The 51,509-nt window shown below is 62.6% G+C and carries 51 protein-coding genes, 2 tRNA genes and 4 pseudogenes; 26 read left to right on the top strand and 31 right to left on the bottom strand.

Annotated elements, in window-relative coordinates:
- Both SJH88_RS07035 and SJH88_RS07030 read right to left on the bottom strand, forming a co-directional pair.
- Nucleotides 1-541 (bottom strand): chromate transporter (locus tag SJH88_RS07035; RefSeq protein ID WP_274754020.1); only part of this gene is annotated, 541 nt, incomplete at its 3' end.
- A gap of 121 nt (nucleotides 542-662) precedes the next feature.
- On the bottom strand, nucleotides 663-1,355 hold the full coding sequence (locus SJH88_RS07030) for a TerC family protein (RefSeq protein WP_274754019.1): 693 nt from the start codon (nucleotides 1,353-1,355) through the stop codon (nucleotides 663-665).
- A 404-nt stretch (nucleotides 1,356-1,759) separates the two neighbouring features.
- Here SJH88_RS07030 and SJH88_RS07025 point away from each other — a divergent pair.
- Both SJH88_RS07025 and SJH88_RS07020 read left to right on the top strand, forming a co-directional pair.
- Nucleotides 1,760-1,836 (top strand) — tRNA-Gln (locus SJH88_RS07025).
- 38 nt (nucleotides 1,837-1,874) lie between these two features.
- Nucleotides 1,875-1,951 (top strand) — tRNA-Gln (locus tag SJH88_RS07020).
- 232 nt (nucleotides 1,952-2,183) lie between these two features.
- On the opposite strand, the gene SJH88_RS07015 is transcribed toward SJH88_RS07020, so the two are convergent.
- The 6 genes from SJH88_RS07015 to SJH88_RS06990 form a co-directional block, all read right to left on the bottom strand.
- The gene (locus SJH88_RS07015) at nucleotides 2,184-2,498 is read right to left on the bottom strand and encodes a DUF2322 family protein (protein WP_042419197.1); all 315 of its coding nucleotides are present in this window, start codon (nucleotides 2,496-2,498) and stop codon (nucleotides 2,184-2,186) included.
- Nucleotides 2,499-2,557: 59 nt separating this feature from the next.
- A complete protein-coding gene (locus SJH88_RS07010; protein WP_274754018.1) occupies nucleotides 2,558-4,477 on the bottom strand; it encodes a UvrD-helicase domain-containing protein in 1,920 nt (639 codons plus the stop codon).
- Between the two features lie 88 nt (nucleotides 4,478-4,565).
- The gene (locus SJH88_RS07005; protein WP_042419193.1) at nucleotides 4,566-5,045 is read right to left on the bottom strand and encodes an EVE domain-containing protein; all 480 of its coding nucleotides are present in this window, start codon (nucleotides 5,043-5,045) and stop codon (nucleotides 4,566-4,568) included.
- Between the two features lie 39 nt (nucleotides 5,046-5,084).
- A complete protein-coding gene (locus tag SJH88_RS07000) occupies nucleotides 5,085-5,621 on the bottom strand; it encodes a hypothetical protein (RefSeq protein WP_274754017.1) in 537 nt (178 codons plus the stop codon).
- An 8-nt stretch (nucleotides 5,622-5,629) separates the two neighbouring features.
- Entirely contained in the window at nucleotides 5,630-5,887 is a 258-nt protein-coding gene (locus tag SJH88_RS06995; RefSeq protein WP_274754016.1) for a GlsB/YeaQ/YmgE family stress response membrane protein, read from the bottom strand.
- Between the two features lie 117 nt (nucleotides 5,888-6,004).
- Nucleotides 6,005-6,772, bottom strand: a complete 768-nt coding sequence (locus tag SJH88_RS06990) for a glutamine amidotransferase (protein WP_274754015.1) — start codon at nucleotides 6,770-6,772, stop codon at nucleotides 6,005-6,007.
- A gap of 189 nt (nucleotides 6,773-6,961) precedes the next feature.
- Between SJH88_RS06990 and SJH88_RS06985 the strand changes: the two genes are divergently transcribed.
- On the top strand, nucleotides 6,962-8,323 hold the full coding sequence (locus tag SJH88_RS06985) for an alanine/glycine:cation symporter family protein (RefSeq protein ID WP_042419186.1): 1,362 nt from the start codon (nucleotides 6,962-6,964) through the stop codon (nucleotides 8,321-8,323).
- 143 nt (nucleotides 8,324-8,466) lie between these two features.
- Here the strand turns inward: SJH88_RS06985 and SJH88_RS06980 are convergent, their stop codons facing one another.
- From SJH88_RS06980 to SJH88_RS06970, 3 genes are all read right to left on the bottom strand, one after another.
- On the bottom strand, nucleotides 8,467-9,459 hold the full coding sequence (locus SJH88_RS06980) for a site-specific integrase (protein ID WP_274754014.1): 993 nt from the start codon (nucleotides 9,457-9,459) through the stop codon (nucleotides 8,467-8,469).
- 56 nt (nucleotides 9,460-9,515) lie between these two features.
- Nucleotides 9,516-11,576, bottom strand: a complete 2,061-nt coding sequence (locus SJH88_RS06975; RefSeq protein WP_274754013.1) for an MHYT domain-containing protein — start codon at nucleotides 11,574-11,576, stop codon at nucleotides 9,516-9,518.
- Between the two features lie 159 nt (nucleotides 11,577-11,735).
- Nucleotides 11,736-12,398 carry a GntR family transcriptional regulator gene (locus SJH88_RS06970; RefSeq protein WP_274754012.1) on the bottom strand — a complete coding sequence of 221 codons (663 nt, stop codon included), beginning with the start codon at nucleotides 12,396-12,398 and terminating at the stop codon, nucleotides 11,736-11,738.
- Between the two features lie 122 nt (nucleotides 12,399-12,520).
- Between SJH88_RS06970 and scpA the strand changes: the two genes are divergently transcribed.
- From scpA to SJH88_RS06935, 7 genes are all read left to right on the top strand, one after another.
- Nucleotides 12,521-14,713: a methylmalonyl-CoA mutase gene (scpA, locus tag SJH88_RS06965; protein ID WP_274754011.1), complete on the top strand. Its 2,193-nt coding sequence runs from the start codon at nucleotides 12,521-12,523 to the stop codon at nucleotides 14,711-14,713.
- 39 nt (nucleotides 14,714-14,752) lie between these two features.
- Nucleotides 14,753-15,763 (top strand): methylmalonyl Co-A mutase-associated GTPase MeaB, encoded by a 1,011-nt coding sequence (gene meaB, locus SJH88_RS06960; protein WP_274754010.1) that lies wholly within the window; start codon nucleotides 14,753-14,755, stop codon nucleotides 15,761-15,763.
- 85 nt (nucleotides 15,764-15,848) lie between these two features.
- Entirely contained in the window at nucleotides 15,849-17,390 is a 1,542-nt protein-coding gene (locus SJH88_RS06955) for an acyl-CoA carboxylase subunit beta (protein ID WP_274754009.1), read from the top strand.
- Between the two features lie 32 nt (nucleotides 17,391-17,422).
- Nucleotides 17,423-19,471 carry an acetyl-CoA carboxylase biotin carboxylase subunit gene (locus tag SJH88_RS06950; RefSeq protein ID WP_042419166.1) on the top strand — a complete coding sequence of 683 codons (2,049 nt, stop codon included), beginning with the start codon at nucleotides 17,423-17,425 and terminating at the stop codon, nucleotides 19,469-19,471.
- 164 nt (nucleotides 19,472-19,635) lie between these two features.
- Entirely contained in the window at nucleotides 19,636-20,448 is an 813-nt protein-coding gene (locus tag SJH88_RS06945) for a YdcF family protein (protein WP_274754008.1), read from the top strand.
- Nucleotides 20,449-20,522: 74 nt separating this feature from the next.
- Nucleotides 20,523-20,987: a VOC family protein gene (locus tag SJH88_RS06940; RefSeq protein WP_274754007.1), complete on the top strand. Its 465-nt coding sequence runs from the start codon at nucleotides 20,523-20,525 to the stop codon at nucleotides 20,985-20,987.
- A gap of 164 nt (nucleotides 20,988-21,151) precedes the next feature.
- Nucleotides 21,152-21,445, top strand: coding sequence for a YciI family protein (locus SJH88_RS06935; protein WP_274754006.1), 294 nt, complete (start codon nucleotides 21,152-21,154; stop codon nucleotides 21,443-21,445).
- 200 nt (nucleotides 21,446-21,645) lie between these two features.
- Here SJH88_RS06935 and SJH88_RS06930 read toward each other — a convergent pair.
- Together SJH88_RS06930 and SJH88_RS06925 are read right to left on the bottom strand one after the other, a co-directional pair.
- Nucleotides 21,646-22,262, bottom strand: a pseudogene (locus SJH88_RS06930) (flavin reductase family protein).
- A gap of 527 nt (nucleotides 22,263-22,789) precedes the next feature.
- Nucleotides 22,790-23,833, bottom strand: a complete 1,044-nt coding sequence (locus tag SJH88_RS06925) for a TerC family protein (protein WP_274754005.1) — start codon at nucleotides 23,831-23,833, stop codon at nucleotides 22,790-22,792.
- A gap of 144 nt (nucleotides 23,834-23,977) precedes the next feature.
- Here SJH88_RS06925 and SJH88_RS06920 point away from each other — a divergent pair, with 144 nt between their 5' ends.
- A complete protein-coding gene (locus SJH88_RS06920; RefSeq protein ID WP_274754004.1) occupies nucleotides 23,978-24,850 on the top strand; it encodes a LysR family transcriptional regulator in 873 nt (290 codons plus the stop codon).
- Between the two features lie 263 nt (nucleotides 24,851-25,113).
- Here the strand turns inward: SJH88_RS06920 and SJH88_RS06915 are convergent, their stop codons facing one another.
- Nucleotides 25,114-25,659 carry a MarR family winged helix-turn-helix transcriptional regulator gene (locus SJH88_RS06915; protein WP_274754003.1) on the bottom strand — a complete coding sequence of 182 codons (546 nt, stop codon included), beginning with the start codon at nucleotides 25,657-25,659 and terminating at the stop codon, nucleotides 25,114-25,116.
- 60 nt (nucleotides 25,660-25,719) lie between these two features.
- Between SJH88_RS06915 and SJH88_RS06910 the strand changes: the two genes are divergently transcribed.
- Nucleotides 25,720-26,586, top strand: coding sequence for an EamA family transporter (locus tag SJH88_RS06910; protein WP_274754002.1), 867 nt, complete (start codon nucleotides 25,720-25,722; stop codon nucleotides 26,584-26,586).
- Nucleotides 26,587-26,696: 110 nt separating this feature from the next.
- On the opposite strand, the gene SJH88_RS06905 is transcribed toward SJH88_RS06910, so the two are convergent.
- Entirely contained in the window at nucleotides 26,697-27,380 is a 684-nt protein-coding gene (locus tag SJH88_RS06905; RefSeq protein ID WP_274754001.1) for a hydrocarbon degradation protein, read from the bottom strand.
- Entirely contained in the window at nucleotides 27,350-27,817 is a 468-nt protein-coding gene (locus SJH88_RS06900; RefSeq protein ID WP_274754000.1) for a hypothetical protein, read from the bottom strand. Before SJH88_RS06900 ends, SJH88_RS06905 begins: the two co-directional genes overlap by 31 nt.
- Before the next feature lie 227 nt (nucleotides 27,818-28,044).
- Between SJH88_RS06900 and SJH88_RS06895 the strand changes: the two genes are divergently transcribed.
- The 9 genes and pseudogenes from SJH88_RS06895 (at nucleotide 28,045) to SJH88_RS06855 (ending at nucleotide 35,224) form a co-directional block, all read left to right on the top strand.
- Nucleotides 28,045-28,941, top strand: a complete 897-nt coding sequence (locus SJH88_RS06895) for an alpha/beta hydrolase (RefSeq protein ID WP_274753999.1) — start codon at nucleotides 28,045-28,047, stop codon at nucleotides 28,939-28,941.
- A gap of 179 nt (nucleotides 28,942-29,120) precedes the next feature.
- A complete protein-coding gene (locus SJH88_RS06890; RefSeq protein ID WP_274754021.1) occupies nucleotides 29,121-30,272 on the top strand; it encodes an ABC transporter substrate-binding protein in 1,152 nt (383 codons plus the stop codon).
- Between the two features lie 13 nt (nucleotides 30,273-30,285).
- Nucleotides 30,286-30,600 carry a cupin domain-containing protein gene (locus SJH88_RS06885; RefSeq protein ID WP_274753998.1) on the top strand — a complete coding sequence of 105 codons (315 nt, stop codon included), beginning with the start codon at nucleotides 30,286-30,288 and terminating at the stop codon, nucleotides 30,598-30,600.
- A gap of 17 nt (nucleotides 30,601-30,617) precedes the next feature.
- A complete protein-coding gene (locus SJH88_RS06880) occupies nucleotides 30,618-30,956 on the top strand; it encodes a tRNA-binding protein (RefSeq protein WP_042419651.1) in 339 nt (112 codons plus the stop codon).
- 26 nt (nucleotides 30,957-30,982) lie between these two features.
- Entirely contained in the window at nucleotides 30,983-31,888 is a 906-nt protein-coding gene (locus SJH88_RS06875; protein WP_274753997.1) for a branched-chain amino acid ABC transporter permease, read from the top strand.
- Nucleotides 31,885-32,838: pseudogene (locus SJH88_RS06870) on the top strand (branched-chain amino acid ABC transporter permease); the annotation flags it as partial. The gene SJH88_RS06875 and the pseudogene SJH88_RS06870, both read left to right, overlap by 4 nt.
- Before the next feature lie 85 nt (nucleotides 32,839-32,923).
- A complete protein-coding gene (locus SJH88_RS06865) occupies nucleotides 32,924-33,718 on the top strand; it encodes an ABC transporter ATP-binding protein (RefSeq protein WP_045266802.1) in 795 nt (264 codons plus the stop codon).
- A 17-nt stretch (nucleotides 33,719-33,735) separates the two neighbouring features.
- Nucleotides 33,736-34,460 (top strand): annotated as a pseudogene (locus SJH88_RS06860) (ABC transporter ATP-binding protein).
- 59 nt (nucleotides 34,461-34,519) lie between these two features.
- Nucleotides 34,520-35,224 carry an SDR family oxidoreductase gene (locus SJH88_RS06855; protein WP_274753996.1) on the top strand — a complete coding sequence of 235 codons (705 nt, stop codon included), beginning with the start codon at nucleotides 34,520-34,522 and terminating at the stop codon, nucleotides 35,222-35,224.
- Nucleotides 35,225-35,573: 349 nt separating this feature from the next.
- On the opposite strand, the gene SJH88_RS06850 is transcribed toward SJH88_RS06855, so the two are convergent.
- From SJH88_RS06850 to SJH88_RS06835, 4 genes are all read right to left on the bottom strand, one after another.
- Nucleotides 35,574-36,152, bottom strand: coding sequence for a TenA family protein (locus SJH88_RS06850; protein ID WP_274753995.1), 579 nt, complete (start codon nucleotides 36,150-36,152; stop codon nucleotides 35,574-35,576).
- Between the two features lie 340 nt (nucleotides 36,153-36,492).
- A complete protein-coding gene (locus tag SJH88_RS06845; RefSeq protein ID WP_274753994.1) occupies nucleotides 36,493-37,032 on the bottom strand; it encodes a DUF1569 domain-containing protein in 540 nt (179 codons plus the stop codon).
- 250 nt (nucleotides 37,033-37,282) lie between these two features.
- Nucleotides 37,283-37,855 carry a DUF1003 domain-containing protein gene (locus tag SJH88_RS06840; RefSeq protein ID WP_274753993.1) on the bottom strand — a complete coding sequence of 191 codons (573 nt, stop codon included), beginning with the start codon at nucleotides 37,853-37,855 and terminating at the stop codon, nucleotides 37,283-37,285.
- Between the two features lie 204 nt (nucleotides 37,856-38,059).
- Nucleotides 38,060-39,133, bottom strand: a complete 1,074-nt coding sequence (locus tag SJH88_RS06835) for a site-specific integrase (RefSeq protein ID WP_274753992.1) — start codon at nucleotides 39,131-39,133, stop codon at nucleotides 38,060-38,062.
- A gap of 113 nt (nucleotides 39,134-39,246) precedes the next feature.
- Here SJH88_RS06835 and SJH88_RS06830 point away from each other — a divergent pair, with 113 nt between their 5' ends.
- Complete coding sequence (locus SJH88_RS06830) at nucleotides 39,247-40,236, top strand: DNA-binding protein (RefSeq protein ID WP_274753991.1); 990 nt, start codon at nucleotides 39,247-39,249, stop codon at nucleotides 40,234-40,236.
- 75 nt (nucleotides 40,237-40,311) lie between these two features.
- Here the strand turns inward: SJH88_RS06830 and SJH88_RS06825 are convergent, their stop codons facing one another.
- A complete protein-coding gene (locus SJH88_RS06825; RefSeq protein WP_274753990.1) occupies nucleotides 40,312-40,545 on the bottom strand; it encodes a helix-turn-helix domain-containing protein in 234 nt (77 codons plus the stop codon).
- A gap of 163 nt (nucleotides 40,546-40,708) precedes the next feature.
- Here SJH88_RS06825 and SJH88_RS06820 point away from each other — a divergent pair, with 163 nt between their 5' ends.
- Entirely contained in the window at nucleotides 40,709-41,062 is a 354-nt protein-coding gene (locus SJH88_RS06820; protein ID WP_274753989.1) for a hypothetical protein, read from the top strand.
- Here the strand turns inward: SJH88_RS06820 and SJH88_RS06815 are convergent.
- From SJH88_RS06815 to SJH88_RS06775, 9 genes are all read right to left on the bottom strand, one after another.
- Nucleotides 41,059-41,685 (bottom strand): hypothetical protein, encoded by a 627-nt coding sequence (locus SJH88_RS06815; RefSeq protein ID WP_274753988.1) that lies wholly within the window; start codon nucleotides 41,683-41,685, stop codon nucleotides 41,059-41,061. The genes SJH88_RS06820 and SJH88_RS06815 overlap by 4 nt on opposite strands.
- Nucleotides 41,686-41,917: 232 nt before the next feature.
- Nucleotides 41,918-43,387, bottom strand: a complete 1,470-nt coding sequence (locus tag SJH88_RS06810; RefSeq protein ID WP_274753987.1) for a zonular occludens toxin domain-containing protein — start codon at nucleotides 43,385-43,387, stop codon at nucleotides 41,918-41,920.
- On the bottom strand, nucleotides 43,384-45,321 hold the full coding sequence (locus tag SJH88_RS06805; protein WP_274753986.1) for a DUF2523 domain-containing protein: 1,938 nt from the start codon (nucleotides 45,319-45,321) through the stop codon (nucleotides 43,384-43,386). Before SJH88_RS06805 ends, SJH88_RS06810 begins: the two co-directional genes overlap by 4 nt.
- A gap of 101 nt (nucleotides 45,322-45,422) precedes the next feature.
- Nucleotides 45,423-45,665 carry a hypothetical protein gene (locus tag SJH88_RS06800; protein ID WP_274753985.1) on the bottom strand — a complete coding sequence of 81 codons (243 nt, stop codon included), beginning with the start codon at nucleotides 45,663-45,665 and terminating at the stop codon, nucleotides 45,423-45,425.
- Nucleotides 45,666-45,957: 292 nt separating this feature from the next.
- Entirely contained in the window at nucleotides 45,958-46,086 is a 129-nt protein-coding gene (locus SJH88_RS06795; protein ID WP_274753984.1) for a hypothetical protein, read from the bottom strand.
- A gap of 112 nt (nucleotides 46,087-46,198) precedes the next feature.
- A complete protein-coding gene (locus tag SJH88_RS06790) occupies nucleotides 46,199-46,399 on the bottom strand; it encodes a hypothetical protein (RefSeq protein WP_274753983.1) in 201 nt (66 codons plus the stop codon).
- Nucleotide 46,400: 1 nt separating this feature from the next.
- On the bottom strand, nucleotides 46,401-46,721 hold the full coding sequence (locus tag SJH88_RS06785; RefSeq protein WP_274753982.1) for a hypothetical protein: 321 nt from the start codon (nucleotides 46,719-46,721) through the stop codon (nucleotides 46,401-46,403).
- 21 nt (nucleotides 46,722-46,742) lie between these two features.
- Nucleotides 46,743-48,005, bottom strand: coding sequence for a replication initiation factor domain-containing protein (locus tag SJH88_RS06780; RefSeq protein WP_274753981.1), 1,263 nt, complete (start codon nucleotides 48,003-48,005; stop codon nucleotides 46,743-46,745).
- Nucleotides 48,006-48,372: 367 nt separating this feature from the next.
- Entirely contained in the window at nucleotides 48,373-48,582 is a 210-nt protein-coding gene (locus tag SJH88_RS06775; RefSeq protein WP_274753980.1) for a hypothetical protein, read from the bottom strand.
- 369 nt (nucleotides 48,583-48,951) lie between these two features.
- Between SJH88_RS06775 and SJH88_RS06770 the strand changes: the two genes are divergently transcribed.
- Together SJH88_RS06770 and SJH88_RS06765 are read left to right on the top strand one after the other, a co-directional pair.
- The gene (locus SJH88_RS06770; protein ID WP_274753979.1) at nucleotides 48,952-49,332 is read left to right on the top strand and encodes a hypothetical protein; all 381 of its coding nucleotides are present in this window, start codon (nucleotides 48,952-48,954) and stop codon (nucleotides 49,330-49,332) included.
- Nucleotides 49,333-49,440: 108 nt separating this feature from the next.
- Nucleotides 49,441-49,749 (top strand): hypothetical protein, encoded by a 309-nt coding sequence (locus SJH88_RS06765; protein WP_274753978.1) that lies wholly within the window; start codon nucleotides 49,441-49,443, stop codon nucleotides 49,747-49,749.
- Here the strand turns inward: SJH88_RS06765 and SJH88_RS06760 are convergent.
- Nucleotides 49,746-50,279, bottom strand: a complete 534-nt coding sequence (locus tag SJH88_RS06760; RefSeq protein ID WP_274753977.1) for a hypothetical protein — start codon at nucleotides 50,277-50,279, stop codon at nucleotides 49,746-49,748. The two genes, SJH88_RS06765 and SJH88_RS06760, sit on opposite strands and share 4 nt — an antisense overlap.
- Before the next feature lie 764 nt (nucleotides 50,280-51,043).
- On the opposite strand from SJH88_RS06760, the pseudogene SJH88_RS06755 reads away from it, so the two are divergent.
- Nucleotides 51,044-51,509 (top strand): annotated as a pseudogene (locus tag SJH88_RS06755) (transposase family protein); the annotation flags it as partial.

Genomic DNA, 51,509 nt, shown 5'->3' with positions numbered 1-51,509 from the left:
CGCCCAGGGCGATCACGCCCAGCTGCACGCTGGCCTGGGGCCAGGCTAGCAGTGCGGCGCAGGCCACGACAGCCAGGGCGCGGCGCCACAGGTCGGGGCACAGGCTGCGGGCCATGCCCCAGACGGCATGGGCGACTACGGCCACGGCCACCAGCTTGAGTCCGTGCAGCAGCCCGGACTGGGCCAGTTGCGGGGTATTGGCCAGCCCCACGGCCAAGGCCACCAGGGCCAGCGCCGAAGGCAGGGTGAAACCCAGCCAGGCCGCTGCCATACCGGCCCAGCCGGCGCGCCATTGCCCCAAGGCCATGCCGACCTGGCTGCTGGCCGGGCCGGGCAGAAACTGGCACAGCGCCACCAGTTCGGCATAGTGCGCATCGCTGAGCCAGCGCCGGCGCTGCACGAACTCGGTCTGGAAATAGCCCAGGTGGGCGGTGGGTCCACCAAAGGACGTCAGACCCAGTCGCAAAAAAATGGCAAACACTTCCAGCGTCCTGCGCCATGCAGGGGTAGGTGGGGGCGGCGTGGTGGGTGGACGGGACATGGCAGACGGTCGTGCGCAAAAGCGCCGGAAAGAGGGGGCACGGAAAGTGCACGATAGCCCCCGATTGTGACGCGGCGGCGTCTGCGGCGCCAACGGGCACCGCGCCGGAACGCGGCGGCCTTTAGTCGGTGGCGCTGGGCTGGCGCTGCTTGAGGCGCTGGCCCACTGCGAGCACCAGGGCCGCCCCGCACACCGCCGCGATGTACTTCAGCGCCGGATACTGCTGGCTCACGCCCAGCAACAGCTGGTCGTTGACGATGGTTTCCCCGGCCACCCAGCCGATCAGGGCCGCGCCCACCAGCACGATCCAGGGGAAGCGCTCCATCAGGCGGATCATCAGCGTGGAGCCAAACAGCACCAGCGGAATGCTCAGCGCCAGTCCGAAGACCAGCAGCGTCATGTCGCCCTGGGCCGTGGCGGCGACGGCGATCACGTTGTCCAGGCACATCACCAGGTCGGCCAGCAGGATGGTGCGGATGGCGGTGAAGATGCCCGCGTGGCGGTGGGGCGTATGCGTGCTGGTGGCGCTGGGGGCTTCCCCCTGGAGCAGGCCCACGCCGATCCACAGTAGCAGGCAGCCGCCCAGGATTTCGAGCAGGGGCAGCTGCATCAGCTGCGCGGCCACCACGGTCAGGGCCACGCGCAAGGCAATCGCAAACCCACAGCCCCACAGGATGGCCTTGCGTTGCTGTTCCGGGGGCAGGGTCCGTGCCGCCAGGGCAATCACCACGGCGTTGTCGCCGGAGAGGATGACGTCGATCCAGATGATCTTGAAGATGCCGATCCAGAAATCGGCCGTCAGCAAAGTGTCCATGGCGGTCAGTGTAGGCATTCGTTACAACCGCGCTCCAGCGGTCACGGCGATGCATGCGTGCCGGGCATGGGCTTGCGGCCCTTGCTTTACAAACTGCGGCAAGCGGCGCATAAGACCCGCGCACACCGCCCTGGATACGCCGTTGCTCAGCCTTGTCGTACTACTTATACGGCCTGCGGCTTCGCTCCTCGTCTCAATCGTCCATCGAAGATGTGCTGGGGGTGTTGGCAGCGCTCAGTGCGAGTGCGTTCTTTGTGAGAGACGGAGCGGCAGAGCCCGGCATGCCGAAGTCCATGGCCTGCCGTTTTGCTGAAAAAGTGAGCAGTCCAGGCAGTTTGTGCGTAAAAAGTTTCGTTTTTCGCCGTGGGTGTCCAAAACTCGCGGCATAATCTCGGCTTCTCTCAAGGGGAGTCGCCAAGTTGGTTAAGGCACCGGATTTTGATTCCGGCATGCGAGGGTTCGAGTCCTTCCTCCCCTGCCAGATTAGTTCTGGTCTGCACAAGCAGGTCAGAGCGCCGTAGGGGAGTCGCCAAGTTGGTTAAGGCACCGGATTTTGATTCCGGCATGCGAGGGTTCGAGTCCTTCCTCCCCTGCCAAGACATCCAGCCCAGTTCGTTCAAGCGAACTGGGCTTTTTCTTTGTCTGCACGGTTCAGTGCGCGCTGCCTGGCCCAGGTGTCGCGTGTGGCACGGCCGTAGAGTGGTAATTCCCTGTCTTTGGGGTCAAATTGGCCTTTGGCCCTTGTTCAGTGCGTGCCAATAGCTATGAAAAAGGCCCCTGCTGGAGCCTTTTTTTGTGTGCGGTTTGTGCACGACCGGGGGCAGCGACTCAGGCCGCCACCAGCTCGACGGTGTAGCCCTGGCCCGTGGCGATGATCTCGAACAGGCGGTCGATGTTCGGATGGCTGCCGGGGTGCTGGCGGGCCGACTCCGTGTGCTCGGCAAACAGCTCCAGCCCTTCCTGGGCGGCGGCGGCGTTCAGACTGCCGTGCTTGGCGGCCAGGGCGGCGTACAGGCGCAGCGAGCCGGCCTTGCCCGGCTGGTTGGGGATGACGGCGGCGACCTGGCCCTGGGCATCCATCAGGCGCAATTCGGCCAGGTGGTCGATGGAGGGCAGTTGCTGGAGGTTGTCGGCGAAGGCCATGCGAGCAGTCCTTATCAAAAATCAAAAGCGGAGGAAAAGCGCCATTGTGCCCAAGCCAATCAGGCCTCAAAGGCCTGGATGGGGTGGCGCGCATCTTCCAGCAGCCACAGGCGCTGGCGCGCGCGGGTGATGGCCACGTACAGGCGGTTGCGCTCCACAAAGGCGAGGGCGTGCGGCACCGGCGCTGGAAAGCGGCCCGGTGCCAGAAAGGGAATGGCCACGGCCTCGAATTCCTGGCCCTTGGCTTGCTCGATGCTCAGGATCTGGAAATGCGCCGGCTGGCCGGTGTGCTGCAGCCGTTGCCGGCGCTGCACCATGCTGGCAATCTGCTGCAGCACCTGGGGCACGGACAGCCCCGCCACCAGGTCGATGAATCCCTGCACCCGGGTGCGCAGGCGCTGTGCCTCGGCGTGCGGCATGGGCGTGGCGGCAAACAGACCCCAGACATCGGCCTGTTGCAGCAGGGCCTGGGCGTTGTCCTGCAGGGCCAGCGGCAGGTGCAGGAAGTTGCCGAAGGCGGCAAAGTTGCGCCGGCCGCCTTGTGCGGTGTGCTCGCCGATCAGAAAGCGCCAGATGCCTTGCGGGTGCTGGTGCATCTGGGCGGCCATGGTCGGCAGGTCGCTGTCTTCCTGGCGCGTATCGACCCGGCCTTTGCCAAAGTACAGCGCCCCGTCGATGAAGCGCTCCAGAATCTGTGGCCCCAGCGGGCAGGGGCTGCTTTTCCAGTCGGGGGCCTGCAGGCCATGGGCGTACATCAGGCCCAGCAGCAGCGCCAGCTCGCGCTCCTCGTAAAAGTGCGGCAGGCCGTGCAGGCTGGCCACTTGGCCGGCAGCGGCCACGGCCCATTCCAGCGCGGCGGCCTCGTGCGGGTGGCGCAGGATCACCGTCAGCGGGGGGGGCGTGGCGCCGTCGCGCGCGCTCAGGCTGGCCTGGGCTTGCAGCAACTGGCGGATGCAATCGGCATCGTCCTGGTACGACCAGCGGTAGACCGTGCTGTAGCGCTTGGCGGAGGCCTGCATGCCCACGGGGAACCAGCGGTTGACTGCCTGGGCCACGGCCGGGCCAAAGCGGCGCGACTGGGTCAGCGGCAGGGTGGCTGTGGTCTGTGGCAGGAAGTCGGCCAGCTGGTGCAGCTGGTTGCGAAACACGGACCAGGCCTGGGTGTCGATGTGCTGGTTGAAGTCTCCGGCGCCCAGAAAACGGGTGGCCGGGTCGTGCAGCAGGCGGCGCAAGACCGTCAGCGCGGCCAGGTCCAGGTCGTGCATTTCATCAAACAGCACCAGGTCATAGGGCGCGGGCAGCGGGCCGCCTTCCTCCTGCGCCAGGGCGTAGGTGCAGTCGCCCTCGGCGTAATAGCGCACATCGCCGCAGGTATCCAGGCGCAGGCGCTCGTAGGCGCAGAAGATGCGCGCCAGCGTGTAGTCCAGCAGGTGCTCTTCGCAGAACGTGGCCAGGTCGCCGCCGGCATCCTGCACGCGCTGCAGCAGCAGGGACTTCTTGGCCGCGCGGTTGAAGGCCCAGAAGGCCTGCATGTCCACTTCCGCCGGCATGCTGATGCGCTCGTCGGGCTGGCGCTGCAGCTGGGCTTCCAGCTCCAGCAGTGCCTGCTGGGCCTGTTGGCGCAGCTCCACCGGGTCGGCCACAAAGCGCACGCCGGCATCGCGCTGGCGCAGGGTGCGGGCGCTCCAGCGCTCCAGCGTGGTGACCTGCAAATGGCTGGGCACCTGGTGCACCAGCGCGCGCAGGCGGTGCTGGAAGGCCTGAACCCCGGCCCGCGAGTGGGCCAGCACCAGGATGCGGGCATCCGGCTGGGCGCGCAGGGCCTGCACCGCACAGCAGGCGAGGGTGGTGGTTTTGCCGGTGCCGGCCAGTGCGGCAATGATGGCCGAGGCTGCCTGGCTGTGGACGATGGCCTGCTGCTCCGTGGTGAGCATCAGGGGTTGGCCATGGTCGGTCGGGAAGGCATTGGTGCGTTGCATGGGCAGCAGCATACGTGAATCTGTACGTGCATACAGGGGCGTGTGGTGCCAGGGTGGGCCACGGCGCAGCCTGCAGCCCGGGGGGCGCTCAGCGCGGGGACTGCAGCACCGTGTGCAGGATGTAATCCCACTCCTCGGGCGTGACCGGGGTGATGGACAGGCGATTGCCGCGCTGCAGCACGCGCATGTTGGCCAGCGCCGGGTGTTCGCGCAGTTCGGCGATTGACACGTAGCGCGTCTTGCGCAGCGCCTGCACGTCCAGCATCAGCCAGCGCGGCTGGTCGGGGGAGGACTTGGGGTCGTAGTAGGGATCGGCCGGGTCAAACTGGGTCGGGTCCACACGCAGATGGCCGGCAATGCGCGCAATGCCGTGGATGCCTGGGTCGGCGCAGCTGGAATGCCAGTACAGCACGCCGTCGCCGACCTGCATCTGGTCGCGCATGAAATTGCGCGCCTGGTAGTTGCGCACGCCGCTCCAGGGCATGAGCTGGCCAGGGGCGTTCAGGGCGTGATCGATGGAGTATTCGTCGGGCTCATTCTTCATGAGCCAGTAGTGCGGCGTCGTCATGGCGCTATTTAAGCATTGCAGGCCTGGCTGCGCCGGCATTCACGGTGGTGACCCTGGAGGCTGTGCCCCGGCCTGGACGGCCTGGGCCTGCTGCACCACCCGCACGCAGTCCTGGATGTGGCGCTCCCCCAAATAGCGCAGGGCGCCATAGCCCACGGCGGCGGCGATGGCCTGGCCGGCAAAGGGGATGAACTTGGCCAACTGCTTGCTGCCCATGCGCAGGCCCACGGTGCGCGCCAGGCGCAGGATCATCTGGCGCGTCAGCAGCTTGCCAATGAACACGGAGCCGACCATGGCCACGGCTTTTTGCACGTGCGCGCGCAGGTCGGGGTCCAGGGCGTCCAGCTGCTCGGGGCTGAGGCCGAAGTGCTCGCTGATCTGCGGCAGCAGCTTGGACAGCAAGGCCGCATCCACGGCCCAGTCCAGCCCCGGGATGGGTACGGCACTGACGGCAGCAGCCACCAGCGCCCGCTGGTGCAGCAGGGCCCGGCTGCGCTGCAGGGCCTGTTGCAGCGCCTGGGCATCGTGGGGCATGGCACCCAGCCGCGGCGGCGGTGACTGGGCATCGGTGTGCATGGCGGTGCTCAGGACTTGCCTTTGCCGCGCACCAGGTTGTAGAGGAACAGCAGCACGACGGCGCCAATGATGGAGGCGATCCAGCCGGCGCTGCTGCCGGCCGGGTACCAGCCCATGGCGGCGCCGGCATAGCTGGCCAGCATCGAGCCGACCACGCCCAGCACGATGGTCATGATCCAGCCCATGCTGTCATCGCCGGGTTTGAGGGCGCGGGCAATCAGGCCCACGACGAATCCGACCAACAAGGTTCCCAGCAAGGACATCATGGCCAAGCACTCCTAGAAAGCGTTGAGGAGCTGCCACTCTAGAGGGCTGCAGGGGAGTCAGGCGTCGGACAAGACCCCTTATCCGGCGCACGCCGCCTTGCCAGGTGCCAGCGCCCTTCAGTACGCCAGGCTGCGCGCGCGCGGGGCCGCCTGCTGTTGCACATGCCGGGCAAAGTGCTGCAGCAACTGGGCGGCTTGCGGCGTGTCGTCGCAATGCGGGCGGCCGCGGCCGCTGCGCGGCCAGGCTGCGGGCGGGATGTGGTCGATGTAGGCCTGCATGGCGGCGGCACTGAATTCCGGGTGGAACTGCACGCCCCAGACGTTGTGGCGCCAGCGGAAGGCGTGGTGCGCCTCGTGTGAGTTGCCGGCCAGCGCGCGCGCCTCGGGGGGCAGCCGGCGCACGCTCTGGTAGTGCACGGCCTGGGCCTCAAAGCAGCCGGGCATGTGCCGCCAAAGCGGGTCGTGGCTGACATCGGCTTGCACGGCGACGGGGATGGTGCCCAGCTCCAGGCCTGCGGGATGCAGACCGACCTCACCGCCCAGCAGGTGCGCCAGGATCTGGTGGCCAAAGCAGATGCCCAGTACGGGGACGCCGGCATCGCACACGGGCCGCAGCCAGCCCTGCAGGTCCTGCATCCAGGGGGCGTGGTCGGTGACCATGGCGTGCGAGCCGCTGATCACCACGCCGGCGCAGTCCGTTGCCTCGGGGTAGTGCAGGGTCGCATAGCGGCAGCTGGGGGCATGGATCACGGCCATCCGCAGCTGCTCGGCCGGCAACAGCTCCGGCGGGTGCAGTCCTTCGGCAATCCACTGCTCAAAATCCCCCAGCGACTGGGCGATGTGGTCAAAGGTGCTGCCGGTCTTGACGATGTAGAGCGTGGGCATGGGCGTGAGGCGGGGTCAAACGGTGCAAAAAACAAGCAAGTTATGCGCCAGAGCAGAGCTTGGACTGAGGTTTAACGCATAACTGGCTGCGCAGGGTCCATCGTGGGAGGAGAATGTCGCCCTTGCGTTTGGCGAGGGTGGCGTTGGGCGGCCCGGCTGCGCAGTGACTCAATTAAAGAAAAACACGGTATGCAACAACTGACTGAATGGCTCCAGGCCTTGAACGGATGGGTCTGGGGCGTCCCCATGATCGTGCTGATCCTGGGAACGGGTTTTTACCTGCAACTGCGCCTGGGCCTGATGCCTTTGCGCAATATTGGCTACGGTTTCCGGATGATCTGGAAGAGCCGCTCGGTGGACGATCAGCACCACGGCGACATTTCTCCCTACGCCGCCTTGATGACGGCCCTGTCGGCCACGGTGGGGACCGGCAATATCGCGGGTGTGGCCACGGCCATTGCCGTCGGCGGCCCGGGTGCCGTGTTCTGGATGTGGATGACGGCCCTGGTCGGCATGGCCACCAAGTACGCTGAGGTGGTGGTGGCGGTGAAGTACCGCGAGAAGAACGCCAAGGGCCAGTGGGTGGGCGGCCCCATGTATGCGATCAAGAACGGCCTGGGTCCGCGCTGGCGCTGGCTGGCCACGGCCTTTGCCGTGTTCGGCGGCTTTGCCGGCTTCGGGATTGGCGCCATGGTGCAGGCCAACGGCATTTCCTCGGCCATGCATGGCGCCTTCGGCCTGGATACCTGGATCACCGGCCTGGTGGTGGCGGCGTTGACGGCGGCGGTGGTGCTGGGCGGCATCCAGCGCATCGGTGCGGTGGCGGAGAAGCTGGTGCCCTCGATGTGCGTGGTCTACATCGTCTGCGTGCTGTGGGTGCTGGCGCATTTCTATGAACAAATCCCGGGCGCGCTGGTGCTGATCGTCGAGCAGGCCTTCAACCCCACGGCGGCCGTGGGCGGCTTTGCCGGCTCGACCGTGCTGATGGCCATCCGCATGGGTGTGGCGCGCGGCATTTTCTCGAACGAGGCGGGCCTGGGCACGGCCGGTATCGCGCAGGCGGCCGGCAAGAGCAACGACCCCGTGTTCTCCGGCGTGGTCGGCATGATGGGCACCTTCATCGACACCATCATCGTTTGTACCATGACCGGTCTGGCCATCGTGGTCAGCGGCGTGTGGGACAGCGGCGCCAGCGGTGCCTTGCTGAGCACGCAGAGTTTTGAGGCGGCCATGCCCGGCGTGGGCAAGTACCTGCTGGCGATCTCGCTGGCGCTGTTTGCCTTCACCACCATCCTGGGCTGGGCCTATTACGGCGAGAAGTGCTGGAACTACCTGGTCGGCCCGGTGTGCGAGAAGCCGTTCCGCCTGCTGTGGGTGCTGGGGGTGTTTGTCGGCGCCGTGGTCACGCTGGACGTGGCGTGGCTGGTGGCCGATACGCTGAACGCGCTGATGGCGATCCCCAACCTGATTTCGCTGTTGCTGCTGTCGCCCGTGGTGGCGCGGCTGACCCGCGAGTATTTTGCGGCGCGCAAGGCCGGGGAGCGCCACTGAGTGGTCTGGGGCTGCGCAGCGGTGCAGCCCCCTAAAAAATGAGCGGTTTGCGCTGTAGGCATGAGGTTTTCAGGTTGAAAAGTACCTGAAACCTTGTGAATACCAGCGCCAACCGCTCTTTTTTTATGGGCCAAGTGGCGGCACTAGGCCGCGGCAGTGGTGTCGTCGCCGAAGTAGGCGCGCAAATGCTGCAGGGCATTCGGGTGCTTCATGCCGGCGCGCTGCAAGACCTCGTCCACGCTGCAGCCTGCGTCCAGCCACTGCACCAGCACGGTGTTGCGCAGCACCTGTGGGCCCATGCGCGCGGGCTCGGGCAGGTCGTGGCGCTGGGCGGCCTGCTGCAAGGTCTTGGTCACCAGGTGCAGCAAGGTGTGGTTGGACAGCTGCGGCGCCTTGCGCGTGCAAAACAGCGCGCTTTGCCCCTGCATGGCGTGGTAGCCGGCGCGCGCCTGCAGCCAGGCGCTGAGTGCGCTGTGCAGGTGGGCCGACACCGGCAGGCTGCGCGATTGGCGGTCGCGCTGCCCCACCACATCGATGGCCTCGATCACGCGCGGCGTGCCGTCGCTCCAGCGCAGGTGGCCAATTTCCAGCAGGCGCACTTCCTCGGGCGTCAGGCCCAGCTCCATGAGGAGCACCAGCACGGCGCGGTCGCGGCTGCTGACCAGGTCGTCCGGGGCGGGCAGCTGGCGCTGCAGCGCGCGCCACATGCGCGGCGACAGGATGGCGCCCTTGGGGTCTTCGCTGGGTGGCATGTCCTGGGCGGTGATGCCCTGGGCCGGGTTGCTGCGGATCCAGCCTTGCAGCAGGGCATGGTCGTACACGCGGTCCAGCACGCGCCAGTAACGCCGGCGCGTGATGTCGCTGGGCTGGGCCTGCTTGGGACTTTGCGGGCTGTGGTTGATGAAGTCCAACACCTGCACGGCGCTGGCATTTGCCCAGGCCTGATCGTCCACCGCGTGGGCCGCGAGAAAGCGCAGCCACGATTGCCAGATGAAGCTGTAGGGCTTGGCTGCATCGGGGCTCAGGGGCGACCAGGGGTTCTGGCCGCAGTGCAGCAGCCAGTGGTCAAACACGTGCTCGCCGCGCAAGGGCGGCAGCGTAGGGGCCGAAGGGGCCGGGGCAATCAGGTCGGGCATTCAGGACAAGCAAACAGGCGGCGGGACGCGGGGGGGGGGCCGGCAGCCCGGGCGACTCAGGGATTTTCCTTGATCTGCGCCGCATTGGCGGGCGTGGGCGGTGGGCTGGCGGGCAGCGGCTGCAGGTCGGCACAGGCGCGCTCCACCAGCTCGGCCGCGGTGCCCACGGGCACCAGGGTACAACTGCAGCCCAACTGCAGCGACTGGATGCCGTAGGGCTGGCACAGCTGCTGTGCCTCCACCAGGGTTTGGGCCAGGCGCTGCGTCATGTGCAGCCAGGCGGCGGGGTCCTGGATGCCCGGTAGGGCCAGCGCCAGCTGGTGGTCCTGCCAGCGTGCCAGCGTGTCGGGGCTGCGCAGCTGCTGGGGCAGCCATTGCGCCAGCCAGGCCATGGCCGCGTCGTGGTTGGCTGCGGTGGGCTGGGTGGCGGGGCTGGCCTGCGGGCACAGCTGGACGATGGCCACCCCCAGAAAGGTCGATTTGCGCTGGCTGTGCTGCAGCTGGCTGCCCAGGCGCGCCATGAACAGCTGCGGGTTGGGCAGGCCGGTGGCCGCGTCGTGCAGGGCATCGTGCGGCAGCTGGGCTTCCAGACCGGGGCGTTCGGTCACGTCGCTGGCCACGGCAATGAAATGGTGGGGGCGTTGCAGTTCGTTGAGCACCGGCGAGATCGACAGCCGCAGCACCCAGGCGCTGCTGTCGCGGCGCGTGAGCGTGATCTCGTCCTGCCAGTAATGCGCGGTGGCCACGGTTTTCCAGAGTTTACCGGTGTCCGGTGGCAGGTCGGCATCCTCGTAGAGCGCCTCCAGTGGCTTGCCGATGCAGCTGTCACGGGTTTGCTCCATCAGGCGCAGAAAGGCGGGATTGGCCTCGGATATGTTGTGGTTGGCGTCCACGATCGCCACCCCTTCGCGCACGTGCTGGAACACGCTGGCGGCAATGCGCAGTTGTGCATCGGTGCGCTTGCGCTCGGAGATGTCCTGCAGATAGCCGACAAAAATGGTGCCCGATGGGGTCTGGGCCTTGCCGATGGTCAGCTCGATGGGAATCAGGCGCCCGTCCTTGCGCAGGCCCAGCACCTCGCGGCTGTGGGCGCCGATCGGCTTGTCGGGCTGGTTGGTGTGCTTTTGCACATGGGCGTCGTGCTGCTCTGCCAGGGGGGAGGGCATCAGCATCGACACATTGCGGCCCAGCACCTCGTCCCGGCTGTAGCCAAAGATCTGCTGCGCCGCGGGGTTGAAGTCCTGCACCAGTCCGTGGGCGTTGATGGTGATCACGCCGTGGCTGGCGGTGTTGATCATGGCCGCCAGCCGTGCGTCGCGGATGGCCACGGCCTGCCACAGGTCGCGGTAGCGCAGGATGGTGCTGGCCAGTCCCAGCACCACCACCACCAGCAAGCTCACAAAGGCCACGATCAGGGCCAGGGTCTCGGGCATCAGCTGGGGCTCTGCGGCGGGATGCACGGCCGCATGCTCCAGGCGCAGCGACAGCATGGACAGGTAATGCATGCTGGCCATGGCCGCCGTCAACAGGGCCGCGGGGGCGCAGCACCAGGGCCCCCGCGTGGGCGGTGCCTGGATGCGCAGGCGGCGGTACAGCGCAAACGCAGCCACGGAAAACACCAGCCCGGTCAGCAGCGACAGCAGAAACAGGGGGCCGTCGAACCGCAGGTGCCCGGGCAGATCCATGGCAGCAATCCCGCTGTAGTGCATGGTGGCAATCCCCAGGCCCACCAGGCAGCCGCTGGCGACCAGCCGGGCGTTCGTGGGGCGTGGGCCTTGCAGTGACCACATGGCCAGCCACGCCGCCGCCAGGCCCGGCAGGATGGACAGGGCGGTCCACTGCGGGTTATAGCTGACGGCCGGGTGCAGTTCCATGGCCAGCATGCCGATGAAGTGCATGGCCCAGATGCCCAGACCCAGCACCAGGCTGGCGCACAGCAGGGCCAGGTGCCGGTGGCGGGGACTGCTGGCCTGCCGATTGGTCTGGGCGATGTAGAAGGCGGCACAGCTGCTGGTGAAGGCCACCGCCAGCGACAAGGCCACCAGACTGGCGTCGTGGCTGGCCGACTGCCAGTCGGCAGCCAGGGAGGAAGCGTCAAAGATCAGGAGATCCAGCATGGTGAGAGGCCTCGGGTGTCATGGTCGCGGCAGATGGCGGACTCTTGAATCTACATTACATGTAGCGTCTATCCATCCCACAGATAGATCGAACACAAACACACCTGGAAACAATAGGGCAATTTCTGCGGTCTGCCATGGTTTTTCCAGGGAAATCGGTCATGCGGCGGGCAGGGGTTGGTTTTTGGCTGCAGCCAGCCCGTTCGCAAAGTGCGTGTGCATGGCCTGCCGTGCCGCAGCGGGGTTGCGCTGGGTCAGGGCCTGCACGATGGCGGCATGTTCCTGCAGGCTGTCTTCGATGCGCCCCCGTTTGAACAGGGATTGGTGGCGGTTGAGCTTCATCACCTTGCGCAGGTCCGCCACCACCTGCGACAGGAAGCGGTTATCGCACAGGGCCAGCAGCTGCATGTGGAAGGCCTCGTTCACGCGAAAGAACTGGTCGGCATCGGCGACCGCTGCTTCCAGTTCCTGGTGCAGCCGCTGCAGTTGCTCAAGCTGCGCAGCCGTGGCCTGTTCGGCCACGGTGGCCGCTGCATCGCTTTCCAGTAGGGACAGCAGGTGATAGACATCGCGCAGGTCTTTCTCCGACACTTCCGTCACATAGGCGCCGCGCCGCACCTTCATGGTGACCAGGCCTTCGGCTGCCAGCACCTTCAGTGCCTCGCGCAGAGGAGTGCGGCTGATGCCGAAGGCCTCGGCCATCTTCATCTCGTCGATCCAGCTGCCGGGCTCCAGCTCGCGGCTGTAGATGCGCTGCCGAATCAATTCGGCCACCTCGACGTACAGCGGTTTGGGCGTGAGCAGGGTGGTGGTGTCCGTCATGGATGTATTAGGGCTAACCCCATAAGTTTCGTCATGGTTATGAATCAATAATTATGAATCACGAAAAGTTCCGGAGAACTGGCGTTTTCCAGAACATGACCATCACGGAGATTGTTTTACCCATGGGCATCGATGCAAAGCAAGGCCAAGCGGCGGCCACAGGAACTCCCGAGGAATTTCCCACCGCCAGCCTGACGGACTGGGAGAAGGCGGCCAGCAAGGCGGCCCCCCAGGGGGATCTGCGCAACCTGAACTGGGTCACGCCGGACGGTATCGAGGTCAAGCCCTTGTACACCGCCGCCGACACGGCCGATCTGCCCTATGCCAACACCTTGCCGGGTTTTGCCCCCTACATCCGTGGCCCCCAGGCCACCATGTACGCTGGCCGCCCCTGGACCATCCGCCAGTACGCCGGGTTCTCCACCGCCGAGGAATCGAATGCCTTCTACCGCAAGGCGCTGGCGGCCGGTGGCCAGGGCGTGTCCGTGGCGTTCGACCTGGCCACGCACCGCGGCTATGACTCCGACCATCCGCGTGTGACGGGCGACGTGGGCAAGGCCGGCGTGGCCATCGACTCGGTCGAGGACATGAAGGTGCTGTTCGATCAGATCCCGCTGGACAAGGTCTCGGTCTCCATGACCATGAACGGTGCCGTGCTGCCGGTGCTGGCGGGCTATGTGGTGGCGGCGGAAGAGCAGGGCGTGAGCCAGGACAAGCTGTCCGGAACCATTCAGAACGACATTCTGAAAGAGTTCATGGTGCGCAACACCTACATCTACCCGCCCCAGCCATCGATGAAGATCATCGGCGACATCATCGAGTACACGGCCAAGCACATGCCGAAGTTCAACTCGATCTCGATCTCGGGCTATCACATGCAGGAAGCCGGGGCCAACCAGGCGCTGGAGCTGGCCTTCACCCTGGCCGATGGCAAGGAATATGTGAAGACCGCGATCGCCAAGGGCATGGACGTGGACGAATTCGCCGGCCGCCTGTCCTTCTTCTGGGCCATCGGCATGAACTTCTACCTGGAAGTGGCCAAGATGCGCGCGGCGCGCCTGCTGTGGTGCCGCATCATGCAGGGCTTCAACGCCAAGAACCCCAAGAGCCTGATGCTGCGCACGCACTGCCAGACCTCGGGCTGGTCGCTGACCGAGCAGGACCCCTACAACAACGTGGTGCGCACCACCATCGAAGCCATGGCGGCCGTGTTCGGCGGCACCCAGTCGCTGCACACCAATGCGCTGGATGAAGCCATCGCGCTGCCCACCGAGTTCTCGGCGCGCATCGCCCGCAACACGCAGCTGATCATCCAGGAAGAGACCCACATCACCAACGTGATCGATCCCTGGGCCGGCTCCTACATGATGGAAAAGCTGACCCAGGACATGGCCGACAAGGCCTGGGCCATCATCGAAGAGGTCGACGCCATGGGCGGCATGACCCAGGCGGTGGACAGCGGCTGGGCCAAGCTCAAGATCGAAGCCGCAGCCGCCGAGAAGCAGGCCCGCATCGACTCCGGCAAGGAAGTCATCGTCGGCGTCAACAAGTACAAGCTGGCCAAGGAAGACCCCATCGAAATCCTGGACGTGGACAACGTCAAGGTGCGCGACAGCCAGATTGCCCGCCTCAAGGATTTGAAGCAAAAACGCGATGCAGCCAAGGTGCAGCAAGCGCTAGATGCTCTCACAACTGCAGCGCAGACCGGCGAGGGCAACCTGCTGGATCTGGCCATCCAGGCCGTGCGCCTGCGCGCCACGGTGGGCGAGGTCTCCGACGCCCTGGAAAAAATCTTCGGCCGCCACCGCGCCGATACGCAAAAGGTGACCGGTGTGTACGCTGCTGCTTACGACTCGGCCGAAGGCTGGGAAAAGCTCAAGTCCGAAATTGACGAAGCCGCCGCGCAGCTGGGCCGCCGCCCGCGCGTGATGATCGCCAAGCTGGGCCAGGATGGCCATGACCGCGGTGCCAAGGTGGTGGCCACGGCCTTTGCCGACCTGGGCTACGACGTGGACATGGGCCCGCTGTTCCAGACCCCCGAGGAATGCGCCCGCCAGGCCATCGAGAACGACGTGCACGCCGTGGGCGTCTCCACGCTGGCCGCTGGCCACAAGACCCTGGTGCCCGCCATCATCCAGGCGCTCAAGGAGCAGGGTGCGGACGACATCATCGTCTTCGTGGGCGGGGTTGTGCCGGCCCAGGACTACGATTTCCTCTACAACGCGGGCGTCAAGGGCGTGTACGGCCCTGGCACCCCGATTCCGGCCAGCGCCAAGCATGTGCTGGAACAGATCAAGAAGGCGAATGCGCTGTAACCATCCCTGGTCCGTTCGACGAAAAAGAGGACAGCGCGCGTGACGCCTGAGCAAATTCAACACGGCATCCTGCAGGGCAACCCTGCGGTGCAGCGCCGGGCCATGGCCAAGGCCATCACCTTGCTGGAATCGACCCGCCCCGACCACCGGGTGCAGGCCGATGCCTTGCTGACCGGCTTGCTGCCGCACACCGGCCAGGCCTTGCGCTTAGGCATCAGCGGTGTGCCGGGGGTGGGCAAATCCACCTTCATCGAGGCCCTGGGCCTGTTCCTGACACGCCATGGGCACCGGGTCGCGGTGCTGGCCATCGACCCGTCGTCCACCGTGTCCGGCGGCTCCATCCTGGGCGACAAGACCCGCATGGAGCAGTTGTCCGTGGACCCGAACGCCTACATCCGGCCCAGCCCATCCAGCGGCACCCTGGGTGGCGTGGCCGAGAAGACCCGCGAGGCCATGCTGGTCTGCGAGGCCGCGGGCTACGACGTGGTGATCGTTGAGACCGTGGGCGTGGGGCAGAGCGAGATCGCCGTGCATGGCATGACCGACATGTACTGCGTGCTGCAGCTGCCCAACGCCGGCGATGACCTGCAGGCCATCAAGAAGGGCGTGATGGAGCGCGCCGACCTGGTGGTGATCAACAAGGCCGACATCGACCCACACGCCGCCACCCGTGCCCAGGCCCAGATCACGTCCAGCCTGCGCCTGCTGGGCATGCACGGCCATCCCGAACACGCGGCCCACAACGAGCAGCTGTGGCAGCCCAGGGTGCTGCTGCTGAGCGCGCTGAAGGCCGAAGGGGTGGAGCAGTTCTGGCAGTCCGTGCAGGATTTCCGCCAGCTGCAGACCGCCAACGGCCGGCTGGCGCGCCGGCGCGAGCAGCAATCCCTGGCGTGGATGTGGGAGCGCATCGACGCCGGGCTCAAGCAGGCCTTCCAGCAGCACCCCAAGGTCCAGGCCTTGCTGCCGCAGGTGGTCGGCGAGGTGTCCAGCGGCCGCCTGGCCGCCAGCACCGCCGCGCGCCAGCTGCTGGCGGCGCAGGCAGCTCCGTGAGAGCATGCGCTGCGGCACGAGATTCTTGAATCCACATTACATGTAATTGAAATACCGTCCCAACAAGGAACCGAGGAAGACAAGCATGGAACAAGCTGACAACATCCTCCAGCAACTGGAGAAGAAACGTGAACTCGCCCGTCTGGGAGGCGGCCAAAAGCGCATCGATGCCCAGCACAAGAAGGGCAAGCTCACCGCGCGTGAGCGCATCGAGCTGCTGCTGGACGACGGCACCTTCGAAGAATGGGACATGTTCGTCGAGCACCGCTGCACCGACTTCGGCATGGAGAACACCAAGATCCCCGGCGACGGCGTCGTGACCGGCTACGGCATGATCAACGGCCGTCTGGTGTTCGTGTTCAGCCAGGATTTCACCGTGTTCGGCGGTGCGCTGTCCGAAACCCATGCCGAGAAGATCTGCAAGGTCATGGACCAGGCGATGAAGGTCGGCGCCCCCGTGATCGGCCTCAACGACTCTGGCGGTGCGCGCATCCAGGAGGGCGTGGCCTCGCTGGGCGGCTATGCCGACGTGTTCCAGAAGAACGTGCTGGCCAGCGGCGTAGTGCCGCAAATCTCCATGATCATGGGCCCCTGCGCGGGTGGCGCCGTGTACTCGCCGGCCATGACCGACTTCATCTTCATGGTCAAGGACAGCAGCTACATGTTCGTGACCGGCCCCGAGGTGGTCAAGACCGTGACGCACGAGGAAGTCACGGCCGAGGAACTGGGCGGTGCCATCACACACACCAGCAAAAGCGGCGTGGCCGACATGGCCTTCGACAACGACGTCGAGGCGCTGATGATGCTGCGCCGCCTGTACAACTACCTGCCCTTGAACAACAAGGAAAAGGCACCCATCCGCAGCACCACCGACCCCGTGGGCCGCGCCGACAAGTCGCTGGACAGCCTGGTGCCCGAGAACCCCAACAAGCCGTACGACATGAAGGAGCTGATCCTCAAGACCGTGGACGATGGCGACTTCTTCGAGCTGCAACCCGACTACGCCAAGAACATCCTCATCGGTTTTGCGCGCATGGCTGGGCAGACGGTGGGCATCGTGGCCAACCAGCCCCTGGTGCTGGCCGGCTGCCTGGACATCAAGTCGTCCATCAAGGCGGCGCGCTTCGTGCGCTTTTGCGATGCCTTCAACATCCCCGTCATCACCTTTGTCGACGTGCCCGGCTTCATGCCCGGCACCAGCCAGGAGTACGGCGGCATCATCAAGCACGGCGCCAAGCTGCTGTACGCGTATGCCGAAGCCACGGTACCCAAGATCACCGTCATCACGCGCAAGGCCTACGGCGGCGCGTACGACGTGATGGCCTCCAAGCACCTGCGCGGCGACGTCAACCTGGCCTGGCCCAACGCCGAAATCGCCGTGATGGGCGCCAAGGGCGCGGTGGAGATCATCTTCCGCGAGGACAAGAACGATCCCGCCAAGCTGGCCGCCCGCGAGGCCGAGTACAAGGCCCGCTTTGCCAATCCGTTTGTGGCCGGTGCCCGTGGCTTCATTGACGACGTGATCCAGCCGCACGAGACGCGCAAGCGCATCTGCCGCTCGCTGGAGATGCTCAAGAACAAGGAGCTGGAGAACCCCTGGCGCAAGCACGGAAACATCCCTTTGTGAGCACAACAAGAACAACCAGGAGATCGCACACCATGTTTACCAAAATCCTGATCGCCAACCGCGGCGAAATTGCCTGCCGCGTCATCGCCACCGCCCAGAAGATGGGGATTGCCACCGTCGCCGTCTATTCCGACGCCGACAAGGAGGCGCGCCACGTCAAGCTGGCCGATGAGGCCGTGCACATCGGCGCCGCGCCCAGCCGCGAGTCCTATCTGGTGGCCGACCGCATCATTGCGGCCGCCAAGCAGACCGGTGCCCAGGCCATCCACCCCGGCTACGGCTTTCTGAGCGAGAACGAGGCCTTCGCCAAACGCTGCGAGGACGAGGGCATCGCCTTCATCGGCCCCAAGGCGCACTCGATTGCTGCCATGGGCGACAAGATCGCCTCCAAGAAGCTGGCCAACGAGGCCCAGGTCAACACCATCCCCGGGTACAACGACCCCATCGCCGGTCCCGAGCAGGCGGTGGAGATTGCCAAGGGCATCGGCTACCCCGTGATGATCAAGGCCTCGGCCGGCGGCGGCGGCAAGGGCTTGCGTGTGGCCTTCAACGACAAGGAAGCCTTCGAAGGCTTTGCGTCGTGCCAGAACGAAGCGCGCAACAGCTTTGGCGATGACCGCATCTTCATCGAGAAGTTTGTCGAGCAGCCACGCCACATCGAAATCCAGATCCTGGGTGACAGCCACGGCAACGTCATCTACCTGAACGAGCGCGAATGCTCCATCCAGCGCCGCCACCAGAAGGTGATTGAAGAGGCGCCCAGCCCCTTCATCAGCGACGCCACGCGCAAGGCCATGGGTGAGCAGGCCGTGGCTCTGGCCAAGGCCGTGCAGTACCAGTCGGCCGGCACGGTGGAATTCGTGGTCGGCAAGAACCAGGACTTCTACTTCCTGGAGATGAACACCCGCCTGCAGGTGGAGCACCCCGTGACCGAGTGCATCACCGGCCTGGACCTGGTGGAGCAGATGATCCGCGTGGCCGCCGGCGAGGCGCTGACGATCCGCCAGGAAGACGTCAAGCGCGACGGCTGGGCCATGGAGTGCCGCATCAACGCCGAAGACCCGTTCCGCAACTTCCTGCCGTCCACCGGCCGCCTGGTGCGCTTCAACCCGCCCGAGCAGAGCATGTGGCAGGGTGATACCGCGCACCTGCACGGTGTGCGCGTGGACACCGGGGTGTACGAGGGCGGCGAGATCCCGATGTTCTACGACTCGATGATCGCCAAGCTCATCGTGCACGGCAAGGACCGCGCCGAGGCGATCGCCAAGATGCGCGAAGCCCTGAACGGCTTTGTCATCCGTGGCATCAGCTCCAACATCCCGTTCCAGGCGGCGCTGCTGGCGCACCCCAAGTTCCAGAGCGGGGACTTCAACACCGGCTTCATCGCCGAGCACTATGCGCACGGCTTCAACAGCAGCGATGTGCCGCACAGCGACCCGGACTTCCTGGTGGCCCTGGCCGCCCACATGAACCGCCGCTACCGCGCGCGCGCCTCCACCATCAGCGGCCAGATGCGTGGCCATGAGGTGGTGGTCTCGGCCGACTACACCGTGGTCGTGCTGGGCGCCGAAGGGCAGAACCAGCACCACCCCGTGACGGTGAGCGATTTCGAGTACGACAGCCGCAAGAGCACGGTCACGCTGAACGGCAAGCGCTATGAGTTCCAGAGCTTCAGCGCCATGCGCGAGCTGCGCCTGCAAGGCAGCTGCAACGGCCAGCCCTTCACCGTCCAGGTGGAGCGCGGCACGCCCAAGAACCCGCTGGCCCTGCGCATCACGCACAACGGCACACAGATCGACGCCATGGTGCTGTCGCCCCGGGGCGCCCAGCTGCACCAGCTGATGCCCTACAAGGCGCCGCCCGATCTGTCCAAGTTCCTGCTCTCGCCCATGCCCGGCTTGCTGGTGGATGTGGCCGTGCAGGTCGGTCAGAAGGTGCAGGCCGGCGAAAAGCTGGCCGTGATCGAGGCCATGAAGATGGAGAACATCCTGTTCGCCACGCAGGATGGGGTGGTCAGCAAGGTCAGCGCCGGCAAGGGCGATTCCCTGGCCGTGGACGACGTGATCCTCGAATTCGAGTGATGCGTGGGTATGGGCCCCGGTGCGCGACGCCGACATAGCGGCTTGCGCCTGCGCACCGGGGCTGACAGGCAGGGCCCGCATGGCTGAGGCTGTGCGGGTTTTTCCTTCTCTGAACATTTATGCCAAATCCCCCCTCAACGCTGATCCAGCCTGCGCAGACAGCTATGGCTTTGCAAGCACAAAATTCTTCCTCACGCGGCGCGCAAGTGGCCCGCGGGCTGCTGGCCGTGGTGGGGGCGGTGCTGCTGCTGGATGCGCTGGTGCTGATCGCCCTGGGCCACTTCAACGTCGGCGTGCAGGTGCCGGCCGTGCTGGGCGCCGGCGCGCTGGTGCTGGCCTGGCAGTGGCCGGCGGTGCAGGTCTGGCGCCAGGCCCGGCCCTGGCGCCACCGCATGTGGCGTGCCGCCTGGGTGTTGCTGGCCCTGTGGGTGCTGAGCGTGCTGTGGTTCTGGAGCCGTTTGTTCAGCCTGGGGCTGGAGCCACCGCAGGTGCCCGCCGTGCAGGCCATCGTGGTGCTGGGCAGCGGCACCCTGGACGGGCAGCCGCGCCCGGTGCTGGCCCAGCGGCTGGACACCGCGGCCGAGCTGGCCCAGTTGCAGCCCGGGGCACTGATCGCCGTGTGCGGCGGCGTGGACTGGGGCGAGACCGAATCCGAGGCCGAGGTCATGGCGCGCTACCTGCAGCAGCGCCACGGCATTGCGCGCGAGCGCCTGGTGCTGGAAAAGCTCAGCACCAGCACGGAGCTGAACCTGCAGCTCAGCCGCCCGCTGCTGGCCGCGCGCGGCGTGGCGGCGGATGCGCCCACGGCACTGGTCAGCAGCGACTTTCACCTCATGCGCGCGCTGCGCATTGCCCAGCGCCAGGGGCTGAGCCAGATGTACCCCGTGGCCGCGCCCACGCCGCTGGCCACCCGCTTCAACGCCTGGCTGCGCGAATATTTCGCCATGGCCAGCAGCTGGGTGCTGCGCGAAGTCTGAGGATTTCAACCATCAAAACAACCTCCAGCGCTTGCTGTGCCTGCGCTGACAGCTATTCAATAAGGAGTCACACCATGCACCAACGTCCCTTCAAAGTCCTGGGCATCCAGCAGGTCGCCATCGGCGGCACCGACAAGCAGCGCATGAAGCGCCTGTGGGTGGACATGCTGGGTCTGGAGCAGACCGGCACCTTCCAGAGCGAGCGCGAGAACGTGGACGAGGACATCCTGGCCATGGGCCAAGGCGCCATGAAGGTGGAAGTGGACATCATGCAGCCCATGGACATCGAGAAAAAGCCCGCCGTCCATGCCACGCCGCTGAACCACATCGGCCTGTGGATCGACGACCTGCCCAAAGCCGTGGAATGGCTGACCGCCCACGGCGTGCGCTTTGCCCCGGGCGGCATCCGCAAGGGCGCGGCCGGCTATGACATCACCTTCTTGCACCCCAAGAGCAACGACGAATTCCCGATTGCCGGGGAGGGCGTGCTGATCGAGCTGGTGCAGGCCCCGGCCGATGTGATCGCCGCGCTGGGCTGAGAGTCCCCGCACACCGCCGAACCCGCTGGCGGTGGGCCGCTAAGACGGCGCCCCGTTGCCTTCCGTCGCAGTTGCACTGTGGGGGCTGGGCCGCCTGAAGCCTGTGCGCCATCGGGGGTGCGCATGCCGCCATGCGGCACCCCTGTCTTTCAAGAAAGCCCGACATGCGCTGGATTGCCATCTTCACCGACACCCCCGCCATGCTGGCCGTGCGTGTCCAGCAGGGCCAGGCACACCTGGATTTTCTGGCGCGGCACAAGGCCGAGATCGTGCTGGCGGGTGGCTGCCGCAGCGATGCCGGCGGCGACTACGTCGGCGGCCTGTGGGTGCTGGAAGTGCCCGACCGTGCCCGGGCCGTGGCGCTGATCGAGCAAGACCCGTACTACCGCAGCGGTGCGCGCCAGTATGTGTTGCGCACCTGGGGCAAGGCGTTTGAGGAAGACCGGGTGGTGCTGTAGCTGCGCGTGGGCGTGGCAACGGCCTGTGATGGTGCTCTGGCGAATAAGCTTGGCCCGCTGCGGTCTTCAGCACTTCCGTTGCTGATGGCCGCCTGTCGCAGCGATGTCTTGGACCCGCGCGATCGGCCGTAGTGCCGCTACCTGAGCGACCGACATTGGGATTTAGCTGGCTTGCAAGGGCAGGCGAATGCCAACCGCTATCAGGGACGATACATGCGGAACTTCTGCGCATCGCCGATGGCGAAATAGTCTGCGGGGCCCCCGCGCGCAGGATCGCCCCGGAATTGGCCGTGTCGAACACCCCGTCCTTGAGCAGCCGACGATCGATGTAGACCTTGACCACTTCCCCAAGCACAAGCCAGGACGGAATCGGCTCATGGCTGGCGGTCCGCAACTGGTGGATGTCCGTCAAACGGCATTCGAAGGTCACCGGGCTTCGTGCAACTCTGGGTACCTGTATCAACTCCGAATCCACGGCCTCTAGCCCTGCCAGTTCGAATTCATCCACCTCCGGAGGGACGGCAGCACAGGTCTGGTTCATGGCCTCGGCCAACTCACGTGTGGCCAGATTCCAAGCGAACTCTCCGGTCTCCTGGATGTTGCGCACCGTGTCTTTCCATCCGATGCTGGAGAAGCCGATGATGGGAGGGACGTAGTTGAAGGCGTTAAAGAAGCTGTAGGGTGCCAGATTGACCTGCCCGCTTGCGCTCCTGCTCGAAATCCATCCGATTGGTCGCGGCCCGACGATGGCGTTGAAGGGGTCATGCGGCAGTCCGTGCCCTTTGCGGGGCTCATAGGTGTGCGAGTCAGTTTTCATCGATGGTTGTTGCAGCGTCTGGCCTGTCGGGAGAAACACCCAGTGGCATGCGTGGGCGAGGCTGCCAGTCTAAAGGGGCGACCTGGAGATCGGGTTGCTGGGGGCTCCACCTAGCCTGCGTGAACCGGCCAGCTTTTCCCAGAAAACGTCCAACTTCGGGGAGTGACGGGAGGGACATCTCTCAACTCTATGTGCAAGCCATGCCTGTGACCCAGGCGGTATTGGGCGCCATGGCCGTTATGGCTGCTCCTGCAGATGAGGCGCAGCCATAGCGGCTGCAACGCCTCGTGAGCGTGCTCTTCGGTCTTAAGCTTTTTGGGCCTTCGATCCCCCACGTCGCAGCAGCTTGACAACGTGGTACCTGCTCTAAGGCCCCCTGTCATGCATCACCAGTGTCAGCGGGCGATCGCCATCGACACCACCGCTATGTGTACTCACGCCTTCCAGGAAGTGAGACATTGACCACGCTATGGCCTGATTCCAAAAATTCAATGGGGCTTAAAGCCCCATTGAATTGATTGGAATAATTAGTTGCTACTGTTTTTATTCCTGGTTTTAAATAGTGAGAAAACAATACCTGCAGCCAAAAGACCACCTGTGACTGCCAAGCTGATAGAGGCCGGCACCTTCCCATCAAACATAAAGTCTCCCAAGAATATTTTGGCACCAATAAATATCAGAACCAAAGCCAACGCATATTTGAGGTAATGGAATCTGTGCACCATAGCTGCCAAAGCAAAGTACAGTGCTCTCAACCCTAGGATTGCGAAGATATTGCTGGTATAAACAATGAATGGATCAGGTGTGATCGCAAAGATAGCGGGTACAGAGTCAATCGCAAACACCAAATCAGCGATTTCAACCAGTATCAAGCACAACAGCAAGGGGGTTGCAAAAAGGACGGTTTTTCCAGTATTTTGGTTAACTTGTCGCACAGTGAACGCTTGGCCGTGCAATGTCTCTGTCACCCGCATGTGGGATTTTAAAAAACGGAGCACAGGGTTGTTGGCAATATCTGGTTGATGATCCACCATAATGAGCATTTTTATACCTGTTGCCAGCAAAATAACTGCAAACAAGTACATCACCCAGGAAAATTCCATCACCAGTGCAGCACCAAGACCGATCATGATTGCTCGCAGCACGATCACGCCCAGGATGCCCCAGAAAAGTACACGATGCTGATATTCACGAGGCACTGCGAAATATGTAAATATCAAAGAAATGATAAATACATTATCCATTGCCAATGTCTTCTCAACCAGATAGCCTGTCATATACAGCTTGACGGCTATCCATCCTCTTTCTTCTGGACTGGCTGCCGCTGCAATTTGCGGATCCACGGCCCCCGTGCCAGAGTAATGAACATAGATCCAGTAAACAGCTGCAGCCCAGGCAAGGCCCAAACCTATGTACAAGCCTGACATTTTCAAGCTATCGCTGATTTCGATGGCGCGCGCATCTTTGTGCAGGATGCCCAGATCGAAAGCCAAAATGGCGATGACAGTGGTCAAGAAGGCAAACCATATCCAGAGTGGCATGCCTAACCAAAGGGTAGAGAGGAATTCCATGATGTGAGAGGATGGGTTGATAAACCTCACTCATTGGAGTGAGATCAGTGTCGACGCCTCCATTCTTCTCAACGTAACAGCACTAAAAAAGCAGCTTTACAATGATCTGCACTTCGTTTTTTTCGAAGTATTCATGCATCCACTATGCTCAACTATCGACACCTCTACTACTTCTGGGTTGTGGCCAATGAAGGCGGCTTTGCCCGAGCAGCGGAGCGTTTGGATATGGCCATCCAAACAATCAGTGCACAAGTGCGACTTTTAGAGTCCTCGATAGGCCATCAATTGCTCAAACCTTCCGGGCGAACTGTGGTTCTCACCGATGCAGGCCGTGCCGTATTTTTGCGTGCGGATGAAATATTCCTGCTAGGGTCACGCATCCCAGAGGAGGCTGCCGCAGCAGCAACCGGGCCATCGGTACGTTTATCCGTAGGTCTTTCAGACGGAATAGCAAAGCTCGCAGCACACAGACTGCTTCAACCAGTACTGACAACTTCTGGTTTAAAGCTTATCTGCCATGATGGCGAGCTTGAGCAGTTGATGGCAGAGTTGGCTTTGCACAAGCTGGATTTGGTATTGGCCTGTCAGCCACCACCGCATAACTCCAGCTTTCGTTTGTCGAGCGAGCGTTTGGTTGCTTCTCGGGTCGATTGGTATGGACCTGCCGCTTTGGTCAGTGATCAGAAAATTGCGGATTTTCCGCAAAGTCTTAAAGATTTGCCCATACTTGCACCGACATACCATGCAGCACTGCGTGAGCGCATGGATCGCTGGTTAGAAAATCTGGGCATACAAGCTCAGATTGTTGGCGAATTCGAAGACAGTGCCTTGTTGAGTATTTTTTCTGCCCAAGGGATGGGCGTTTTTCCTGTGACAGAGTTAGGTTCTGCAGATCTTGTAAATATACAAAGCCTGAAACTTCTTGGATGCAGCGATGGGCTTAATGAAGAAATCTACGGGATATATAGCTCACGTAGCAAAAATCACCCCTTGGTAAGAAAAATATTAAATATTTAGATTGTTTTACATGAAATAATTTTATACTTTTAATTATTTAATTTGATCCACTTTAATTTTAAAATCATTCACTACTGAGTGGCAAATTTATATATTCTTGATTTTGAATGTGCAAGAAGTTTTTCGCATGAAATAGCCACAGGGCGAGTCAATCATTTTTCAAAAAATTTTCGAAAACTTCGCGGCCTGAGTCTGAAACGTGCGCGGCAAGCACGAGTTCCGCTGCAGATGGCAAGTACAGATAGCTTGTGATGATTTCGGATTCAAGCTGCCGACTTGGCTTCAGCTCCATCTTTTGGAGACTCTAGGGCGCGCAACAGATCAACCAGTTGCAAATCCAATTCGTGCAGCGCATCTGCAGACAACGCTGAGAGCAGAGCATGCTCGTTGACCACGTGTGCTTCGACAACACGCTCAATCAGCGCCAGTCCATCGTCGGTGAGCCGCACCAGGGTGCTGCGTGCATCCTGGTCATTGGGGACACGTTCCACCCAGCCCCTGGTTTCCAGACGTTTGAGCCGATGGGTCATGGTGCCTGAGGTGACCATGAGCATAGAGAACAACTCCGTAGGACTGAGGCAGTAGGGCGCGCCAGAACGCCGCAGCGTGGCCAGCATATCGAACTCCCACATGCTGAGTCCAAACTTCGCAAACTCCGCTTCCAGCCGCGCCTCCAGCAGCACTGCACAGCGTTTGATCCGTCCAATTGGTCCCATGGGGCTGACATCCAGATCGGGGCGCTCACGCCGCCACTGGCCAAGGATGACATCCACGGCATCACGTGGCAGAGAGAACGTAAGGTCTTTCATTTGTCTTGACTTCAAGGTAATTGGTTTGCACAATGAATTGTCTTGATTTAAAGATAACACATGCCTGCTGATACTCCTCCACGCCCATGGCGTGACGCACTGCTGACGGCATGCGCTCCTGTTATCTGGGGATCCACTTACATCGTGACCTCGGAGTTTCTACCGCCGGATCGGCCCTTCACCGCTGCACTGATTCGGGCGCTGCCTGCAGGGCTGTTGCTGCTGCTGGTTACGTGGCGGTTGCCGCACAAGCAGCACTGGGGGCGATTGGCCGTGCTCAGCGCTTTGAACATTGGTGTTTTTCAGGCACTGCTGTTTGTCGCCGCCTACCGTTTGCCAGGCGGCTTGGCAGCGGTGTTGGGAGCGATTCAACCGCTTTTGGTCATGTTGCTGGCATGGGCTGTAGACCGCCAAGCGCCAAGGGGCATCACCGTGTGCTGTGCTGCTGCAGGTGTATTTGGCATGGCCATGTTGTTGCTGTCGCCGCAAACCGTGTTCGAACCCATCGGCATGGCAGCGGCCTTGCTGGGTGCGGCCTCAATGGCCACAGGTGTTTGGTTGACACGCCGTTGGCAGCTCGGATTGCCAGTGCTATCCATGACGGGCTGGCAGTTGGTGCTGGGAGGGATGATGCTGGCACCCGTTGCATGGCTCGTAGATGCGCCACTGCCTGCATTGACGGCATCGCAGTGGGCGGCCTACGCCTATCTCAGTGGGGCAGGTGCGCTTGTGGCCTATGTGCTGTGGTTTCGGGGTGTGGCACGTCTGCCGTCCGTGGCTGTGGCGTCGCTGGGCCTGTTAAGCCCTCTGACCGCAGTCATTCTGGGATGGGTGTTGCTATCCCAGTCCATGGGCGGTGTGTCGCTGTTGGGGCTGCTGGTCGTGTTGGTCAGTGTCTTTGGCGTGCAATGGACATCCAGTCGCTAGTCCCTGTGCGGCAGTGCCGCACCTCAATCGACCAGTTTTCCTGTTGCGACCCATATGACCGCCGCGGACCAAGCAGTCATCGCATCACGCATGCCCATCCACACGCCCCATCATTCAAAGCTGTAGCCCAGCTTCACCCCCACGGCGGTGGCTGAACTCTGGCCAAAATGGGCCATGGGTGTACGCGTGCTGGAGACATCGGTGGCGCCCAGGCGCTGGTAGCTGATCCAGGGCGTGATCTTGACGCGCTCGTGCTGGTAGCTCAGGCCCAGGGTATAGCCCATGCGCCCGCTGCTGGGGCGCAGCGGGGACAGGGGGGTCTTGCCGCTTTTGGGGTCATAGCCCAGCGCCACAAAGCCGGACCACTGCGGACCCAGTTTCTGCGCCAGCCCCAGGGTGTAGGTGGTGGCGTCTTCCAGGTCCGTCAGGCTGCGCCCCTGGGTGGCGGCGGCAAAGGCCTGGGGGCTGAGCTGGAACTGCGACCACTGGCTCCAGCGGATCTGCCCAAACACCAGGGTGCTGGGCGTCAGGCCCGTCTGCAGGTCCAGCGTGAAGCTCTGGGGAGAGTTGGAATCCGTGGTCGTGGTGCCCGCCCGCAGGGTTTCGCGGGTGGTGACGTGGTGTTTGATGGCAGAGTAATAGGTGCCCGCGATGCGCAAGCCGATCTCGGGGCGCTCGTAGCTGAGGCCCAGCAGGTAGCCGGGGCGGGTGCTGGGCGCAAAGTCGACGCGGTAGCCATTGAGCGGGCCAAACGCCAGGCCGTTCAGGGCCACATGGCCTTCGGAGCGCTGCACGCGCAGCCCCCGTGCACGGCCCAGCGCTCGGTCCAGCGGTGGCGCAGCGCGCCCATCAACTCATAGGTGCTGATGCGGGCCTGCGTGCCGCCAAACAAGCGGGAGGACTGGCGGTCGTAGTCAATGTCCAGGCCATAGGGGCGGGTCAGCATGACCAGCACGGAGTTGCGGGCGTCCACATCCTGCTTGTACGCAAAGCCCCATTGCGCAAAGCGGGGCGCCACCTGGCCGGTGGATTGGCCCCACGCGTCCGTGCCCTGGATCTGCGGGCGCGAGGCATAGGCCTCAACGCTCAGGTGCGCGCCTTTTTCAAACAGTGGCGACAGGCTGTGGCTGGTTCTGTCCACGCCGCCGGCGAGGGCGCAGGTGCTCAGCGCCAGGGCTGCACAGGCCATGCCGGCCGGCTTCATTCGCAATGCATTCACCGACGGGGACATGGCGGATATGTAAAACAATGTTTTTAGGAGCGCGCATTGTGCATGGAATCGGCCAGGGTGCAGTGGCGTATGTGAATGCATGGCCTGGACCCCACAGTTGTCGCGTCGGCGTCATGCCGTGGTGGATGGAAGAGGGGCGATGTGCTGGGCCGCCCGCAGCGCACCGTATGCTGCGCATAGCCTGTGTCGGCGGCGTGCACCGCCGCCCAACCCTGTTGGACCCTGCCATGGATGCCACCCCTGCCTATTTCGACCGCCAGTACAACGCCCGCGCCAGCGTGCAGGATGCCGGGGCGCTGATTGCCCGCTATGCCCAGCACAGCCAGGCCGCGTTTGCCTTGCCCGGTGCCGTGCGCCACCAGCGCTATAGCCCCCGGCCCACGGATCTTCTGGATATTTATCTGCCTCCAGCCCAGGCTGAACAAGGGCCAACTGCTCCTGTTTTCATCTACCTGCATGGCGGCTACTGGCGTGCGCTGGGCAGGGACGACTCGGCCTTCATGGCCCCGGCGCTGACCCAGGCCGGCGCCATCGTCGTCGTGCCGGACTACGACCTGGCCCCGGCGGTCAGTCTGGATCACATTGTCGACCAGGTGCGCCAGGCCTTTGCCTGGGTGGTGCGCAACATCGCCATCTATGGCGGCGATGCCCACAACATCTGTGTCTGCGGCAGCTCGGCCGGCGGGCATCTGGTGGGCATGCTGCTGGCCCGCGGCTGGCAGGACGACTACGACCTGTCCGCCAGCGCGGTGCCGGCTGCTGCCTTTCCCTTGAGTGGGCTGTTTGACCTGCAGCCGCTGCTCCACACCCACATCAACGACTGGATGCGGCTGGACGATGCCGCCGCCATGCGCAACAGCCCGCGTTTTGCGCTGCCGGATGCGCGCACGCACGGCCACTGCCAGCTGCGCGTGGCCTGCGGCGAGTTTGAAAGCCGCGAATTCCACCGCCAGTCGCGCGAATACCTGGCCGCCTGGCGCGCGCGCTGCCTGCCCGGGCAGTGGGTGGAGGCGCCGGCCACCAACCATTTCGACCTGCCGCTGCAGCTGGCCGAGCCGGAATCCATCGTTCACCAGACCGCGCTGCAGCTGATGGGGCTGTCAAGCAAGCTTGCACAAAGCTGAGGGCATGTGAGCATGCATGCAACAAGGGCCGGCCATAAGCTGCACAAAACAGAGCAGCCTGTGTAGGCTGTGCGGCGTTGCGCCCGCGCGCCTTCCCACCATCCAGACAGAGAGACAAGCACCATGACCCCAGCCCGCCACCGGTTCCCCTTGGCACCTTCCGCCTTCGCAGCTGCGCCCTGTGCCTGGTCGCCGGCAGCGCCAGCCTGGCGGCCGCTGCGGCCGAGACCATCAAGGTCGGCGTGGCGCTGGACATTTCCGGCCCGTTTGCCGGCCCCGGCGCGGAAATCCGCGACGGCCTGAACCTGGCGGCCAAGCAACTGGGCAACAAGCTGGGCGGGCTGCCGGCCGAATTCCTGCAAGCTGACACCGCCGGCAACCCCGAGACCGCGCGCCAGGTGGCGGACCGCTTCCTCAAGCGCGACAAGGTGGACTTCTTCACCGGCCCCGTGGGCTCCAACGTGGTGCTGGCCGTGGGCCCCAGCGTGTTCGGTGCCAAGGTGCCGTTCCTGTCGGCCAACCCCGGCCCCAGCCAGCTGTCGGGTGCGCAGTGCAATCCCTTCTTCTTCGGCACCAGCTACCAGAACGACGCCATGCACGAGGCCGCCGGCCAGCATGCGGCCAACAAGGGTTACAAGAAGGTGGTGGTGCTGGCCCCGAATTACCCCGCCGGCAAGGACGCGGTCAATGGCTTCAAGCGCGCCTACAAGCAGCCCGTGGCCGACGAGGTCTACACCAAGGTCGGCCAGCTGGACTTTGCCGCCGAGCTGGCCCAGCTGCGCGCCGCCAAGCCCGATGCGGTCTACATCTTCCAGCCCGGGGGCATGGGCATCAACTTCATCAAGCAGTTCATGGGCGCGGGGCTGAACAAGGACATCGTGCTGATCTCCTCGCCCTTCACGGCCGACGAGGACATCATCGCCGCCGTGGGTGAGCCCATGGTCGGCATCTACAACGCCTCGTCCTATGCCCACGACCTGGACAACGCCACCAACAAGCAGTTCGTGGCCGAGTTCCAGAAGGCCTATGGCCGCCTGCCCACGCTGTACGCGGCCTTTGCCTATGACGTGGTGATGAACATCGACGCCGCCGTCAAAAGCCTGAACGGCAAGCTGGACGACCGCGCCGCCGTGGCCAAGGCCATCAAGACGGCCAAGTTCAACTCGGTGCGCGGCCCCGTCAGCTATGGCAACAACCAGTTCCTGGTGCAGGACTACTACCTGCGCCAGGTCGTCAAGACCAAGGACGGCAAGATCACCAACGCCCTGCAACCCGGCAAGCTGTTCACCGCCCACCAGGACAGCTACGCCAGCCAGTGCGGCATGAAGTAAGGCGCAAAAGGGCATGCAGACCATCTCGCCCCGCGACTTCACCGGCCAGCGCGCCTGGGAGTCCTTGCCCATCGCCATGCTGACCGGTACCACCAGCGTGCGCCTGCACTGGACCGACCAGCCGTACCGCTGGCACGTCAACGATGGCCACGAGGTGTTCGTCGTGCTCGACGGCGTGGTGCACATGCACACGCGCCAGCACGGGCAGGAACAGGTGCACCGCCTGCAGGTGGGCGACATCTTTTACGCCGCCCCCGGCGACGAGCACGTGGCCCACCCCCAGGGGGCGGCGCGCGTGTTGGTCGTGGAACGTGAGGGCAGTGTCTGAATGCACCAGGAGCCCCCATGGAACTGATTGGCTGGGACGACTTCACGCGGGTCGAGCTGCGTGTCGGGCGCATCGTGGCGGCCGAGGTCTTTGCGCAGGCGCGCAAGCCCGCCTACCTGCTGCAGGTGGACTTTGGCCCCGAGATCGGCATCCGCAAGTCCAGTGCCCAGATCACCCACCACTACACCCCCCAAGGCCTGATCGGCAAACAGGTCGTGGCCGTGGTGAACTTTCCCAAAAAGCAGATTGGCCCCGTCATGTCGGAATGCCTGGTCACGGGCTTTCACGACGCCGACGGCGGCGTGGTGCTGTGCGTGCCGGACCAGCCCGTGCCGCTGGGCACCAAGCTGCTGTAACCCCCTTAGCGTATGGATGCGGTTTTTTGTTGGAGCAGGCCCTCAACGGCCTGGGATACGGCCTGATGCTGTTCCTGCTGGCCGCCGGGCTGACCCTGGTGTTCGGCATCATGGACACGCTGAACCTGGCCCACGGCGCGCTGTTCATGGCCGGCGGCTATGTGTCGGCCACGGTGCACACGCACACGGGCTCGTTCCTACTGGCGGTGGTGGTGGCCATGGCCGTCACCGTGGCGCTGGCGGCGCTGCTGGAGGCGTCCCTGGTGCGTCGCCTCTACGCACGCGACCACCTGTCCCAGGTGCTGGCCACCTTTGGCGTGGTGCTGGTGGCCGATGACGTGGTCAAGTACCTCTGGGGGCCGTCGCCCATCATGGCCGACACGCCCAGCGCACTGTCCGGTCCGGTGGAGCTGTTCGGCTTTCTGCACTATCCGGCCTACCGCCTGCTGATCCTGGGCGCCGGCCTGGGCGCGGCGCTGGCCCTGTACCTGCTGGTCAACCACACCAGGCTGGGCATGTGGGTGCGGGCTGGGGCCTCCAACCGCGCCATGGCCGAGTGGATGGGCGTGCGCGTGCGCCGGGTGTTTGCCCTGGTGTTCGCCATCAGTGCGGCCCTGGCCGCCCTGGCCGGTGCGCTGGTGGCGCCCATCACCGCCGTGCAGGTGGGTATGGGTGAGAGCATTTTGATCCCCGCCCTGGTGGTCATCGTGATCGGCGGCATCGGCTCGGTGCGTGGCGCGCTGGTTGCCAGCCTGCTGGTCGGCCTGGTCGATACCGCCGGCCGCGCCTTGCTGCCGCCGCTGCTGCGCGAAGTGCTGTCGCCCAGCCTGGCGGCCGACGTGGGCCCCGCCGTGGCCAGCATTGCCATGTACCTGCTGATGGCCGCGGTGCTGGTGTTCAAGCCTTCCGGTCTTTTCCCTGCGCGCGCATGAATTCCGTGTCCAATTCTTCCCAGGCCTTGGCCAACACGTCCGTACCGCCCCTGCTGGCGGCGTCCCTCCATCCCCGCTGGGCCGGTGCGGCCGTGCTGGCCGCCCTGGTGCTGCTGCTGGCGGCTTTCCCGTGGCTGGCCCCGCTGTGGGGGCTGGACTATTACGTGGACCTGGTGCGCCGCATGCTCACCGTCAGCATGGCCGCGCTCAGCCTCAACTTCCTGATCGGCCGCGCCGGGCTGGTGGCCCTGGGCCATGCTGGCTTCGTCGGCGTCGGCGCCTATGCCGTGGTGGCCATGGTGGAGGGCGGCTTTGCCAACGCCTGGCTGATCTGGCTGGTGGCCGCGCTGGCGGGCACGGCCGTGTCCGGCCTGATCGGCCTGGTCGCGCTGCGCACCCGCGGCGTGTACTTTCTGATGATCACCCTGGCGTTTGCGCAGATGCTGTACTACCTGGCCGTGTCGCTGCGCGCCTATGGCGGGGACGATGGCTACACGCTCTACACCCCGCTGGTGCTGCTGCGCCAGGACGATGGCGACGTGCTGGCACAAGGCAATTGGCTGTTTGTCGTTGTCCTGCTTGCGCTGACAGCTATCTTTTTGTGGCTGTCGCGCATGGAGCGTTCGTACTTCGGCCGTGCGCTGGAAGGCATCCGCGACAACGAAACCCGCATGCAGGCCCTGGGCTACCCCACCTTCCGCCTCAAGCTGCTGGCCTTTGCCCTGGCTGGGGGCGTGGCCAGCTTGGCCGGTGCGCTGCTGGCCACGCAGAACGGCTTTGTCAGCCCTTCGCTGATGCACTGGACCCAGTCGGCCCTGCTGATTGTGATGGTGGTGGTGGGCGGCATCGGCCTGCGCTGGGGCGCACCGCTGGGCGTGGTGCTGTGGGGCGCGCTGGAAGAAGTGCTCAAGCACAGCACCGACTACTGGCACGCGCCCATGGGCGTGCTGCTGATTGCCGTGGTGTTCTTGGCGCCCAAGGGGCTGGCGGCGTTCTTTGCCAAAAAAATAGCACCCAGCGCAAGGAGGGCGCGGCATGAGCCTGCTTTCCATCCAAAACCTGGTCAAACGCTTTGGCGCCTTGACCGCCACCGACCATGTCAGCCTGGCGGTCGAGCGCGGCCAGATCCACGCGCTGATCGGCCCCAATGGCGCGGGCAAATCCACGCTGGTGCATTTGATCTCCGGCCTGCTGCCGGCCGACGGCGGCAGCCTGACGCTGGATGGCACCGAACTGATCCACTTGGCCCCGCACCAGCGCGTGGCCGCCGGCCTGGCGCGCTGCTTTCAGATCACCAGCATCTTCCCCCAACTGACGGTGGCCGAGAACCTGCTGCTGGCCGTGCAGGCGCAGGGCCGCAACAGCTTTCGCAGCTTCCATGTACGCGATGACGACCCTGCACTGCTGCAGCAGGCCTGGGCCCTGGCCCAGCGCGTGCAGCTGCAGGCGCGCTGGAACGATGTGGCCGGCACCTTGCCCCATGGCGCCCAGCGCAAGCTGGACGTGGCCCTGGCCATTGCGGCCCAGCCCAAATTGCTGCTGCTGGACGAACCCATGGCCGGCATGGGGCCGGTGGAATCCAGCGAGATGGTGGCGCTGATCCAGCAGCTGCGCGCCAGCTCGCCCGACATGGCCATCCTGCTGATCGAGCACGACATGGACGCCGTGTTCCAGCTGGCCGACTGCATCACCGTGCTGGTCTACGGCAAGGTGCTGGCCCAGGGCAGCGCCGCCCAGATCCAGGCCGACCCGCGCGTGCAGGCCGTGTACCTGGGGCAGGAAGACGAGGTCGACGCCAGCCTTTCAGAATCCCAGGAGGGCGCAGCATGAGCCATTCCAACACCCCCTTGCTCGAAGTGCGCGGCATCGAAGCCGGCTACGGTGCCAGCCAAGTGCTGTTTGGCGTGAGCTTGACGATTGAACCGCACCAGGTCGTCAGCCTCATGGGCCGCAACGGCATGGGCAAATCCACCACCATCAAATGCATCACCGGCGCGCTGCCCGTGCGCAAGGGGCAGATCCTGTTCGAGGGGCGTGACATCACCAACCTGCCCGCCGATGTGATTGCGCGCCTGGGCATCGCCATCGTGCCGGAAGGGCGGCAGTGCTTCCCCAACCTGACGGTGCGCGAGCATCTGGTGGCCTTTGCGCGCCCGCCTGCTCAGCCTCAAAAAGAAGAGCTGGCTGCGCAGGCTACGCCTTGGGATTGGCCAAAATCTATGCACTGTTCCCGCGCCTCAAGGAGCGTGAGCACCATATGGGCAACCAGCTTTCCGGTGGCGAGCAGCAGATGCTGGCGATTGGGCGGGCACTATCGACCAATCCCAAGCTTTTGATTCTGGACGAGGCCACCGAGGGCCTGGCGCCGGTGATTCGGGAGGAGATTTGGAAGTGCCTGGCGCAGCTCAAAACGGAGGGGCAGGCCATTTTGGTGGTGGACAAGTATGTGAACCGCCTTTTGGAGATTGCCGGTCTGCATTGCGTGTTGGGTCGCGGTCAAGCGGTTTGGCAGGGCAACTCAGTGCGGATGCTCGCAGAAAAATCCACCATGTCCGAGCATCTGGGATTTTGAAAGAATCACCGTCTTTGCTTTGATAGCAAAGCGTCAATTGCTACGAAAATAAATAGCTTATGAACGTACAGAAAACCGCCATCATCATCGCCGGAGGCTCCGGCATGGGCGCCGCCGCTGCCCGCAAATTCGCCGCTGACGGTTACCACGTCGGCATTCTTTCTTCGTCCGGCAAGGGCGAAGCGCTGGCCCAGGAACTGGGCGGCGTCGGTGTGACCGGTACCAACCAAAGCCAGGCCGATATCCAGCAACTGGTCGATCAAGTCATAGAGCGCTGGGGCCGGGTCGATGTGCTGGTCAATTCCGCAGGCAAAGGCCCGCGTGCGCCGGTGCTGGAATTGACCGATGCCGACTGGCACGCCGGCATGGATGCCTATTTGCTGAACGTGGTGCGCGCGGCGCGTTGTGTGACGCCCCTCATGGTGCAGCAGGGGGGCGGGGCCATCATCAATATCTCCACGGCCTGGGCGTTTGAGCCGGTGGATTTGTTCCCCACCTCGGCCGTGGCCCGCGCCGGGCTGGCCAGTTTTACCAAGCTGTTTGTGGACGAGTACGCCCGCCACAACGTGCGCATGAACAATGTGCTGCCCGGCTGGATCAACAGCCTGCCCGAAAAGGACGAGCGCCGCGCGGCCGTGCCCATGCAGCGCTATGGCACGGTGGAAGAGATTGCGGGGACGATCGCCTTCCTGGCCAGCGATGCCGGGGCCTATATCAACGGCCAGAACATCCGCGTGGATGGCGGGCTGATGCGTTCGGTGTAAACGCCGGGGCGGTGAAGGATGCCCGTGGCCTGCGCAGGGCCACGGGGTGTGCACCGTACCGTACACAGGCTGGGCCCGGTCCTGCGGTGCGGCGATGCAGGGCAAGCAGCTTGTGGCTCCCGCACATTCGGCAGCTGTGCCGCTGACCTGGGGCCGTCGGCGGTCAGGTCTAAACCACGCCGGGTTGTGGGAGCGCACCAGGCCAGCTTTCACAGTGTTTTAGCCATCTAGCCCAATCCAATCAACAGCAACCCGCTATATTTTTAGATGGCCAAGCACTGCCCTCCGACGCAGAGGCCAGCGGCCTAGCGGCGGTATCAGGCGTAGACGTGGTCAAAGAACTGGCGCTCTAGCTGCACGGCGCGCTGGAAGTAGCGGGTGGCTTCGGCCCGGGCTCGGGGCTTAGCGTGGGGCCCACGCGGTCCAGCTCACCGCGCAGCCAGGCGACAAAGCTGCGGAAGAAGTCGTTGGCGTGCAGGGTGATCCATTCCGCATGCTCAAAGCGCGCGGGCAGGGGCAGGTGTTTTTTGGCGGGCTGGTCGGCCCAGTCCAGGTACAGCCCCTCGGCCACGGCCAGCACGGCGATGCAGTTGGCGTAGTTCAGGCTTTGCGCGGCCTCGTGCATCAGCTGCTGGAAGGCCTGGGTGGGCGCGGTCAACGCGGGCTGCAGGCGGTCGGCCGACGGCACGCCCAGCACGTCAAAGCTGCGCAGGAAATAGGTGTTCTCGTCGCTGGTGATCATGGCCGCGAACTGCGACAGGGTGACGCGCGGGGCAAACACGTCGGCACTGGCAATGGCCGCGCCCAGCAGGGCGACAAAGCGGTTGATGAACTGGTAGTCCTGCACCAGATAGCGGCGCAGCACCTCGTCGCTGAGGCTGCCATCAAGATTTCGTCCACAAAACGGTGCTGGATGCAGGCGTTCCAATCCTCCCAGCACGACTGGCGGAGTTGCTCGGCAAAACCCAGGCTGGCGTCGGTGGCGGAGAGGGGGGCAACGGTGGCGGTGGACATGGGCGGGCTCCTGGGTGTTCCGGTTCAAAGCAAGGGGGTATTGTGACCCGCGGCCACGGCCTTGCCGCCCACCACGTGCGGGGTGTGCCAGGTGCGGGCGCTGGGGATGGTGGGGCGGGGGCGTGGAAAGCGGACAGGGTGCCGACGGCATGCGGCAAGCCGCTCACGGTGAGGCGATCATGCGGGACCATGCCGCCAGCCGTGCGGTGTCACGCGGCAGCCAGGGCGGTAGTGGGCATCTGCCTCCCGCACCGTCACTCCGCTGCCGGGATCTGGAAGGCCGCAAAGTGGTTGGCCAGGTGCATGGCGTGGGCCTGCTCGTACTCGGCATGCGTGAGTGCGCCATACGCAAAGTGCGGCTGCAGCGGCCCGCGCCACTGCAGAAACTGCCCGCAGGCCGTCAGCAGGTGCACGCTGGCGGCGGCCAGCGGGGTACCGGCCGCCAGGGCCGGGCTGCCAGGGATGGGCGCGGTCAGGTCGTGCCGCATCTGGCCGCGCCAGGCAAACAGCTGGAACGCGGGGCGGCCCGCCAGCCGCTGGAACAGCGCGGATTGCTGCGTGGGGTAGCCGGTCATGGAGTACTCGACGCTTTGCGCCAGGTGTTCCAGGGTCTGGGCCCAGCCCCAGGCGGTCTGGGATTGCAGCGCCGGCGCGGCCCCCAGGCGGCGCATTTCGTCCAGCGCGGCGGGCAGGCCGGGCAGGCGCAGATCGCGCAACCGCGGGCCGCAGCCCAGCAAAGGCGCGGTGCCCAGTGCGGCACCGCTGGCCAGAAAAGCTCGGCGGGAATGGGGCATGGCGGTGTGGACTCCCTCTTGTCTATATAGATAGTCAGCCTGCTTTTATGCCCAGCGCGCCCGCGTTTGCCCAGAGGGCATGTGCTAGGGCCAGGCCACAGTGCAATCGTTGGGGTGCGCGCGGCTGATGGCCTGCGGTGCTGCCGTTGCCGGGGAGGGGGCGGGTGCTGCAGCGCAGTGCCTGGGCGGTGCGGCCATGGGGCCACGCGGTCGTGTGTCGGAGGGTTGTGGGGCGCTGTGTGCCTGGTGCTCAGCCCACAGGCGGTGGGGTGTGGGGGCGCTGGGCCACAAGGTCGGCCAGCAAATGCAGCTGTTCGCGCTGCAGCGCAATCAGCTCGGTCCACTGGTTTTTCTGCAACTGGTCAATCTTGTCGTGCAGCATCATGATTTCCAGCTCGGCCTTGAGGTTGACCTCGTAGTCGTGCTCGCTGCGCACGCGGTCCTTGTCGGCCTGGCGGTTTTGCGACATCAGGATGATGGGCGCCTGGATGGCCGCCAGCATGGACAGCACCAGATTCAGTAGGATGTAGGGGTAGGGGTCGAAGGTGTGGCCCTGCCAGGCCAGCAGCACGGCATTCATGCTGACCCAGACCAGCATGGTCAGCCCGAACAGCAGCACAAACGTCCACGAACCGCCAAATCCGGCGACGGCATCGGCCGCGCGCTGCCCCAGCGTGCCCTGGCCGCGTTCCAACTCCTGGCCAAGGTTGCGCGAGATGTGGCGGCGGTGGGTGATGTGCTCGGCCACCTTGCGCGCGCGTTCATCCAGCGCGTCCAGCGCTGCGGGGTGCTGGGTGGGAGAGGCAGGTTCTGGGTGGTGCATGGCGGCTCCTCACATCGAAGACAGAATCGCACCCAGTATGGCCGCACCGGGCGTAGCGCGAAAGCCGTCGGCCTCCGTGTTCACTGCATCATGCAGACGATGGCTTAGGCCGTTGCGCGGTGTATGCCAGCTGCAGCAGATGACAGGCGCTGCTGTGGCGCAGGGTGGCTGCGCTGGTCTGGCATACAGCACCCGGGTGGTCGATCAATCCTCGTCCATCAAATGCGCCGCCTGGTTGTGGATGACGGATTCCGCCCGGAAGTAGCCCAGCACCGTGGCCACGCTCTGGTGGCCGGTCAAGGCCATGGTTTCGGCCAGGGGCACGTTGCGCTTGCCGGCTTCGGTCACAAATCCGGACCGCAGGGAGTGCGCGGAAAAATCGCCTTCGATCCCGGCCAGCGCACAGCGCTCCTTGACGATGGCGCGCACGGCGGCGGCCTGCAAGGGCTCGCCCAGGTGGCCGCCCTTGCGGATGCGCCGGAAGATGGCGCCTTCGCGGATGCCGCTGGCGGCCAGCCAGGCGGCCAGGGCCTGGCCAGCGGTCCCCAGCACGGGCTTGCTGTTGTCGGGCAGGTCGGCACCACTCTGGTTGGTTTTGGAAAACGCCAGTTCATACAGGTATTGACCAGGGCCAATGCACTTGAGGTACTGCATGTCGGCATTGCTGACCTCGGAGCGCCGACGGCCACCGCTGCTCCAGGCAAACAGCAGCAGGGCACGGTCGCGCAGGCCGCGCAGGCTGTCGTCGCAGGTGGCCAGCAATTGCTGCAGCACGTCCTTGGTGATGGCGGCTTTCTTCTGCGCGCGTTCCCCGCGCTTGGCGTAGGCCTTGCGCGTGCGCGAGAGCAGTTCGCGCACTTTTTCATCGTGGCAAGGGTTGGGCAGCCCCCGGTTCTGGTGCGCCTTCGACATGACCGCCACACGGTGCACCAGGGTGTTGTGGCTGGGGGCACCCAGCCTGGCCTTGCAACCCGATTGCACCAGTGCCGCATCGATGGAGGGGGGCAGCTCGCAGCGCAGGCCATAAGGCGTGCTGCGCTGGGCATGGTCGGCAATGAACAGCAGCACGGTGTCAACCGGCAGGGGCAGGGCAATCGCCTGACCCAGCCGGAACTGGTGCCAGCCGGCCCAATAACGCATGGCGCTCTGGTAACTGCGCACCGTGTTCTCGGCTTCTCCCTCGCGCAGCAGCTCCCGCAGTGCGTGCAGGGTGCTGTCGCTGAGCTGGACAACGGCAGAGGCGGGCTGTGCCAAGGAAAGTGCGCGGAAGTCGGTCATCTGTTGTATTTCTTCTGTTGTATGTATCAAATAATATGTATTACATGTGATGTTGTATAATAATATTCAACAACTCACGATAACAATCTCTTATCGATGGTAATCTAACTTCTATGCAACCCACAGCACCCAAAACGCCGCGCGGCATCCAGGAAGCCGATGTATGGGCCGCAGCCGACGCACTGCTGGCCGAAGGCCACAAACCCACCATCGAAAAAGTGCGCCTGCACATGGGGCGGGGCTCGCCCAACACCGTGGCGCCGATGCTGGACGCCTGGTTCAGCACCCTCGGCGCGCGGCTGGGGCTGAATCAGCACACCCAGGATTTGCGCAACAGCGTGCCCACCGAGGTGCTGGAAGCCGCGCAAGGGCTGTGGTCTGCCGCGCTGCAGCACGCACAGCAAGCGGCTGACCAGGCCTTGGCGGACCGTGAAGCCGAACTGCAGCAGAGCCTGGCCCAGTTGCAAGCGCAAGAAGCCCGTTTGGCGCAGCGGGAAGAGGGCTTGCAGCAGCAAAAGGAGGCGATGGATGCCGCCCTGAAGCTGGCCCATGCACAACGCGAAGACCTGTCGCGCCGACTGGACGAAATGCAGCAACAACTGCAAGAGCGCCATGACCTGGTCGAAAGACTGCGCCTGGAAAATGCCGATCAGCGCAAGCACCAGGAAGCGTTGCGGGAGCAACATGCGCAGGAACTGCAAGTGGCCAGCCAGGAGCGCCAACGCCTGGCGGAACAGTTTGCCGGCAATGAACGTCGCATGCTGGCCGACCTGGACCGCAGCCGTCAGGAGGTGGAGAAAAGCAAGAAAACCCAACAGGAAGCCGAACGCAAAGCCGAATCCCGTTACGAAGAGCTGCAGGCGCGTTACCTGCGCAGCGAGGAAGAACTGCTGAGCGCCCGCACTGCGAATTTACAGCTGCAGCAGTCGACCGAAGTGGCGCAGGAACGGGTGCAGGAGCTCAAGGCACTGCTGGAAATGCGCGCCGCGCAACCGGCCGCGGCTACTGCAGTTGACTCGCAAGCAGACAAGCAACGCACCAACAATCGCTCACTGCAACGCCGTGCCTTGTCGCAACGTGCACTGCGACTGCCGCGTAAGTGAGTTGAAACCCAGTGATTCGATGAAGGTCTGTCACTAGGATGGCAGGCCTTTTCCATGTCGATGCCGCAAACCATATCAAGGTTTACGGCTCGCACTGGACAAACGTTTTTTCCTTATGTGTCGAGGCTGGCCAGGCAGATTCATACGGTTGAGCAACCTCAGCAGATTGCCGGTTGCAAAAGGGATGTCGTGCTTGCCGCTCAGCCAGTTATGCAAAGTGCGCTCAGTGACGTGCAGATACTTCGCACAAGCAGCCAGGTCCATGCCCAGGGACTGGTACATCGCCTTGAACCTCGAAGCAAGCTGCATGCGGAAATCCGGGTCATGGCGGCGCAGGTGTCTACGCCGTTTGTTTAAATACAATGTATATTATGTTAAATCGCTTGCGGGGTGCTTTTAAGCGCCTCCGAAGCGGTTTCAAGGCACCTCTTTTCACCCCTTTGCGCATGGCCTGATCTGACCAGCTTTGCGCATGTTCCGAGCACCTAGACCCGCGCAACTTCCGCACCTCCATTCGCTGCTGGACAACATCGGGCGCAACGATGCAGATCTAGCCAAATTCCTGGATATTTCGCCCCGAACTTTGGGCAGCTACCGCAGCAAAGGCCAAGCGCCACGTGTGGTTATGTTGGCCCTGTTTTGGGAGTCCACATGGGGCCAATCGGCAGCAAACTGCGATGCCGTGAACTGGGGAAGGCTCCAGTTTCAGGAAAACGCGATGCTCAAACGCCAGATTGCGAAGCTGCAACGCCAAATCCTTGAGCTTGAAAAGGCACTGGCCGAGGTGGACAAGGCAGCCAACAGCCCGATCTTTGACGTTCGCTAGTCCTTGTACTGCTCGCTGAAAGCCCGCTGAGCACGGATAAATGCATTCGCACATTCAACCGTTGCATCCCGACGGCATTCATGCGAAGGCTGGTAGAACCGCTCCCAGGCTGCATTACGCCTCTTGACGCGCTCTGCATGCTCCCGGTCCAGGCGATCTTTCAATTCCTGGCGGGCAATGGCGCGCTGCATCTCTAAATCACGCTCTAGTGCCAACTGTTTGCGGCGCTCTTCGGCCTGGTGCGTGGACTGGGACTGCACCTGCAAAGACTGCTGAATCGGCGCCGCCATTGCCTTAGGAACGTCATTCATGAGCCCTAGCAAGGTCTGATTCAACTGATGCAGCGCGTACCAGCGATAAGCAAGCATCGCTGCAACAACAAGTGCAACGAAAACGGCAAGGTACGTGAGCTTTTTCAAAAGCACTTCAGGCACATGGTCAGTCTTAGGCAGCGGCAGCTGCGATTGCCGACGCACTGGCGCACGAACCTCATCAATGATTTTGAAGCGCCGGGATGGTTGCCCAGATTCGCCAGAACCACCTGGGAATGGCTTTGTGTAAGGGCCCTCACCCTCGTTTCCGCGCTTCCAGTCATGCCAATAGTCGCGGTCCTGAATACCCATGGTCTCCCCTCCTCTACGCCGTGATCATAGGGAGTAAAGACCAAATACCGTTTATCAGGGCGACGAGCGGACGGCATGCCTTGAGTGAGGAAAGGCCACGCGGCAAGCGCCCAGCTTTATCGACCGCAGGACCGTGCACATAGGCTCTGATCACACCAAGCTGATTGGGATCGTCGCGTTACCGCGCCGACGTTTGTCATGGGGCAAGCCCCATACCCCTCAGAGGCTTTTTTTAGAGTCCGCCAGTCTTGACGAGCTGGGCCGTTTTTGCAGCGGCAGTCAGCGGGTGCGGATAGTCATCGGCAGCAGCAGATGCAACCGGGCCGTGCGCGCCTGGACCCGTCGTGACCTTGGCTTTTGCACCATCAGAGATCACGATCGGGCGCGATTCCGTGCCGACATTGGTGATGGGCGCATCACACGTTACAGGCCGTGTTTTGCCATCCCAGGTAACCAGGGCCATGCATTCAGCAACAGGCTTGAACTCATAGCCCGCTTTCTCCAGATCGGCCGAGGTGGTATCAAAGAACACGCGCTGGCCAAGAGCAACCGAAACCCGGTACACAGTGCCTTTGCTGGGCATGTGCATCCAGCCGACGAGGTGCATGGTTTTGCCCTCCAGAGGCTCTATCTTGTCCTTTGCCGGGGGCTGCTCGGGCACAGTCTGCGCCTGGGGCTGCACCGGTATAGCCTGGGCCTGGGAGACTGGAGGGGTGTTTGCACGGGTAACCGGGGAGCCATCCGGATTTATGTCCACCAGCGTTTGACCTGGTGGTGTATTGGCAAGCGCATTTTGGAAACGCTGAACGTGCTCAGGAGGCTTGGGCTTTGGCTTGAAATTCATCCAAACAGCCCAGATAACGACCAGCACCGAAAACAGCATGAACCATTTGCGGAACTTCTGGAGCTTGGTGTAGGTGGTCGACAAGTCGCGCGCACCGGATTCAACGACTGTTGCGCCCTGGGTGTGGCTTTTGTAGAGCGGGAAATACTGGGGCATGTATTTGCGCTCATTGACCTGCACCTCGCCGCCCCGGTAGCCGGCAAGGACCTTGCGGATGTACTCATCGGGCTTGCCCAAGAAATGCGCCTTGTGCACCTTGATGTGAAACTGCGCAAGGCCGGCAATCTCCTCCTCCAAAGAGCGCATGCGCTGGGTCATCAGCAGCACATCAGCACCAAAGTGCCGATGCAGCTTGAACCACTCAATCACATCGTCGGGCGTGAACAGCTTTTTGCGCAGCTTTTCTCGAGGGAATGAGACGTGGCATTCATCAATGATGTACAGCGGGCCGATGTTGTTTTTTCCGCGCCAGTCGTCGTAGAAGTCCCAGACGTGGCCGAAAAGACGCGTGCCTTTTGGAGCGGCCATTGCGGGGCGCCCGAGGTGTTCGAACGTCTCAAATTCCGTGGGGACGATGCCAAGATTTTGGACTTCCTCCGGGGCTTCAAACTCTCCCAGGACAAAGCAATTTTCGTTACGGTTTGCGGCCTCCGCATCCCAGCGGCCGAGCACTGGCAACGGGGCTTTGCGAATGTCCAAAAGGTCACGGTAACGGGCGTCCAGCTTGGCAAAAGCCTCGACATTGAGGGGCAGGTTTGTGACGACCTTGCGACCGTTTTTGAGTGCTGGCAGCACGTGGTAGACCACGGCCTCATAGCTCTTGCCAGAGCCTGGGATGCCTTCGAGCAAGTCAATCATGAGCCCAACCTCACAAACGGTATGAGCTGCAAGCCCATGCGAATCAGCAAGGCCGCGCCAATGATGCCCATGGCCTCACCAAAGCCCAGCAGCATCAGGATGTTGATCATCTCTGCTGGGAGCTGATCAAACGCACCGATGGCACCAGAGATGGGACCAGGATCAATAGCGCTGACCGCCTCGAAAGCAACCCCCAAGCACTGCTCCAAAACCCAACACCCAAGGTCAGTCAGGATGTGCCAGAGGGATACAAAGATGGCGACAAACAAGTCGCTAAACCATTTAACGACTGCTGCAATCTTTGCGAAAAGGGTCGTGAACATGCCGCCCATATCAGCCCCCAAACACCAAACGCGCGCCGTGAACAAGGCCGTAATGATGATGATGATTTTTAGAATGGGCCAGATAAAACAATAATCCTCGCCCAGCCGATAAACACCCATTGAACCGCCAGGAGTCCAAGAAAGATCAATTGTCCAGGCGGGACAGGTTCCACCGCTTGGAATATTTGGGGTTAACTGGTGAATGAGATTCACAAACGGTGTTTGATTGAATTTTGTTTTAAATGAGTTCCAAACACCAGAAATGCCATCAGGGTATTTTTGTTTATATAACTCAGGGATTCCCACCAAAGGGGTATCAGTTGCACTATCTTCTGGCGGTTTATCTTCTGTTTTGGTTTCGGTGTTAACAATATTTGTGACGTTTGTAATATTGTTGGTGATACTGGTTTTGGTTTCAGTCTTTTGCGTGGTGGTCATGGACGCACCAGGGCCTGAGGAACTGCCAGAACCGGTAGAACCCGAAGAACTGGAAGAACCGGGCCTAAAGGTGTTTTGCGCAGTGGTCGTTGTGGTTTGCGTAACTGTGCCGGGCTCAGTGGTGCCAGTGTGGCCGGCTGGAGCTGGGGTAGTAGTTCCAGGAAGGACATTTACGGGCCATGTACCGGTGGTTTCACCGATAGGGACTGCATTAGGGCCAATAATGTCTATATTGTCAGTAAATAAATTGCCGTCTCGGAATATTCCCATGGCAATAGTTGCTGCGGCAATACTTGCAAAATCAGCATTCCATGGCTTATTAACAATATTATCCTCGAATACGCGCTCCAAAGGCTTTTCCACCTCAGGAATAGAACCACCACAGGAATTTCCAACAATTGTCGATCCTGCTGGACAACTAGAAGGAACACCAGTAGACATAGGATAGTTATACCAACCATCCTGCGTGGGCTCTTTAACGCCGTATTTCCAAGTTAAATAGCAAGTGTTCCCAGCAACACGAGCAGACTTGTTAGAGTAAACATAAGATGAGCTAGCAGCAAAAATACTCAACCCAGCAGCGCAGCTAGCATCCTTGGACAAATAGTAAGTACCATCAGCGCCCTGATATTTTTTGCCATCACTTACATAAACCTGAGCATTCTGATCAGGCACCATGGCAGAGAAGGTTCCATCACTGTTTTTCTTTAGCTGATTGACTCCCCACTCAGCCAAGGGGACACAAAAAACCATGCAGGCCAAAGCAGAGACCTGCACATATGGGTTTGTAGAACCAGCAGCAGCAATGGCAGCAGCACCCTTGACTGCATCAGAGGCAGCCTTAGCCAGGGCTTGCTTATTGATGCCGGTGGAAATGGAAACCTTGGCACCCGCCCCACCCTTGTGCTGGTAAGGCAGATCACCTGTAGCGGTGAACTTCGGCTCTACGGTTGAAACGGTTTGCGTTGCTGGAAAGGAGATGGCGCCAGAGCCAGGAGGGGTCGAGGTGCCTACAGGGTTCCATGTGTAGGTGTTCCCGGTCTTTTTGTATTCGAGGTAATTCGGGTTCGCGTTGACTGCGCCTGGGGGTGGATTTGGTACAGGAACATCGGCAGCAAAGGCCGTCAACGCAGGCAGAGAGAGGATGCCCAGTGCAAGGGATTTCAGTCGCATGACTTGATCCCCAGCACCAGGGCAAAAGCGCTGATCCCACCGATGAGTGCAATCAGGGTGTAGACAAGGATGAGAACAGCGCTTGCAGCCATGACTGCGCCTTAGACCTTGCGAACGCCGCGCTTGGCAACGTCAGGAGCCTTGAAGGCCATGGCGACACCGACGATCAGAACACCCATCGCGATGACGGCAGCAGCAACGCCATCCAGGCCGATCTGCTCGATCATTTGAACGATGGGGTTGGTGGATTGAGCGAATGCAGGCACCGAAGCACCAGCGATAACGGTCAGCGCGGCGGCCTTGGAGCCGTACTTGCGGGCAATGCCCAGAGTGCGATTCAGCATGATGATTCCTTTCAGAGAAATTGCTGAGAACGTGCCAACAGCGGCACAGGAGAGCCACGGGGCTCTGCTCTGCCCTGTCAAACCTTGCGAATGAGCCCCTTTGCTAAAGCGATCCCATAGCCCACCAGATAAGCACCGAGAACGGGGACGGCACCGAAGGAGGCAACCAGAAGGACGGATTCCGGAGTAAGGCCCAACACAGACGGGTCCAGCAGCACCTGGGCGAGGTCCATCCAGGCCTGCGACTCAGGCGGGCAAACGGGTTGATCGACAGCACAAATGAGGACTCGCATCAGGCAGACCCAACATCTTCGGAGCCGCATTCAGGGCAGGTCGGATCACCATCAGACTGCTGCGAGTCATCAATATCTGAAGAGTCAAATTCAGCACCGCAGTCATGGCAAACAAAGTTTTCGTTCATGTCTGGTCCTACTGGATGATTTCGCTGAGCTGGGCGTCGATGTGGCGAAGCAGGAGCCACCCACACAAGCAGACGGCCAGCACCTGGGGAAGCTGGGTGTAAAGGGTCCAAGTCATAGGGCGTGGAGGTCGATGGCTTTGGCACGGTGGAAGGGCTCGCAGTGGTCTTCAATGAGTTCAGCGCAGGATTCGAGGTCATCGACCACCCCCGCCTCATCCAACAACATGACCCAAGCCGGCTCACCGAACCCAGTGGATGGGTCAGGAGCCAGGAAAGCGCCCGTAGTGGCCGACTGGATCACGTAGCGGGACATATCAGACCTTCGGGGCAGCAGCGGGCTTGATGGAGACCAGGACCAGCTTGGAAGAGTCCTGCGCACCGGCAGCCATCTCGAACACGCAATCCACGGGGACGCCCGCTTCCGGCCACTGCTTTTTGTAGTTGGCCCACTTGGCGATTTCGGTGCTGTCCCCACACTTGAAAGGCCGGGTCACGCGGCCGATGGTTTCACCCATGGTGGATTCAGCGAGGTCCACTTGCAGGTGGAACGTGGTGGAGTCAAAGGCACGACCGCCGTCGATCTGACCCTTGCTGGACTTGATACCGGTGAGAACGGCTTGAGCATTGAAACGCATGGTTTTTCCTTGGTTCGGGCATTAAGCGAATGCGGGTTCAGCGCGCCCTTTACTGCTGATCCGCTTGAAAACGTCGAGGTATGCGGCCTTGACTTCGGCCATGGAGAACTTGCGAAGACGGCCAGGAATCCGGCTTTCGTCATCGAGCAGGGTGAACATGGTTTTTTCATCGAGGTACTTGATTGCCAAGCAAGCCGAGGCACCGGCTGTGCGAATGAACCACCGGGCATTGCGTTCAACTTCCGCTTCGATGGTCTGGACAGGCAAGCGGGCCTCACAGGGGATTGGCTCAGGTAATGCCTGGGCTCCGTGTTCGCGCAGGATTGCCGCATGCCAGTCGCTGGCCCCGGCGAAGAAGTCGGCAGGGCGGCGCAGCATGTCAGTGGGCAGCAGGCGTTTTTGATTGCCGTAGCGCAGCTCAAACCGGGTCCACTGGCTGGAGGATTCGGGGCCGTAGAGCTGGAGCCCTTTTTCGTAAATGTTGGTCAGCTTGCCGGAGGCACGGTTGCCCAGGTAGAAGCTGCGGCCCTTGTTAATCGCAACGTGATCGCAGTCCCATGTGCCATCCAGGCGATGGCCTGGGCGCTGGCCCAGGTGATCCATCAAGCCGGACTTGTATTCATCACGGAAGCGTTCCATACCCCCCGCGATACCGTCGAAGAAGTCAACGGCGAGGTCGATGCGGGTCAACAATCCGCGGTGCTGGTCGATGTAGTCGGCCAGGGTGTCGCGCCATCCGGTTTGGGCGAAGGTGCAGGCCATGCCCTCCAGGTTGACGTGCAGGGTTTGGGACTGGGCATCACCTCTAGAGCCAGCGGAGGTACTCAGGAATCCGACCCAGCCGACAGGGTGTCCTTTGCGCAAAATATCCAGGCGATGGCGGTAGAAGTCTTTGCCCTTGCGAACTTCTGGATCAACCATGAAATCGGCACCCAGGATGCTTGCCACATCCTTTGCCATCTCGAAAGCCTGGGCTCCGGCCATCTGATCAGAATCGGACATTTCACGCAGAGCATTTGCGAGACGGACTTCGTGACGGCGCTCGGGCTTGCCATCGTCCATGCACATGCTCAGGCGGGCATGGTCACTGACGTGGTAATGGCTGGAGGTGAACTCAGGCCGGGGGAAAAGCAGCTCCTCAGAAGGCAAGGGAGCATTGCGACGATGGACCGTGAAGCGGACCCAATCGGTGTGCACATACCCGCGATGCTTGATCTGCTCGGCATGGATGCGGGCCTTGATTTCGTTGCCCTCCAAAACCAAGTCATTACGGTGCTTGGTCATACGCCCTGCCCCGTAGAAGTTGTCCCCGTGTTACCTACGGGGACAGGCGGTGTGCAAGGCCGGGCTTGCCCCCCAAAATTGATAGCAGCGCCAGGCGCAGAAGCCTCCCCCGCAAGCGGGGCCCCCTCCGCGCCCTGCGCTACGGTTTTGAGGTCAATACCGTGCATGGATGCGAGTTGCGCGATTGCTGCATGAACGGGGGACGTGAGCACGCCGCCACGAGCAAAGCGATTGACCAATGCGCACTTGGCTTTGTAGTCACGGGCAGCCATGACGCCACCGGATGTGACGTAGACAGGGGGCTTGACTGTGAGCAAAGTCATGGCCACTGCGCGGAGCTGGCGTTGCTGATGGAGAGGCATGGAGGTCATGCGCCCTGCTCCAACTTGAACTGCATAAGCAGCTTGGTGGCAGCGCGGCACTCTGCAAAAACCAAGGCGTTGCCCAACTCTTCTGGGGTCGGGTAATGGCGCGAGGATCCAGACACCTTCTGGAAAGCCGCATGGGCCTTGGTTTCCAGCCAGCGCTGGAACTGCTCAATCACAGGATCAGCAGAGCCAGCATCAGAAAGAGTCATCGGGAACTCGCATGCAAGGCAAAGACGATCCGCAGGGCAAGTGCCACGACGACAAACAGGCTTTTGTGGTGCTCGGGTGCCCCCCACCTGCCCCACCTCAGCGGGAGCCGCAACGCTTTCGCTGAGGCTTGTAGGGGCAGGTGTTGGACTTAAACGGCGGGGACTGTTTGGTGCTGGGTACTCACACGTAGCGCACATGCAATCAGGCTTGTGGCCTTTGTACCGAGGGAAACTGTTTGGTGTTGAAGACATGCTTGCGGCTCCTATTTGCACACACGTTGTGTGCGGAGCAAACAATACAATGCACTCGAACCGTGTGCATCTCTGCACTCATAGTGAGTGCATTTAGCAACACAAGGAGATCAAGCTATGCAAAACACCATGGAACTGCTAGACAAGGCTCTAGAACTGCACCCTGCGCCGTGGTGGCACAAGAAGCTGAACCTATCCAGAAACGCCCTGCACAACGCAAAAATTCGCGGAAATGTAAGCCCCGCAATCGCCGGTGCACTGGCTGAAGAACTGGGCGAGCCGGTGGAGAAATGGATCGTGATTGCAGCACTAGAAAGCGAGCGCGAAAGCGCCTGCAAATCACGCATGGTGCGCAAATTCATAACCGGAGCTGCCATCGCTGGAACGCTGATGGGTGCTGCCGCCCCTGCTACTGCCGCTGTAGCAGAAACGCAAGCCAAGGATGCTAGTCTGTATATTATGTTTAATCGACAAAACAGGCGTTTGCACGCGCCGTAGCAGCGACAGCAACACCCCTGTTTTCGAACCACTGCGCACGGCCTGATGTGACCAGCTTTGCGCATGTTCCGAGCACCTAGACCCGCGCAACTTCCGCACCTCCATTCGATGCTGGACAACATCGGGCGCAACGATACTGATCTGGCCAAATTCCTGAATATTTCGCCCCGAACTTTGGGCAGCTACCGCAGCAAAGGCCAAGCACCGCGTGTGGTTATGTTGGTCCTGTTTTGGGAGTCCACATGGGGCCAATTGGCTGCAAACTGCGATGCCGTGAACTGGGGAAGGCTCCAGTTTCAGGAAAACGCGATGCTCAAACGCCAGATTGCAAAGCAGCAACGCCAAATCCTTGAGCTTGAAAAAGCACTGGCCGAAGTGGACAAAACAGCCAATAGCCCCATCTTTGACGTCCGCTAGTCGCGGTATTCGGCCTCGAATGCGCGCCTTGCTCTCATGTGTTCATTGGCGCAGTCGGCACGCACGTTATCCAGGCGGCAAATCGGTGACGGCTTGTAGTAGCTCTGCCAAGCTGCTTCCTTGCGCTTGGCGGCAACCTCTATCTGCTGTCGCTGCCAGTCTTTCTCCAGCTCCTGCCGTATCTGGCGTCGTTGCTCTTCTTTTTGTTGCTGCAACATCTGTTGCTGAGCTTGCCTTTGCTGGTCGTTCATGGCTTTTAGTTCTTGTGCAAGCTGCCGTGCAGCCTGCTCTGCGCGCCAGGCCAGCACGCCCTCATAGGCCAAGATGGCTGCCATGCTGCCGATGAATACGCCCAGGGCAATTTTGGCTACATCACCGAAAAATCCCCAGTCGCTTTCTGCTTGCTGTCGTCTATACATGCCCTCTCCTTTTTTCGCATCATAGGAGCACATGCTGCAGAAGCGCTGACGCGCAACAGCCCTGTTTATCAGCGACGAGTTGGCGGCATGCCTGGCCAGGCTGTGCGCCACGCGTAACCGGCCAGTGCTTGTGCGACCGCTACGACGCGGCAGCTAAACCAATCCCATCTTCTGGAAGCCCTTGCCTGGCGCGCTGGCTGCGCTGTGAGCACATCACCCGGAACGCTGCGCGACGCAAGGCGAATTGCCGGCCGCACGCCCCAAACGCCGCATGCGCGCACCCAAGCCCCGCCTTCTTTCTCCTGCTGAGCTGCAGCTTCGCTGCAGACAGCCCCAGGCTCTGCCTGGTCGAGCTCGTGCTCTGCTTGGCAGAACTCCGCAAACCGATCAGAGGTGCCTTGCACCTCTGCCCGCTTCGCTCCCGAACATCCCCTCATGGCATGGTGCAGGGTGCCTCCCGTTCACCCAGCTTCCCGCAGGTGCTATGCAGCACCTGCAGAAAGACTAGGCTCTCTCCCGGCTGCGTGAAGGCAATCACCAGGTGATTGCCTCGCCCTGCTCTTGCAGTTTTATTGCAAAAATCTGCGTCGATCGTGAAATTTTCCTGCTCAACTCAGCGCTGCAAATTGCTCAAGGTGCCCTGCAGGCGTGGCCCTGCATTGCGCAGTGCCAGGGCGTTAGGGGATCTGGTTCGATTAAGTTCCGCCGTAAAAAGTCAATTCAACTCAATGCCCTTGGAGGGCTAATAAGACAACGTCGATTAGGTGTCAGGTCCCGGATGATTGGCTGCTTACAACCAAGCGCCCGTTGCTCCATAGCAGACAAGTGCTGCAGGCTGTTGTGGCAACATGGCAATCGTCTTCCAAGGAGCCGCTATGTTGATTGCTCTACACAAGAACGCAACGACCACGCCTGCTCACGACGTGCATTGCAGCAAGCCAGTAGCACTGACCGGGAGTTGGCCCAGCAATACGGCATTGGCCTGGACACGGTGCGCAAGTGGCGTCATCGCACTACGGTGCACGATGCCAGTCATACGCCGCACCGATTGCAGACCACGCTCAATGCGGCACAGGAAGAATTGGTGGTCTATCTGCGCACCCAACTGCTGCTGCCGCTCGATGATTTGCTGGCAGTGGTGCGGGAGTTTATTGAGCCTGCCATGAGCCGTTCTGCGCTGGATCGCTTGCTGCGCAGACGAGGCCACTCCAGATTGCCCATACAGCCCAAGCCTGAGGGCGAGCACAAACCCTTCAAGGCGTATGAGCCTGGCTATGTACATGTAGATGTGAAGTACCTGCCCCAGATGCACGATGAGGACAAGCGCCGCTATGTTTTTGT

Source organism: Comamonas sp. GCA5, from assembly GCF_036541385.1.
Classification (GTDB): Bacteria; Pseudomonadota; Gammaproteobacteria; order Burkholderiales; family Burkholderiaceae_C; genus Comamonas; species Comamonas aquatica.
This window is presented reverse-complemented; position numbering and strand designations above follow the sequence as displayed.

What these genes read in the sequence shown, in the direction of transcription:
- SJH88_RS06845 (WP_274753994.1), bottom strand. Translation starts at nt 37,032, where the DNA reads ATGCCCCATTCCCGCCGAGCTTTTCTGGCCAGCGGTGCCGCACTGGGC.
- SJH88_RS06990 (WP_274754015.1), bottom strand. Translation starts at nt 6,772, where the DNA reads ATGCCCACGCTCTACATCGTCAAGACCGGCAGCACCTTTGACCACATC.
- SJH88_RS06805 (WP_274753986.1), bottom strand. Translation starts at nt 45,321, where the DNA reads ATGCGACTGAAATCCCTTGCACTGGGCATCCTCTCTCTGCCTGCGTTG.
- SJH88_RS06810 (WP_274753987.1), bottom strand. Translation starts at nt 43,387, where the DNA reads ATGATTGACTTGCTCGAAGGCATCCCAGGCTCTGGCAAGAGCTATGAG.
- SJH88_RS06800 (WP_274753985.1), bottom strand. Translation starts at nt 45,665, where the DNA reads ATGCTGAATCGCACTCTGGGCATTGCCCGCAAGTACGGCTCCAAGGCC.
- SJH88_RS06825 (WP_274753990.1), bottom strand. Translation starts at nt 40,545, where the DNA reads ATGCAGCTTGCTTCGAGGTTCAAGGCGATGTACCAGTCCCTGGGCATG.
- SJH88_RS07010 (WP_274754018.1), bottom strand. Translation starts at nt 4,477, where the DNA reads ATGCAACGCACCAATGCCTTCCCGACCGACCATGGCCAACCCCTGATG.
- SJH88_RS07005 (WP_042419193.1), bottom strand. Translation starts at nt 5,045, where the DNA reads ATGACGACGCCGCACTACTGGCTCATGAAGAATGAGCCCGACGAATAC.
- SJH88_RS06935 (WP_274754006.1), top strand. Translation starts at nt 21,152, where the DNA reads ATGCGCTGGATTGCCATCTTCACCGACACCCCCGCCATGCTGGCCGTG.
- SJH88_RS06775 (WP_274753980.1), bottom strand. Translation starts at nt 48,582, where the DNA reads ATGACTCTTTCTGATGCTGGCTCTGCTGATCCTGTGATTGAGCAGTTC.
- SJH88_RS06855 (WP_274753996.1), top strand. Translation starts at nt 34,520, where the DNA reads ATGAACGTACAGAAAACCGCCATCATCATCGCCGGAGGCTCCGGCATG.
- SJH88_RS06790 (WP_274753983.1), bottom strand. Translation starts at nt 46,399, where the DNA reads ATGTCCCGCTACGTGATCCAGTCGGCCACTACGGGCGCTTTCCTGGCT.
- SJH88_RS06995 (WP_274754016.1), bottom strand. Translation starts at nt 5,887, where the DNA reads ATGATGTCCTTGCTGGGAACCTTGTTGGTCGGATTCGTCGTGGGCCTG.
- SJH88_RS06830 (WP_274753991.1), top strand. Translation starts at nt 39,247, where the DNA reads ATGCAACCCACAGCACCCAAAACGCCGCGCGGCATCCAGGAAGCCGAT.
- SJH88_RS06945 (WP_274754008.1), top strand. Translation starts at nt 19,636, where the DNA reads ATGGCTTTGCAAGCACAAAATTCTTCCTCACGCGGCGCGCAAGTGGCC.
- SJH88_RS07030 (WP_274754019.1), bottom strand. Translation starts at nt 1,355, where the DNA reads ATGGACACTTTGCTGACGGCCGATTTCTGGATCGGCATCTTCAAGATC.
- SJH88_RS06925 (WP_274754005.1), bottom strand. Translation starts at nt 23,833, where the DNA reads ATGGAATTCCTCTCTACCCTTTGGTTAGGCATGCCACTCTGGATATGG.
- SJH88_RS06780 (WP_274753981.1), bottom strand. Translation starts at nt 48,005, where the DNA reads ATGACCAAGCACCGTAATGACTTGGTTTTGGAGGGCAACGAAATCAAG.
- SJH88_RS06910 (WP_274754002.1), top strand. Translation starts at nt 25,720, where the DNA reads ATGCCTGCTGATACTCCTCCACGCCCATGGCGTGACGCACTGCTGACG.
- SJH88_RS06880 (WP_042419651.1), top strand. Translation starts at nt 30,618, where the DNA reads ATGGAACTGATTGGCTGGGACGACTTCACGCGGGTCGAGCTGCGTGTC.
- SJH88_RS06885 (WP_274753998.1), top strand. Translation starts at nt 30,286, where the DNA reads ATGCAGACCATCTCGCCCCGCGACTTCACCGGCCAGCGCGCCTGGGAG.
- SJH88_RS06785 (WP_274753982.1), bottom strand. Translation starts at nt 46,721, where the DNA reads ATGCGTTTCAATGCTCAAGCCGTTCTCACCGGTATCAAGTCCAGCAAG.
- SJH88_RS06920 (WP_274754004.1), top strand. Translation starts at nt 23,978, where the DNA reads ATGCTCAACTATCGACACCTCTACTACTTCTGGGTTGTGGCCAATGAA.
- SJH88_RS06950 (WP_042419166.1), top strand. Translation starts at nt 17,423, where the DNA reads ATGTTTACCAAAATCCTGATCGCCAACCGCGGCGAAATTGCCTGCCGC.
- SJH88_RS06820 (WP_274753989.1), top strand. Translation starts at nt 40,709, where the DNA reads ATGTTCCGAGCACCTAGACCCGCGCAACTTCCGCACCTCCATTCGCTG.
- SJH88_RS06980 (WP_274754014.1), bottom strand. Translation starts at nt 9,459, where the DNA reads ATGCCCGACCTGATTGCCCCGGCCCCTTCGGCCCCTACGCTGCCGCCC.
- SJH88_RS06940 (WP_274754007.1), top strand. Translation starts at nt 20,523, where the DNA reads ATGCACCAACGTCCCTTCAAAGTCCTGGGCATCCAGCAGGTCGCCATC.
- SJH88_RS06770 (WP_274753979.1), top strand. Translation starts at nt 48,952, where the DNA reads ATGCAAAACACCATGGAACTGCTAGACAAGGCTCTAGAACTGCACCCT.
- SJH88_RS06835 (WP_274753992.1), bottom strand. Translation starts at nt 39,133, where the DNA reads ATGACCGACTTCCGCGCACTTTCCTTGGCACAGCCCGCCTCTGCCGTT.
- SJH88_RS06985 (WP_042419186.1), top strand. Translation starts at nt 6,962, where the DNA reads ATGCAACAACTGACTGAATGGCTCCAGGCCTTGAACGGATGGGTCTGG.
- SJH88_RS06765 (WP_274753978.1), top strand. Translation starts at nt 49,441, where the DNA reads ATGCTGGACAACATCGGGCGCAACGATACTGATCTGGCCAAATTCCTG.
- SJH88_RS06895 (WP_274753999.1), top strand. Translation starts at nt 28,045, where the DNA reads ATGGATGCCACCCCTGCCTATTTCGACCGCCAGTACAACGCCCGCGCC.
- scpA (WP_274754011.1), top strand. Translation starts at nt 12,521, where the DNA reads ATGGGCATCGATGCAAAGCAAGGCCAAGCGGCGGCCACAGGAACTCCC.
- SJH88_RS06975 (WP_274754013.1), bottom strand. Translation starts at nt 11,576, where the DNA reads ATGCTGGATCTCCTGATCTTTGACGCTTCCTCCCTGGCTGCCGACTGG.
- SJH88_RS06915 (WP_274754003.1), bottom strand. Translation starts at nt 25,659, where the DNA reads ATGAAAGACCTTACGTTCTCTCTGCCACGTGATGCCGTGGATGTCATC.
- SJH88_RS06970 (WP_274754012.1), bottom strand. Translation starts at nt 12,398, where the DNA reads ATGACGGACACCACCACCCTGCTCACGCCCAAACCGCTGTACGTCGAG.
- SJH88_RS07015 (WP_042419197.1), bottom strand. Translation starts at nt 2,498, where the DNA reads ATGGCCTTCGCCGACAACCTCCAGCAACTGCCCTCCATCGACCACCTG.
- SJH88_RS06795 (WP_274753984.1), bottom strand. Translation starts at nt 46,086, where the DNA reads ATGAACGAAAACTTTGTTTGCCATGACTGCGGTGCTGAATTTGACTCT.
- SJH88_RS06840 (WP_274753993.1), bottom strand. Translation starts at nt 37,855, where the DNA reads ATGCACCACCCAGAACCTGCCTCTCCCACCCAGCACCCCGCAGCGCTG.
- SJH88_RS07000 (WP_274754017.1), bottom strand. Translation starts at nt 5,621, where the DNA reads ATGCACACCGATGCCCAGTCACCGCCGCCGCGGCTGGGTGCCATGCCC.
- SJH88_RS06815 (WP_274753988.1), bottom strand. Translation starts at nt 41,685, where the DNA reads ATGGGTATTCAGGACCGCGACTATTGGCATGACTGGAAGCGCGGAAAC.
- SJH88_RS06900 (WP_274754000.1), bottom strand. Translation starts at nt 27,817, where the DNA reads ATGTCCCCGTCGGTGAATGCATTGCGAATGAAGCCGGCCGGCATGGCC.
- SJH88_RS06865 (WP_045266802.1), top strand. Translation starts at nt 32,924, where the DNA reads ATGAGCCTGCTTTCCATCCAAAACCTGGTCAAACGCTTTGGCGCCTTG.
- SJH88_RS06955 (WP_274754009.1), top strand. Translation starts at nt 15,849, where the DNA reads ATGGAACAAGCTGACAACATCCTCCAGCAACTGGAGAAGAAACGTGAA.